This window comes from Streptomyces sp. NPDC058751, assembly GCF_042746485.1.
In the GTDB taxonomy this organism is placed as follows: domain Bacteria; phylum Actinomycetota; class Actinomycetes; order Streptomycetales; family Streptomycetaceae; genus Streptomyces.
On the sequence record NZ_JBHYPZ010000030.1, the window covers coordinates 54424 to 109812 of the forward strand.

At 71.7% G+C, this 55389-nt stretch carries 54 protein-coding genes (2 of these 54 cut by a window edge); 23 read left to right on the forward strand and 31 right to left on the reverse strand.

Going from position 1 to position 55389, the window contains the following annotated elements; translation table 11 throughout:
- Window positions 1-180, forward strand: the 3' portion of a protein-coding gene (locus ACFW6B_RS26145) for a helix-turn-helix domain-containing protein (RefSeq protein ID WP_386599347.1). Its footprint begins 42 nt before the window's first position; only the last 180 of its 222 coding nucleotides appear in the window; its start codon lies beyond the left edge, outside the window; it ends in the stop codon at window positions 178-180.
- Between the two features lie 247 nt (window positions 181-427).
- Here the strand turns inward: ACFW6B_RS26145 and ACFW6B_RS26150 are convergent, their stop codons facing one another.
- Together ACFW6B_RS26150 and ACFW6B_RS26155 are read right to left on the reverse strand one after the other, a co-directional pair.
- Window positions 428-1090 carry a lysophospholipid acyltransferase family protein gene (locus tag ACFW6B_RS26150; RefSeq protein WP_386599471.1) on the reverse strand — a complete coding sequence of 221 codons (663 nt, stop codon included), beginning with the start codon at window positions 1088-1090 and terminating at the stop codon, window positions 428-430.
- 146 nt (window positions 1091-1236) lie between these two features.
- Window positions 1237-2202 (reverse strand): GlxA family transcriptional regulator, encoded by a 966-nt coding sequence (locus tag ACFW6B_RS26155; RefSeq protein ID WP_386599349.1) that lies wholly within the window; start codon window positions 2200-2202, stop codon window positions 1237-1239.
- 128 nt (window positions 2203-2330) lie between these two features.
- On the opposite strand from ACFW6B_RS26155, the gene ACFW6B_RS26160 reads away from it, so the two are divergent.
- Window positions 2331-3296 (forward strand): NADP-dependent oxidoreductase, encoded by a 966-nt coding sequence (locus ACFW6B_RS26160; RefSeq protein ID WP_386599350.1) that lies wholly within the window; start codon window positions 2331-2333, stop codon window positions 3294-3296.
- Between the two features lie 172 nt (window positions 3297-3468).
- Complete coding sequence (locus ACFW6B_RS26165; RefSeq protein ID WP_386599352.1) at window positions 3469-5190, forward strand: SpoIIE family protein phosphatase; 1722 nt, start codon at window positions 3469-3471, stop codon at window positions 5188-5190.
- A 51-nt stretch (window positions 5191-5241) separates the two neighbouring features.
- Here the strand turns inward: ACFW6B_RS26165 and ACFW6B_RS26170 are convergent, their stop codons facing one another.
- Window positions 5242-5601, reverse strand: a complete 360-nt coding sequence (locus ACFW6B_RS26170; RefSeq protein ID WP_386599354.1) for a DoxX family protein — start codon at window positions 5599-5601, stop codon at window positions 5242-5244.
- Between the two features lie 155 nt (window positions 5602-5756).
- Here ACFW6B_RS26170 and ACFW6B_RS26175 point away from each other — a divergent pair, with 155 nt between their 5' ends.
- Window positions 5757-6617, forward strand: coding sequence for a LysR substrate-binding domain-containing protein (locus ACFW6B_RS26175; protein WP_386599356.1), 861 nt, complete (start codon window positions 5757-5759; stop codon window positions 6615-6617).
- A 262-nt stretch (window positions 6618-6879) separates the two neighbouring features.
- Window positions 6880-7275, forward strand: a complete 396-nt coding sequence (locus ACFW6B_RS26180) for an ATP-binding protein (protein WP_386599358.1) — start codon at window positions 6880-6882, stop codon at window positions 7273-7275.
- Between the two features lie 121 nt (window positions 7276-7396).
- Here the strand turns inward: ACFW6B_RS26180 and ACFW6B_RS26185 are convergent, their stop codons facing one another.
- A complete protein-coding gene (locus tag ACFW6B_RS26185; protein ID WP_386599360.1) occupies window positions 7397-7921 on the reverse strand; it encodes a hypothetical protein in 525 nt (174 codons plus the stop codon).
- Between the two features lie 470 nt (window positions 7922-8391).
- Window positions 8392-8742, reverse strand: a complete 351-nt coding sequence (locus ACFW6B_RS26190; protein ID WP_386599362.1) for a helix-turn-helix transcriptional regulator — start codon at window positions 8740-8742, stop codon at window positions 8392-8394.
- Between the two features lie 231 nt (window positions 8743-8973).
- Here ACFW6B_RS26190 and ACFW6B_RS26195 point away from each other — a divergent pair, with 231 nt between their 5' ends.
- Both ACFW6B_RS26195 and ACFW6B_RS26200 read left to right on the forward strand, forming a co-directional pair.
- Window positions 8974-9393: an STAS domain-containing protein gene (locus tag ACFW6B_RS26195; RefSeq protein ID WP_386599364.1), complete on the forward strand. Its 420-nt coding sequence runs from the start codon at window positions 8974-8976 to the stop codon at window positions 9391-9393.
- 155 nt (window positions 9394-9548) lie between these two features.
- Window positions 9549-9899, forward strand: a complete 351-nt coding sequence (locus ACFW6B_RS26200) for an STAS domain-containing protein (RefSeq protein WP_386599367.1) — start codon at window positions 9549-9551, stop codon at window positions 9897-9899.
- Between the two features lie 8 nt (window positions 9900-9907).
- On the opposite strand, the gene ACFW6B_RS26205 is transcribed toward ACFW6B_RS26200, so the two are convergent.
- Window positions 9908-10807 (reverse strand): LysR family transcriptional regulator, encoded by a 900-nt coding sequence (locus tag ACFW6B_RS26205; RefSeq protein WP_386599369.1) that lies wholly within the window; start codon window positions 10805-10807, stop codon window positions 9908-9910.
- Between the two features lie 100 nt (window positions 10808-10907).
- Between ACFW6B_RS26205 and ACFW6B_RS26210 the strand changes: the two genes are divergently transcribed.
- The 3 genes from ACFW6B_RS26210 (at window position 10908) to ACFW6B_RS26220 (ending at window position 13902) form a co-directional block, all read left to right on the forward strand.
- Complete coding sequence (locus tag ACFW6B_RS26210; protein WP_386599371.1) at window positions 10908-11951, forward strand: NADP-dependent oxidoreductase; 1044 nt, start codon at window positions 10908-10910, stop codon at window positions 11949-11951.
- A gap of 7 nt (window positions 11952-11958) precedes the next feature.
- The gene (locus ACFW6B_RS26215; protein ID WP_386599373.1) at window positions 11959-12435 is read left to right on the forward strand and encodes a hypothetical protein; all 477 of its coding nucleotides are present in this window, start codon (window positions 11959-11961) and stop codon (window positions 12433-12435) included.
- A 504-nt stretch (window positions 12436-12939) separates the two neighbouring features.
- Window positions 12940-13902 carry a TerC family protein gene (locus ACFW6B_RS26220; protein ID WP_386599376.1) on the forward strand — a complete coding sequence of 321 codons (963 nt, stop codon included), beginning with the start codon at window positions 12940-12942 and terminating at the stop codon, window positions 13900-13902.
- 38 nt (window positions 13903-13940) lie between these two features.
- Here the strand turns inward: ACFW6B_RS26220 and ACFW6B_RS26225 are convergent, their stop codons facing one another.
- A complete protein-coding gene (locus ACFW6B_RS26225; RefSeq protein ID WP_386599378.1) occupies window positions 13941-14480 on the reverse strand; it encodes a hypothetical protein in 540 nt (179 codons plus the stop codon).
- 681 nt (window positions 14481-15161) lie between these two features.
- Between ACFW6B_RS26225 and ACFW6B_RS26230 the strand changes: the two genes are divergently transcribed.
- A complete protein-coding gene (locus ACFW6B_RS26230; protein ID WP_386599379.1) occupies window positions 15162-15530 on the forward strand; it encodes a peptidase inhibitor family I36 protein in 369 nt (122 codons plus the stop codon).
- A 205-nt stretch (window positions 15531-15735) separates the two neighbouring features.
- A complete protein-coding gene (locus ACFW6B_RS26235) occupies window positions 15736-16860 on the forward strand; it encodes an SMI1/KNR4 family protein (RefSeq protein ID WP_386599381.1) in 1125 nt (374 codons plus the stop codon).
- A 49-nt stretch (window positions 16861-16909) separates the two neighbouring features.
- Here the strand turns inward: ACFW6B_RS26235 and ACFW6B_RS26240 are convergent, their stop codons facing one another.
- Both ACFW6B_RS26240 and ACFW6B_RS26245 read right to left on the reverse strand, forming a co-directional pair.
- Entirely contained in the window at window positions 16910-17533 is a 624-nt protein-coding gene (locus tag ACFW6B_RS26240; protein WP_386599383.1) for a hypothetical protein, read from the reverse strand.
- Window positions 17534-17609: 76 nt separating this feature from the next.
- The gene (locus tag ACFW6B_RS26245) at window positions 17610-18068 is read right to left on the reverse strand and encodes an HIT family protein (protein WP_386599385.1); all 459 of its coding nucleotides are present in this window, start codon (window positions 18066-18068) and stop codon (window positions 17610-17612) included.
- Between the two features lie 237 nt (window positions 18069-18305).
- Between ACFW6B_RS26245 and ACFW6B_RS26250 the strand changes: the two genes are divergently transcribed.
- On the forward strand, window positions 18306-19499 hold the full coding sequence (locus ACFW6B_RS26250) for a cytochrome P450 (protein ID WP_386599387.1): 1194 nt from the start codon (window positions 18306-18308) through the stop codon (window positions 19497-19499).
- Window positions 19500-19706: 207 nt separating this feature from the next.
- Here ACFW6B_RS26250 and ACFW6B_RS26255 read toward each other — a convergent pair whose 3' ends face one another.
- Entirely contained in the window at window positions 19707-21209 is a 1503-nt protein-coding gene (locus ACFW6B_RS26255) for an LVIVD repeat-containing protein (RefSeq protein ID WP_386599389.1), read from the reverse strand.
- A gap of 177 nt (window positions 21210-21386) precedes the next feature.
- Between ACFW6B_RS26255 and ACFW6B_RS26260 the strand changes: the two genes are divergently transcribed.
- Window positions 21387-22028 carry a DUF305 domain-containing protein gene (locus tag ACFW6B_RS26260; protein WP_386599391.1) on the forward strand — a complete coding sequence of 214 codons (642 nt, stop codon included), beginning with the start codon at window positions 21387-21389 and terminating at the stop codon, window positions 22026-22028.
- A 93-nt stretch (window positions 22029-22121) separates the two neighbouring features.
- Here ACFW6B_RS26260 and ACFW6B_RS26265 read toward each other — a convergent pair whose 3' ends face one another.
- Entirely contained in the window at window positions 22122-23357 is a 1236-nt protein-coding gene (locus tag ACFW6B_RS26265; RefSeq protein ID WP_386599393.1) for a cytochrome P450, read from the reverse strand.
- Window positions 23358-23511: 154 nt separating this feature from the next.
- On the reverse strand, window positions 23512-23784 hold the full coding sequence (locus ACFW6B_RS26270) for a hypothetical protein (RefSeq protein WP_386599396.1): 273 nt from the start codon (window positions 23782-23784) through the stop codon (window positions 23512-23514).
- Window positions 23785-23994: 210 nt separating this feature from the next.
- Here ACFW6B_RS26270 and ACFW6B_RS26275 point away from each other — a divergent pair, with 210 nt between their 5' ends.
- Window positions 23995-24975 carry a hypothetical protein gene (locus ACFW6B_RS26275; RefSeq protein WP_386599398.1) on the forward strand — a complete coding sequence of 327 codons (981 nt, stop codon included), beginning with the start codon at window positions 23995-23997 and terminating at the stop codon, window positions 24973-24975.
- A gap of 114 nt (window positions 24976-25089) precedes the next feature.
- Here ACFW6B_RS26275 and ACFW6B_RS26280 read toward each other — a convergent pair whose 3' ends face one another.
- Window positions 25090-26076, reverse strand: a complete 987-nt coding sequence (locus ACFW6B_RS26280; RefSeq protein ID WP_386599400.1) for an NAD-dependent epimerase/dehydratase family protein — start codon at window positions 26074-26076, stop codon at window positions 25090-25092.
- Window positions 26077-26448: 372 nt separating this feature from the next.
- On the opposite strand from ACFW6B_RS26280, the gene ACFW6B_RS26285 reads away from it, so the two are divergent.
- From ACFW6B_RS26285 to ACFW6B_RS26305, 5 genes are all read left to right on the forward strand, one after another.
- On the forward strand, window positions 26449-27849 hold the full coding sequence (locus ACFW6B_RS26285) for a Dyp-type peroxidase (RefSeq protein WP_386599403.1): 1401 nt from the start codon (window positions 26449-26451) through the stop codon (window positions 27847-27849).
- A 564-nt stretch (window positions 27850-28413) separates the two neighbouring features.
- Window positions 28414-29823 carry a hypothetical protein gene (locus ACFW6B_RS26290; protein ID WP_386599405.1) on the forward strand — a complete coding sequence of 470 codons (1410 nt, stop codon included), beginning with the start codon at window positions 28414-28416 and terminating at the stop codon, window positions 29821-29823.
- Window positions 29820-31265 (forward strand): radical SAM protein, encoded by a 1446-nt coding sequence (locus ACFW6B_RS26295; protein ID WP_386599407.1) that lies wholly within the window; start codon window positions 29820-29822, stop codon window positions 31263-31265. Before ACFW6B_RS26290 ends, ACFW6B_RS26295 begins: the two co-directional genes overlap by 4 nt.
- 38 nt (window positions 31266-31303) lie before the next feature.
- Complete coding sequence (locus tag ACFW6B_RS26300; protein ID WP_386599409.1) at window positions 31304-33199, forward strand: ferritin-like domain-containing protein; 1896 nt, start codon at window positions 31304-31306, stop codon at window positions 33197-33199.
- Window positions 33196-34206, forward strand: coding sequence for a hypothetical protein (locus ACFW6B_RS26305; protein WP_386599412.1), 1011 nt, complete (start codon window positions 33196-33198; stop codon window positions 34204-34206). Before ACFW6B_RS26300 ends, ACFW6B_RS26305 begins: the two co-directional genes overlap by 4 nt.
- On the opposite strand, the gene ACFW6B_RS26310 is transcribed toward ACFW6B_RS26305, so the two are convergent.
- A complete protein-coding gene (locus tag ACFW6B_RS26310; RefSeq protein ID WP_386599414.1) occupies window positions 34140-34532 on the reverse strand; it encodes a hypothetical protein in 393 nt (130 codons plus the stop codon). The two genes, ACFW6B_RS26305 and ACFW6B_RS26310, sit on opposite strands and share 67 nt — an antisense overlap.
- A 153-nt stretch (window positions 34533-34685) precedes the next feature.
- Window positions 34686-35633 carry a helix-turn-helix transcriptional regulator gene (locus ACFW6B_RS26315; RefSeq protein ID WP_386599416.1) on the reverse strand — a complete coding sequence of 316 codons (948 nt, stop codon included), beginning with the start codon at window positions 35631-35633 and terminating at the stop codon, window positions 34686-34688.
- 138 nt (window positions 35634-35771) lie between these two features.
- Between ACFW6B_RS26315 and ACFW6B_RS26320 the strand changes: the two genes are divergently transcribed.
- Window positions 35772-36551, forward strand: a complete 780-nt coding sequence (locus tag ACFW6B_RS26320; protein ID WP_386599418.1) for an NAD(P)H-dependent oxidoreductase — start codon at window positions 35772-35774, stop codon at window positions 36549-36551.
- A gap of 22 nt (window positions 36552-36573) precedes the next feature.
- Here ACFW6B_RS26320 and ACFW6B_RS26325 read toward each other — a convergent pair whose 3' ends face one another.
- From ACFW6B_RS26325 to ACFW6B_RS26360, 8 genes are all read right to left on the reverse strand, one after another.
- A complete protein-coding gene (locus tag ACFW6B_RS26325) occupies window positions 36574-36987 on the reverse strand; it encodes an SgcJ/EcaC family oxidoreductase (protein WP_386599420.1) in 414 nt (137 codons plus the stop codon).
- A 132-nt stretch (window positions 36988-37119) separates the two neighbouring features.
- Entirely contained in the window at window positions 37120-37539 is a 420-nt protein-coding gene (locus ACFW6B_RS26330; protein ID WP_386599422.1) for an SRPBCC family protein, read from the reverse strand.
- Between the two features lie 40 nt (window positions 37540-37579).
- Window positions 37580-38590 (reverse strand): aldo/keto reductase, encoded by a 1011-nt coding sequence (locus ACFW6B_RS26335; RefSeq protein WP_386599424.1) that lies wholly within the window; start codon window positions 38588-38590, stop codon window positions 37580-37582.
- A gap of 105 nt (window positions 38591-38695) precedes the next feature.
- Window positions 38696-39727, reverse strand: a complete 1032-nt coding sequence (locus tag ACFW6B_RS26340; RefSeq protein WP_386599426.1) for a TIGR03571 family LLM class oxidoreductase — start codon at window positions 39725-39727, stop codon at window positions 38696-38698.
- 98 nt (window positions 39728-39825) lie between these two features.
- A complete protein-coding gene (locus ACFW6B_RS26345; RefSeq protein WP_386599429.1) occupies window positions 39826-40656 on the reverse strand; it encodes an aldo/keto reductase in 831 nt (276 codons plus the stop codon).
- 17 nt (window positions 40657-40673) lie between these two features.
- Entirely contained in the window at window positions 40674-41021 is a 348-nt protein-coding gene (locus tag ACFW6B_RS26350) for a nuclear transport factor 2 family protein (RefSeq protein ID WP_386599430.1), read from the reverse strand.
- Entirely contained in the window at window positions 41018-41446 is a 429-nt protein-coding gene (locus ACFW6B_RS26355) for a heme-binding protein (protein WP_386599432.1), read from the reverse strand. Before ACFW6B_RS26355 ends, ACFW6B_RS26350 begins: the two co-directional genes overlap by 4 nt.
- Window positions 41447-41492: 46 nt before the next feature.
- Window positions 41493-42695, reverse strand: a complete 1203-nt coding sequence (locus ACFW6B_RS26360) for an MFS transporter (protein ID WP_386599434.1) — start codon at window positions 42693-42695, stop codon at window positions 41493-41495.
- A 296-nt stretch (window positions 42696-42991) separates the two neighbouring features.
- On the opposite strand from ACFW6B_RS26360, the gene ACFW6B_RS26365 reads away from it, so the two are divergent.
- Window positions 42992-43459, forward strand: coding sequence for a MarR family winged helix-turn-helix transcriptional regulator (locus ACFW6B_RS26365; protein ID WP_386599436.1), 468 nt, complete (start codon window positions 42992-42994; stop codon window positions 43457-43459).
- Between the two features lie 31 nt (window positions 43460-43490).
- Here ACFW6B_RS26365 and ACFW6B_RS26370 read toward each other — a convergent pair whose 3' ends face one another.
- The 3 genes from ACFW6B_RS26370 to ACFW6B_RS26380 form a co-directional block, all read right to left on the reverse strand.
- Window positions 43491-48056, reverse strand: a complete 4566-nt coding sequence (locus tag ACFW6B_RS26370; protein WP_386599438.1) for a trypsin-like serine protease — start codon at window positions 48054-48056, stop codon at window positions 43491-43493.
- 1 nt (window position 48057) lies between these two features.
- Window positions 48058-48381 carry a trypco2 family protein gene (locus ACFW6B_RS26375; RefSeq protein WP_386599439.1) on the reverse strand — a complete coding sequence of 108 codons (324 nt, stop codon included), beginning with the start codon at window positions 48379-48381 and terminating at the stop codon, window positions 48058-48060.
- Window positions 48382-48532: 151 nt separating this feature from the next.
- Window positions 48533-49417: an NAD(P)H-binding protein gene (locus tag ACFW6B_RS26380; RefSeq protein WP_386599441.1), complete on the reverse strand. Its 885-nt coding sequence runs from the start codon at window positions 49415-49417 to the stop codon at window positions 48533-48535.
- A 47-nt stretch (window positions 49418-49464) separates the two neighbouring features.
- Here ACFW6B_RS26380 and ACFW6B_RS26385 point away from each other — a divergent pair, with 47 nt between their 5' ends.
- Window positions 49465-49836 carry a MerR family transcriptional regulator gene (locus ACFW6B_RS26385; protein ID WP_386599443.1) on the forward strand — a complete coding sequence of 124 codons (372 nt, stop codon included), beginning with the start codon at window positions 49465-49467 and terminating at the stop codon, window positions 49834-49836.
- Between the two features lie 108 nt (window positions 49837-49944).
- Here ACFW6B_RS26385 and ACFW6B_RS26390 read toward each other — a convergent pair whose 3' ends face one another.
- From ACFW6B_RS26390 to ACFW6B_RS26410, 5 genes are all read right to left on the reverse strand, one after another.
- Window positions 49945-50538, reverse strand: a complete 594-nt coding sequence (locus ACFW6B_RS26390) for a hypothetical protein (protein ID WP_386599444.1) — start codon at window positions 50536-50538, stop codon at window positions 49945-49947.
- 337 nt (window positions 50539-50875) lie between these two features.
- The gene (gene argJ / locus ACFW6B_RS26395) at window positions 50876-52096 is read right to left on the reverse strand and encodes a bifunctional glutamate N-acetyltransferase/amino-acid acetyltransferase ArgJ (protein WP_386599446.1); all 1221 of its coding nucleotides are present in this window, start codon (window positions 52094-52096) and stop codon (window positions 50876-50878) included.
- A 186-nt stretch (window positions 52097-52282) separates the two neighbouring features.
- Window positions 52283-53395: a hypothetical protein gene (locus ACFW6B_RS26400; protein ID WP_386599448.1), complete on the reverse strand. Its 1113-nt coding sequence runs from the start codon at window positions 53393-53395 to the stop codon at window positions 52283-52285.
- A 105-nt stretch (window positions 53396-53500) separates the two neighbouring features.
- Entirely contained in the window at window positions 53501-54358 is an 858-nt protein-coding gene (locus ACFW6B_RS26405; RefSeq protein WP_386599473.1) for a Cof-type HAD-IIB family hydrolase, read from the reverse strand.
- A 41-nt stretch (window positions 54359-54399) separates the two neighbouring features.
- Window positions 54400-55389, reverse strand: partial view of an ROK family protein gene (locus tag ACFW6B_RS26410; protein ID WP_386599450.1) — the 3' portion only. It continues 153 nt past the right edge of the window; only the last 990 of its 1143 coding nucleotides appear in the window; its start codon lies off the right edge, out of view — the gene reads right to left on this strand; the stop codon is at window positions 54400-54402.

Below are 55389 nucleotides of genomic sequence, written 5' to 3' on the forward strand. Positions count from 1 at the left end.
AAGATGTCCGTGGGCGAGCTCGCGGACCATGTGGGGATCACGCCCGCCAACCTGGCGGTGCTCAAGAACGGCCGCGCCAAGGCCGTGCGCTTCACGACGCTTGCCGCGCTCTGCGAGGTGCTCGAATGCCAGCCGGGCGACCTGCTGCGTTGGGAGGCCGAGGATGCCACGGGCGGATGACGTGCCCCGGGGCGGGCGTGAAGACGCCTGGCACCACCGGCCCGCGACACGACACGTGGACCGCTTGGACGTGGATCGCCGACCACCCGCAGCACCGTCCTGACCCCGTTGGGCAGATTCCGGTCGACCTGCACGGCACCGTTCCTGTCGATGATCGTCGCCGTGGTCGCTTGACGCCTTGGTCCGTGACGACCTGCCGGTTCGACGGGGTTCCGGGAACGGTGCTCGGGCTCCGCCTCCGCAGGCGCTATGCCGCGAGTGCGGCAGGCTCGCCGAGGTGCGCGGCCGCCGTCCTCCACGCGCTGGTCACCGCGGTACGGGCCCGCGCCGTGCGTACGGCGCTGTCACCGGTCAGAACGAGCGGGGCGCCCACGTGGACGTGCAGGTCGGGCCGGCGCAGCGGCGCGGTGACGAGGCCCGCGATCTGTTTGATCGCGCCGCCCGAGGTGACACGGCGGGCGCCGGCCTGGCCGACGGGCACGACAGGGGCGCCGGTGCGCTCGGCCAGGCGGGCCAGGCCGGTGCGGAAGTCGCCGGGGGCCGCCTCCGCGGCGTCCTTGCGACGGGGCAGGCCGCCTTCGGCGTAGATGAGGACCAGCCGTCCCTGCCGCAGGGCCCGTTCCGCGAGGTCGAGTGCGCCGGCGGCTCGCCGGTCGCCCCGGTGGACGGGGATGTGCCCTTCGCGGGTGAGGGACCGGCCGAGCAGCGGGATGTGCCACAGGCCCGCGGTGGCCATGACGACCGGTGTGACGCCGAGGCGGTACAGGGCGGCGACCACGACGGCGGGGTCGGCCAGGGACGTGTGGTTCGCGGCGATGATGCTGCCCGGCGCGAGCTCCGCGCCGGGGTCGCAGGTCACGGACAGCCGTCCGACGGCGGATACCAGGGTGCTGGCGGTACGGCTGAGCATGGGCGGGCTCCCGGCCTCGACGATGACGATCTCCATCGTCGGTGCCGGTCGCGGCCGGGACATGAGCTGTCGTACTCATCTTCCCGTCGTCCGCTCTCGCCGCGCTCCGGCACCGGCCGGCATGGCCTCGCCGGAACACGTGCGCTTCACGGAAGGTCTCGGCGGAAGGTGCGGCGGTACGTCTGAGGGGTGACGCCGACGGTGGCGTGCAGGTGCTGGCGCAGGGAGACTCCGGTACCGAACCCGGCACGGTCGGCGACGAGGTCGACGGGCCAGTCGGTGGTCTCCAGGTAGTGGCGCGCCATGTCGACGCGCTGGCGGATCAGCCACCGTCGGGGGGTGGTGCCGGTCTCCTCGCGGAAGCGGCGTGTGAAGGTGCGCACGCTCATGTTCGCGTGGGCGGCCAGGTCGGCCAGGGTGAGGGATTCGGCCAGGCGTTCCACCGCCCATGCCCGGGTGGGGGCGGTGCCGGTGTCCGTCGGGTCGGGAACGGGGCGCTGGATGTACTGGGCCTGTCCGCCCTCCCGCCAGGGCGGCACCACGCAGGAGCGGGCGACGTCGTTGGCGGTCCGGCTGCCGTGGTCGCGCCGGACGAGGTGCAGACACAGGTCGATCCCGGCGGCGACGCCGGCGGAGGTGAAGACGTCGCCGTCGTCGACGAACAGTACGTCCGGGTCGACGCGGACGGTGGTGAACATCCGCTGCAGGCGCTCCGCCTCGCGCCAGTGCGTGGTGGCGGGGCGGTGGTCGAGGAGCCCCGCGGCGGCCAGGACGTACGTGGCGGTGCAGATGCCCACGATCCGGGTGCCGGGGCGGATGGCGGCCAGGGCGTCGCGCAGTTCGGCGGGCAGACGGCCCTCCTCCCGGACGGGGCCGAGAGAGTGGGAGGGCGGGATGACGACGGTGTCGACGTCGGCCAGTAAGGAGGCGTCGTGGGCGACGGTGAGGCCGTAGTCGGCCTCGGCCCGGACCGGACCGCCGTCGAGGCTGCACGTGGTCACGGTGTAGAGCGGGTTGCCCGCCCGGTCACGGGCGGCGCCGAAGATGCGGGCGGGGATGCCGAGTTCGAAAGGGACGACGCCGTCCAGTGCCAGAACGCCAACGCGGTGCATGGCCGGATCCTTTCAGGCCGTGGCCATCGGGCCACTACTGGGGGCTGTCGGGCTTCGGCAGTCTGAGGACGTGCCCGGGAGGACCGGCACGAACGGACCCGTCGAACACCCCGGAAAGAGAACACCCCATGTCTCGTACCACCACCCCCACCATGCGTGCCGTCCTCCAGGACACCGCCGGGGGCCCCGAAGTCCTGAAGGCCGTCGAGACCGGGCGCCCGGAACCGGGCCGGGGCGAGATCCTGGTCCGGGTGCACGCGGCGGGAGTGAACCCGGCCGACTGGAAGATCCGGGAGCGGGGGGTGTTCGCCGACGGTACGCCGCTTCCCTTCGTCCTGGGATTCGACGTCTCGGGGGTGGTCGAGGGGACCGGCGACGGTGTGACCCTCTTCCGGCCGGGCGACGAGGTGTTCGGGATGCCACGCTTCCCCCACCCGGCCGGCGCCTACGCCGAGTACGTCACCGCCCCCGCCCGCCACTTCGCCGCCCGCCCCCAGGGGCTGAGCCACCACGAGTCGGGCGCCCTGCCCCTGGCCGCGCTCACCGCCTGGCAGGCCCTCGTCGACACCGCCGGCGTCCGGCCGGGCCGGCGCGTCCTCGTCCACGCCGCCGCGGGCGGTGTCGGTCACCTGGCCGTGCAGATCGCCAAGGCCCGCGGAGCCCATGTGATCGGCACCGCCGGCGCCGCCAAGCACGACCTGCTGCGCTCCCTGGGCGCGGACGAGCTGATCGACTACCGCACCGAGGACTTCGCCGAGGCCGTCCGTGACGTCGACGTGGTCCTGGAGACCGTCGGCGGCGCCAACTGGGCCCGCTCGCTGCGCACGTTGCGTCCGGGGGGAAACCTGGTGTCGGTACTTCCGCCGGACGACACGTTCCCCTACGAGGAGGCCGGGGCGGCCGGGGTGCGGGCGGGGTTCATGCTCGTCGAGCCCGACCGGCAGGGCCTGCGCGAGATCACCGAGCTGGTCGAGGACGGCCGCCTGCGGGTGGTCGTCGACGCGGTCTTCCCGCTCGAGGAGGCCGCGGCCGCCCACGCTCGGGGCGAGACCGGCCGTACCACCGGGAAGATCGTCCTCTCCGTCACGCCGTGACCCGCCGCCCTCGCCTTCCCTCCGTCACGCCGGGGGCGACCGTGCCGCTGTTCCCGGACGCGTTTGAGAGCGGGACTCGATTCGGCGAAGCTGGGGCACTCGGGAGGCGAACGCCGCGCAGCGGACTTGCTGCCAGCCGGCGGGAAGCGGCCTATGGGCAAGGGGACGAGAGATGACAGTGCCGGAGCAGACGGAGCCCGACCGGAGAGTCGCCCCGGACGCATGTGCCGCCGCGCTGGCCGAGGCGCTGGAAGCCATCAGGGCCGGAGCGTACGTCGTCGACGAGCAGGGGCGCATCATCGCGGTCAACGCCAGCGCCGAGGACCTGCTGGCGCGGTCCGCCGGTGATCTGCTCGGCCATGACGCGCACGACCTGCTGCACGGGGACGTCCACGGCCAGCCCCTGCCGAGGACCCGGTGCCGCATGCGGCAGGCTTTCCACGCCGGCCGCATCGCCCAGGCGGAGAAGGACCACTTCGTCCGCGGGGACGGTTCCGTACTGCCGATCTCCTGGATGATCGCCCCCTACGACATCGGCGGCGGGGCCGGCGGCACGCTGGTGGTCTTCACCGTCTCCGACCGAGGGCCGGACACGGGTCCGCGGCCGGAGGCGGTGACCGGGCCGCTGCCGGAGCTGGAACGGCTAGCGCTCCTGGCGGAGACCACCACGCGGCTGACCTCCACCCTGGACGTCGAGGAGGCGCTGCGCCGGCTGGTGGCCCTGGTGGTGCCGCGCCTGGCGGACTGGGCCGTCATCGACCTGATCACCGAGCGCGACGAGGTGTGGCGCAAGGCCGTCGTCCACGCCGAGGGCGACACCCTGGTGTACCACGAGGAACTCCAGGGCCCGATGCCGCCGATCCCGGAGGAGTCCCCGATGCCGCTGTCCCGGGCGCTGCGCGGAGTGGCCTCCACTCTGGCCGGACCCGAGACCTACCGGCGGGAGCCGGATTCCGGTATCGCGGTGGAACAGCGCAACCTGTTCGACGCCACCGGCATCCGCTCGGCGGCCATCGCGCCCATCCGCAGCGCCCGCGAGGTCCTCGGCGCCCTCACCCTGGGCCGCGCCGGGCATCCGGGAGACTTCGCCCCCGCCGATCTGCCCCTGATCGAGGACATCACCCGCCGTGCGGGCCTCGCCCTGGACAACGCCCGTCTCTACCAGCGCCAGCGCAAGGTCGCCGAGACCATGCAGAACCACCTGCTGCCCCAGATGCCGCGGGTGCCGGGACTGGAGATGACCGTCCGCTACCTGCCCGCACCCGACGCCTCGCAGGTCGGCGGCGACTGGTACGACGCCTTCCCGCTGTCCGACGGCGCCACCGCCCTCGCCGTCGGTGACGTCGTCGGACACGACCTGGAGGCCGCGGCGGGCATGGCGCAGGTCCGCAACATGCTGCGTGCCTACGCCTGGTCCCAGACGGAGCCCCCCAGCCGGATCGTCGAACGGCTCGACGAGGCGATCCGGCACATCACCGACGTCACCATGGCCACCGTGATCCTCGCCCGCCTCGAGGAGGCGGACGACGGCTGGTGGAAACTGTCCTGGAGCAACGCGGGCCACCCGCCGCCCCTGCTGATCAGTCACGACGGCCTGGCCGACTACCTCACCGACGGCCACGGCATCCTCCTGGGCGTCGGAGCGGGCCCCCGCCCCGACGCGACCGCCCCGCTGCCGCCCGGATCCACCCTCGTGCTCTACACCGACGGCCTCATCGAAGAACTCGGCCACAGCCTCGACGAGGGCCTGGAGCGGCTGCGCCGGCACGCCGCCGCCCTCGCCCACCGCCCCCTGGCCTCCTTCACCGACCAGCTGCTGCGCCGGGTCCGGCCCGCCGACAACGACGACGACGTCGCCCTCCTCGCCCTGCGGACCCCGGTGGTACGCGGGTGACCGCCCCCGGCGGCCGTGCGGCCGCGTCCGGCGGTCGAGGGCCGCGCTCGGTCATGACACGGCAGCCAGCCAGACGGTCACGGCCGCGGCGGCGAGGAGCCCGGCGTTGAGGGTGATCCGGCGGTCCTCGCCGGTCAGGTGGACGGCGATCGCACCGGTCTGCAGGAGGACGAAGCCGATGGCCGCGGCCGGCGCCGGCCAGGGGGCGATGCCGGTCAGCGGGGGCAGGACCAGGCCGGCCGCGCCGAGTATTTCGAGCGTTCCCAGCGCCCTGAGGGCGGGCAGGGGCACGCGGTCGACCCAGGCCATCATCGGCCGGAGCCGATCGCGGCCGCGGGTCGCCTTCAGCGCGCCTGCGTAGAGGTAGAAGAGGGCGAGCGGTCCCGCGACGATCCAGTAGGCGGTGTTCATGGTTCCCGTTCGTTCCGTCCGTCGGCTTCGGGCGAGGCGGCCTGCGGTTCGCCGCCCTTCGCCTCTTCGGTCATGGTCACGAGTTCACCGCCGACACCCCGTGGCTGTCCAAGACCCATCTCACGGCACCGATACCCGATGGGTATCGTTGCAGGGTGGAGCTACGGACCTTGCGCTACTTCGTGGCGGTCGCCGAGGAACTCCACTTCGGCCGGGCCGCCACCCGACTGCACATGAGCCAGCCGCCGCTGAGCCGGGCGATCAAGCAGCTGGAGGCCGACGTCGGGGCCCCGCTGTTCACCCGCTCGCCCGCCGGGGTCACGCTCACCGCGGTGGGCGCGGTGCTGCTCGACGAGGCACGCGCCCTGCTCGGCCATGCCGACCGCGTCCGGGTACGTGTGAGCACGGCGGCCGGCCTCACGGCCGTCACCGTCGGCATCCTGGGCGACGGCACCGACCCGGGAGTGGCCAGGCTCGCCGCCGCCTACCGCCGGACCCACCCAGGCATCGACATCCGCGTCCGTGACACCGACCTGACCGACCCGACCTGCGGGCTGCGCGCCGGGCTGGTCGACGTCGCCCTGACCCGGGCGCCGTTCGACGAGACCGCCCTGACGGTACGTACGCTGCGGAGCGATCCGGTCGGCGTGGTCCTGCGCGCCGACGATCCGCTGGCCGGCCGCGACCGGCTGACGCCGGCCGAGCTGGACGACCGCCGCTGGTTCCAGTTCCCCCAGGGCACCGACCCCCTGTGGCAGTCGTACTGGAACGGCGGCAGGCCACGCGAGGGGCCGGTGGTGCGCTCCGTCCAGGAATGCCTGCAGGCCGTCCTGTGGAACGGCACGATCGGCCTGGCCCCGCTCGGACACGACCTGCCCGCGGAGTTCGCCGTGGTACCGCTGACCGGCATGGCACCGAGCCGGGTGGTGGCGGCGTGGAACGAGGGCGACACCAACCCGTTGCTCCGGTCGTTCGTCGAGATCGCGACAACCGCGTACCGCCACCGAGGGCCGTGACCGGGGCGCCGCCCGGCCGAACGGTGAACGTCCGCCACACCCTTCAGCGGTCCTTGTCGTGCCAGGTCATCGCCTTCGCGGTGAAAGCCCGCCAAGAACCGCGCCCCACGGACGACGCGTCCCTGTGGCCGTGCCCCGGGTAACGTCCCGGACAGTGCGTGGACGGTACCGGGCGGGGTACCTGGCGAGAACGTGGGAGCGGGCTGAGATGGGTCATTCACCTGAGGACACCGGGGGCGGGCACGTGGGGATGCCGTCGCCGATGGAGGCTTCGCTCGCGCTGGACGTCGACGGCTCCCGCATCTCGCAGGCCCGGCGGCTCGCGGCGTCCTTCCTCACCACGATGCGCGACACCCACGGCGTCCCGGTGGCGGACCCGGCGGTGGAGATCGTCCAGCTGATCGTGAGCGAGCTGGTCACCAACGCCCGCAAGTACGCCCCCGGTCCGGCCCTCCTGCGCCTGCGGATCACCGGCAACGCGCTGCGGATCGAACTGTGGGACAGCAACCCCGTGCCGCCCGCCGTGAGGGCCCCGGACCCCAGGCGGATCGGACAGCACGGCCTGGAGATCGTCACCGCGCTCGCCCGGAACGTCACGACCGAGGCGACAGCGGCCGGCAAACGCGTCATCGCCACCGTAGCCCTCGACGGGGCGTAGCGGCTCCGGACCGGACCGGGGCCGCTGCGCGTACGGCCGCCGCGCTCGTCCGCTTCCCCGGCCGGTCCCGGCCCCCGTGACGCTCCGGGGCCGGGACCGGCCGGGTGGAGTGGCCCGGCCGTCAGCCGTTGGTCGTGGTGGTGATGTCGATGATGCGGTCGTACCGCTCCAGCAGCACGAAGAGCTTGGTCTTCTGCGTGGTCTCCCCGCTGCCGTAGGTCAGGGTGACGACGACCTCGTGACCCATGCCCACGGCACCGTTGTCGGCCACCGTCCACTTGGCCGGGACGTTCTGGGCGCGCAGGATGCCGTCGACCCCGTTCTGCTCCTCCCAGGCCGCCAGCCGCTCGGCGAAGTCGGCGTTCAGGTAGTGCCTGCGCAGCGCCGTGGCCAGCGCACCGTCCGGGTCCTCGTAGTCGCCCTTGGCGTCGATGTACGCGCCGTAGAAGTCGGCGACCCGGGTCACCGCCTGGCCGGTCGTGCCGCTGACCGACTTCGGCGCGGCGGCGGAGACCTTCGCCGGGACCGAGACGGCGGCCTGTGCCGCCCCTTGCGTCGACACACCGACCCCGACGGCCAGGACGAGGCCGGCTGCGAGGGCCGCGATACGGCCCGAACGACGGTGTGCGCGAGTGTTCCTGCTCATGGATGTCTTCCCTACGTCTGGTTCTGGTCCGTGTACGGCTGCTCCGGGGCGCTGTCGGCTCTCGGGCCGAACGCGCCCGGCGACGCGGCACCGCCCCGTCCGCGTCCGGTCCGAGGACAGGCCGAGGCGTTCCGGTGCGCGGGCCCGGGGCGGGCGTCGCCGTCGCACCGGCCGGGGCACTCCCAGCCCCGGCCGGTGCGGTGTCCAGAGCTTCCAGGACGCCGGGGACGGGCGACAACGGTTACCGCCCCACTCGCAACGGTGGGATCGTCCCACCCTTGTTGACCAGCAGGAACGGACGATCCTGGGATGCCTTCCCGGGATGCGGAGCCGGTGCGGTGCGGCAGTTCGGTGGTGCGGGACGGGTCGGCCGGATCAGGCAATGGCGGCGGCGCCGCAGAAGGGCGGCCGCCATCGGCGGCTCGCCGGGGCGGTCGGCCCCTCAGGGGCCGATCCGGGCGGCGCGGAGGTCACCCCGATGCGTGTGTCGGGTCGCTGGACAGCGTTGCGCGATGGGCTTCGTCATGAATGAGGAGCGAGAGGAGCGAGGCCACCGTCAGGCCCTGACCCGCTTCGGTCGGATGACGCAGGATCTTGGCCGGGTCGATCTGGTAGGTGTTGCCGCGCCCCTGGCGGATGTGCGAGAGGTAACCGGCCTGCTCCAGATCCGCGATGATCTTCTGCACCGCCCGTTCGGTCAGCCGGCAGCGGGCGGCGATATCGCGAACGCGTGCGCTCTGGTTGTCCGCGATGGCCGCGAGGACACGAGCGTGGTTCGTCAGGAACGTCCATCCGTTGTGTGGTTCGGGTACCCCATCCATACCCCGAGTCTACTGAGCAGACATACGCGCATCCAAAAACACGTACCAGCGTTCACGTATCGGTTGACGTATGTTGTCTTTCTGGGGGAACGTTGGAGTGGACCACGCGAACGCATGTGGGAGTGAGCCGTGCAGCAACCTTCGTACCGGGGCCGACCCCTCCCAGCGCCGGATCTCCGCCGCCCCGGCGGAGGCGACGCTGTGGAGTCGCTTCCCCCCGGCCGGGCATCCATGTCATTCGCCCCGGCCGGCGACCCGGTCCTGGTGGCGGTCCACGGTGAACTCGACCTCGTCTCGGGCGGCCGGGTCCGGGACCGGCTGCGTGAAGCCCTCGCCGCTTCGTCCGGCGGTCTCGAGCTGGACCTGAGCGGGCTCGGCTTCTGCGACTGCGCCGGCCTGAACGTACTGATGGAACTCCGGCACCAGGCCGTGATCCAGGGCAAGACCGTCACCATCCAGGACTCCAGCCCCGCGATCGACAGACTGCTCGACCTCGTGGGGGCCCAGGAGCTGTTCTCGGCTCCGCGGCCGCGGTGCGCGAAACCGCGTCGCCGTGGGCCCGTCACCGTGCCCTCGCCGCCGGGAACACCACCCGGCGTCGGCGCACCGCACGCCCGATCCCTGACACCGTGCGTGTCCGGGTCCGCTTGAGAGGAATCGGCCAAGCAGCAGGACCGGTCCGGCCGGAAAGCCGCATCGTCCCGGCCGGCAGAACGCCGGGCAGCCGTCGGTCCTCACGACGCCGGGCGCCGATCAGCACAGAACGCCACATCGTGTCCGTCGCCGAGGAGGTTGGGGAAGTCGCCGTGGAGAACGAAGAAGCGCACGGGCACCACCCGCTGGAGGTCACCACGGCCGCCCGCGACGGCATCGTCGTGGTGACCGTCTCCGGCGCGATCGACCGCGCCGGCGTCGCCCCCCTCGTCCAGGCCCTGGCTCCCGGCGGACCCCGCGTGGTCGTCGACATGGGGCAGGTGTCCTTCATGGACTCCAGCGGTCTCAACGCCCTTCTCGCCGCGCACCGCGACCTCGTCCGAGCCGAGGGCTGGCTGCGACTGGCCGCCGTTCCCGCCTCCGTACGGCGCATTCTGCGGATCACCGGCGTCGAGGCCGTCATCCCCTCCTACCCCGGCCTCCGCGAAGCCCTCACGGCCTGACCCGGCGGCTACCGGCGGGCCCGGGAAGCCGTCGCCCGCAGTTCCCTCACCAAGGCGCGCACACCGGCGGTTCCGGCCAGTTCGGGGGTGGTGACACAGCCGACCCGGCGTGTCGGGCGGTCGACGCCGAGATCGGTGATCCCGACCGAGTCCCCCGCCCCGGTCAGGGAGAGGGCTGGCATGATCGCCATTCCGTGCCCCGCGCTCACCAGGGAGAGCACCGCTCCGTCGTCCTCGGCCTCGACGGTCGCCCTGGGGATCCAGTCCTGCCCCGCCCACCAGTCACGGGTGTACGAGCCGCAGTTCTCGGCCCAGTCGACCAGCGGCAGCGAGCGCGGAGCGGTGTGGCCCGCCGGGTGCACCAGGGCGTACGGCTCTTCGAGGAGTTCGCTCGCGACCAGGCCCGGTGGCAGCGGCGCGGAGCCGCCCAGCGTGGCGATGGCCATGTCGGCCTTCCCGTCGGCCACTTCACCCGCCGTGCCGCGTCCCACCTCTCGTACGATCCGCACCCGGGGCTCGATACCGGGATGCCGGGCGCGCAGCCGCTCGAGGACGGGTGGCAGCAGGTGGAGGGCCGCGCTGCGGAAGGCCGCTATCCGCAACGGCCCCCGTACCGCGTCGGACCGGGCCGCGCCGCGCGCCTCGGCGGTCAGGACGTCCAGCAGGCGCAGGACGCGGCGGGCGTGCGCCACGGCCTTGTCCCCGGCGGGTGTGGGACGGGCACCGGTGCGGCCGCGGTCGAAGAGTACGGCCCCGATCTTGCGCTCGCTGCCGCGCACCGAGTGGGAGACGGCGGACTGGGTCAGGCCGAGTGCCTCGGCCGCGGCCGAGAACGCTCCGGCGTCCGCGACCGCCACCAGGACGCGCAGCTCCTGCGGGACGAGGTCGGAGTCGGTCCTGCGGGCCACGGGGCGCTCACCTCACGGTATGAGAACTGCTCATGGAACGGTGTGTCGCATGAGCCCAACCGGCTGACCGGGCGGCGCATTCCCGCCTTACGGTCCGGGCATGACCGAGACCGCGCTCACCGTGCACCAGACCGTCCGCCCCCACGGTTTCCCCACCGCCGGGCACTTCACCTTCGCCGAGTCCCCGGTCCCCGAGCCCGCGGCCGGCAGCGCGCTCGTGGAGAACCTCTACTGGTCCGTGGACCCGTACCACCGCGAGATGATGGACGACGTGCCCGGTGGCTTCGCGCTCGGCGCCCCGCTGGAGGGCCGCGCCGTCGGGCGGGTCACCGCCTCCCGCACGCCCCGGCTGGCCGAGGGCGAGATCGTGTTCCACCGCAAGGGCTGGCGCACGCACGCGACGGTCACGCCGGAGGAGATCCGCCGACTGCCCCGCTTCGACGGGGTGCCGCCGACCGCGTACTTGAGCCTCCTCGGCGGCACCGGCCTGACCGCCTACGTCGGCCTCACCCGGATCGCCCGGCTCCAGGAGGGCGAGGACCTGTTCGTGTCGGCCGCGGCGGGCGGGGTCGGCACGGCGACCGGGCGGTTCGCCCGGCTGCTCGGCGCCGGACGGCTCGTGGGCAGCGCGGGCTCTGCGGCGAAGGCCGCCCACCTCGTACGGGAAGTGGGCTACGACGCCGCCTTCGACTACCACGACGGCCCGGCCGCCGACCTGCTCGGCGAGGCCGCGCCGGACGGCATCGACGTGTTCGTGGACAACGTCGGCGGCGAACAGCTGGCCGCGGCGGTGGGTGCGCTGCGCGAGTTCGGGCGCGTCGTCCGCGTCGGCACGATCAGCCAGTACAACACCCCCGGCGTGCCGTCGCCGCGCTTCGACCACGCGGACATCGTGGAGAAGAGCCTGCGCATGGAGGGTTTCCTGGTCCGCAACCACCTCGATCTGCAAGAGGAGTTGTACGAGTTCGCGGTGCCGCATCTGCAGAGCGGCCGGCTCGCCCTGGACGAGACGGTGGTCGACGGTTTCGAGCACATCGTGGACGCGTTCCTGGGAATGCTGCGCGGCGAGAACACCGGCAAGATCATCGTTCGGGACCGCACGCAGGCCCCGCCCGTGAACCGACCCCGCTCCGGGGCCGTCTGATGGAATCATGGCTCCCATGTCGGGGCAGCTCTGGGTGTCACTCGTATCGTTGGGCGGTGTCGTTCTCGGCGGCATGCTGTCCTACCTCGTCCAGCACAGGACTCAGCTGTCGGCGGAACGCGCTGAACAGCAACGACAGCGCAACGCCCTGTCGGAGGCCCGGCGCGCGGAACGGCTGGCCCTGCTGGAACGGTTCGTCGAGGTGGCGGCCGAGGCCGAACGCTCCGCGTTCAGCCGGCCTTCCGATTTCGACGACACCCATCCCTGGCACCTCAGGACCCAGGACATCATGAACAGGCTGTGGGTCGCCGAACGGCTCGTCCGCGTCCAGTTCCCCCTGCCCGTGCACGACGCGGCACGCGCGTACTTCCTCGACCTCAACCGGACGGTGTGGGAAGGCCTGCCCGACGGCGAGAGCGTGCGGGACTACCTGGAGGACAACCGGCTGGCGTTCCTCGACGCCGCCCGAGCGGTCATGGGGTGATCCCCGAGAACCCTCGAAATCCTCTGGCCATGTGCTGGGAGAGCTCACCCACGGCCGCGCCGGACCCGGTGTCCCCGGCGGTCATCGGGCATCGGCCATCGAAAAAAGACCCCGTCCCGCACAACGCGGGACAGGGTCTCAACAGAGCGCCGGGCAGGCCTTGCACCTGCATTTCCCCGCAGGAAGCGGGGCGTCTTTCCTTGGACCACCAACGCATCGCCATCCGGCGCGACTTCCGCCGTTCAGCTCTGGATCAATAGTATCAGTGCGGCGCGCCGGCTCCAGACCTGCGAAAACCCGGGTCGACGCCATCGCGGACCACTGCCGGCGAGCCCGCTCGGGCCGCCCACTCCCCAAGATCGGCCATGGGCGGACACGGCTTCTCACAAAGCAGCCGGGATCAGCGGGTCAGGTGCCCCGTCGAGGTCGGACGCAAAGGTAAATTGCGCGCATTGGTCCCGTTCTGCGGGGCTCCGACTTCCGTGACACCGGCCCGGAGGAACCATGGACGTCACCTTCGACGTGTGGGCGCTGACCATCGCGGCCCTGTGCGTGCTCATCGGCGTGGACTTCTTCGTCGGACGCAAACCGCACGACGTCTCCTTCAAGGAAGCCGGCACCTGGAGCGCGATCTGGATCGCCCTGGCCACGGTGTTCGGCATCGGGCTGCTGGTCTTTTCCGGAACCGGCCCCGCGGGGGAGTTCTTCGCCGGGTACGTCACGGAGAAGTCCCTCAGCATCGACAACCTCTTCGTGTTCGTCCTGATCATGGCGAAGTTCGCCGTGCCCTCCCAGTACCAGCAGCGGGTCCTGATGGTCGGCGTGCTGGTGGCACTGGTCCTGCGCGCGATCTTCATCGCGCTGGGCGCCGCGATGATCTCCAGGTTCTCCTGGGTCTTCTACGTCTTCGGGGCGTTCCTGATCTGGACCTCGTGGAAGCTGCTCCAGGACGCCCGCACGGGGCACGACGTCGAGGAGTACGAGGAGAGCAAGCTGCTCAAGGCCGCCGAGCGGCACTTCGGAGTGGCCGACCGCTACCACGGCACCAAACTCTGGGTCCGGCAGAACGGCAAGCGCGTGATGACCCCGATGCTGGTCGTCATGCTGGCGATCGGCTCCACGGATCTGCTGTTCGCACTGGATTCCATCCCGGCCATCTACGGACTGACCGATGAGCCCTACATCGTCTTCACGGCCAACGCGTTCGCCCTGATGGGCCTGCGGCAGCTGTACTTCCTCATCGGCGGCCTGCTCAAGAGGCTCGTCCACCTCACGTACGGGCTGTCGGTCATCCTCGGCTTCATCGGCGTCAAGCTGGTCCTGCACGCCCTGCACGAGTCCGGGGCGCACGTCCCCCAGATCGGCATCCCCTTCTCACTCGCCTTCATCTTCCTGGTGCTCGCCGTGACGACCTTCACCAGCCTGCGGGCCACGAAGAAGGAGGCCCGGGCCGACGGCACGTCCTGAGGCGCCCGCGGACCGCGCACCGGGCCACCCCGGTTCGCCTAGGACCTGTCGTCCCGCAGAGGGGTGCCGGGCGCGAAGTGGGCGACGGCGGCAACCAGTTGGTCCCTGTCGAAACGCCACCCGGTTATCGCCCGCGAGGACATCACCGTGTCCGGCGACACCGGAGTCAGGATCCCCAGGACGACACGGGACGCCGGGCCGTCACCGGGCAGGGCCGGGGCTCCTTCCCGCCGGGTGACCCCGACGTAGGACACGGCGCCTATGGACTGACGCCACAGCACGAAGCCCGTGATGTCCTGCCAGGGCACGTGGGTGGTGGTGGCCTTGTACCGGGCGGGGCTCCCGCCGAGGAGCACGCCCGTCTCGTCCACCCTGAACGCGACCTTGCGGCTCATCGCCACGAACGCCATGAACAGCCCTCCCCCGCCGAACAGCGGCAGGCCCAGTATCCGCGCGGGCAACGGCATGTCCGGGAGCAGCAGCGCCGCCGCGAAGAAGAGGCAGACCACCGCGACCCTTATGGTCTTGGGGTCCCAGCCGTAGCGCGCCTCGTACACGGGCGAGGTGTTGCGAGTCATGGCTAGATCATGACCGTACCCGCCTCGTTCCGGAAGCCCTGTGGACAGCGCCGTCAAGGGCGGGATCGCATACGGCGGACGCTGGTCCGGCGGGTTCGGCCTGATCTCCACGCTCCCGACCTCACGCTCGACGACCACCTGTCGGCCTCGGCGGCGCACCTGGTCCCGGGCATGAGCAGCAGAGGACGGTCCGGCACGCAGACGGCGTCCGGATCGAACCGCAGCTCGTTCAACAGCAACGCCCTGTCCACCAGGGCCGGTTCCCCTCGCAGCATCATGCGCCGATGATGCTGCGGCAGGCCGGGGAAGCGGGGTGACCCGCAGGAGGAGCCGCCAGGCGGCATGTTCGCCGAGGTTCTTGATCACGGACTGGACGGTGTGGCGGCTCACCACAGTTCGAACCGGTGCCGGAGAAGGTCCGCGTGCCCCGCGCCGATGCGGGCCGGCCGCGCGTCCGTCCCGGATGACCTTGTGCCCGATGATCCGCGGGACCGCGTACGGCACCCTCGGCATCAGCGCCTGGCTCCACCGGTTCAAACGGCTACGGACCCGCTACGAGACACGTACCGATCTCCACCCCTTCCGGAGATTGTGACCAACGTCATCTCCGTGAACCCCATGCGCGGGGAGACCGTCTTACGACCGGATGCCCTCGAGAAGCAACAACGGGAAAGGACACTCATGAAACTGACGGTCAAAACCGCGGTGTTAGCGACAGCCATCGCCTCCGCCGCCGTACTGACGGCTCCGGGAACCGCGTCGGCTGCCCCCCAAGACGCCTGTATGGAAGGCATGGTCTGCCTCTATGACGGCCACAACAACACCGGGGACATGGTGCAGCTCTATCCGGTGAACGTCCCCAACATCGGCTGGACGTGGAACGATCGGGCCAGCTCGGTGTGGAACCGCAGCGATGGTCAAGTCTGCATCTGGACCCATGCCGACTACGACGGCTACTACTTCAGCATCCCGCCGGGCGCGAAGCAGGAACTTCTGTTCCTCTACGACAACGCGGTGTCCTCCTTCTCGGTCAATGGCTGCGGAGGCTGAGCCGGCTGGTTGACCGAACCCGCCATCCCCCACGCTTCGAGGGAGGACGGCGGGATCTGGCCGGACGGTGTCCTGCGCGGGACACCGTCGGCCGGCACGGCACACCTCTCGCGGTCCCGCTGACCGGCGGAAACCGGCACGACGTCACCCGGCTCGTCCCCTCCCGGTCAACACCCGTCCGCTCCCGGTAAAGGTCCGCAGATCCGTGAATGCTTCAGACCCGCACGTCAGCGCTTTCGCCAAGATCTTCGGCGATCCGCCGGCCGACTTCGCCGTACCCGTCGACTGGGCGGCGGTCGAGTCCTGGTTGGGGACGAGCCTGCCCGCCGACTACAAGGCCGTCGCCGCCGCGTACGGCCCCCTCGACATCGGCGCCCGGCTCTGGCTTCACACGCCGTGCGTCAACCGCGGTTGGTTCGACTACGGGGCCTGGGTCCAGCAGGCTCGGCGTGATGCTCCCGGTGTCCTTCCCTTCGGCGCCACCCGTACCGCCGACACCCTCTACTGGGACACCACGGCGTCCGACGACCCCGACCGGTGGCCGGTCGTCATGCACTGTCAGGACGACGAGAACGCGGGCCGCGACCCCTGGCGGCGCTTCACGACCCCGCTCGTGCCGACGCTGGCCCGGCTCGTGGCCGACGGCATGCGTCCGGTGGCCGCCCGAAGCGGCATGCAGACCGACCTGGAGCACGTCCCGTGGACACCTCCGCCTCGGCGACCGGAGCCAACCGCCCGGCAGCGGGCGGCACTCACCACCGGCAGCGGGCTGGAGACCCTGACCGCGCTCGTCCCGCCGCCGGAGACGCCCGCGCTCGGCGAGCACGACTGGGAGTGGCTGTACGAACGGCTGGGTACACGTCTGCCCGGCGAGTACGTGCGCCTGATGGAGCGGTACGGGACCGGCTCCTGGTGCGGCTGGCTACGCTTCAGCCTCCCCTTCGGCGAGGGCCGGTACGCGCTCGCGCCGTGGGCCGAGTGGTACGCGGAGACCTACCAGGGGCAGCGAGCCGAGTTCCCTGAGTACCACCCTCTGGCCGTCTACCCCGAGCCCGGGGGATTCCTGCCCTTCGCCGACTCCATCGACGGCGACCAGCTGTGCTGGCTGACCGAGGGTGCCACGCCGGACGACTGGCCGTTGATCGTCGTACCGCGTCATGCCGACCAAGGCCCGCCGCTCGGCACCGGCCTCACCGAGACCCTGCTGGAGTGGCTGCGCGGCCGGTTCGCGACCGAGGGCCTGCCCCCGCTCGGACGCCGCGACGAGGACCCCCTCGACTACCTGGAGTTCGAGCCCTACGACACGGAACCAGCCGCTGACGACGAATGATTCGGCGCCGCACCGGCCGAGTTCGAGACCTGCTGGTCCGCGGGGAAGGTCAGCGAGCCTTCCGTTCGTACGGGCAGAGCTGCGCGTGAAGTTCTTCCCGCGGCTGTGAGGCGCCGCGGACCAGGGTGCAGCGGTGGTGGCGGACGTGAGAGGTGCGCCGTTCCGGACGTGCCGTGGAGACGAGGGCATGGTCGACACTGCCTCCCAGGGTCTGCGCCGTGTCCGCGAAGGCCCAGCCCGTCGCGTACGCGCTGCCCGGGCTGAGCCACTCCATGCGGATGACCGGTCTGCTCAGGACGGCCTCGAACCAGGCGGCGCACCGCTCGGCGAGCTGTTCCACCGGCCCGCTCGCGCGGTGGAGCCCGCGCTCGGGCGTCTCGTCGAGGTTGAAGAGCTGGTCGCGGACCTTTCCGGCACGCACGTGTGTGCCGTGGAAATGCACCGCCCATTCGCCGAGCACCAGGCGCCGCTCGTTGTCGGTCAGGGAGACGTGGACCAGCAACGACGAGTCGTCCTCGGGGCGGCCGACGCTGCTGTGCGCCGGCGGCACGCGCCATGAAGCGGCCCGGGTCCGCAGTGCCTCGATGAAGGCCAGCTCGTCCGCGTCGAAGCCCCAGGGCTCCTCGCCGTCCTCTTCAGGGTCCTCGACCACGAACCAGGGATTGCCGTCCACGCGCCAACCCTAGACCGCCGTCGGCACGGCGACCGAGCCGGCGTCCACCGCGTCCGCGACAGGCATGAGTGTTGTGTCAGTGGCCGGACGGCCGGAGCAGGTGATCGCGGAGGGCGAGCGACAGGGCCTCCATCCGTTCCGGAGCCATGTGCTCCTCATCCGGTCGACGGAGAAAGTGAAAGACGTTGGGGCCCCGCAGTTCCATGGGGAGGTCGGCCATGCGCGGCACGATGTGGAAGTGGACGTGCGCGAAGCCTTCGGCTTCGGCGAACTGCACCACGTAGGTCTTGGCACAGCCCGTCACCGCTTGCAGGGCACGGGACAGGCGGACCTGCCACGTCCCGAGCCCCGCGGCTTCAGCGTCCGTAAGGTCATGCAGCGCTGTGACATGCCGTCGCGGCAGGAGCACCAGCCAACCCGGCAGCGCCGAGTCGAAGGCGTGGACGACCCGCCAGCGGTCGTCCGCCGCGATGCGCTCATGAGGTGGCAAGGAGTGGAACTCCGCCTCTTTCGCACACGGGTGGCAACTCTCCACGGGCAGCTCCCCCGCCGGTTCGCCAGTGAGGCGAACCCTCTCGGCACGGGCAGCCCACGGACCACCCGGCGGTCGGACCGGCGCCCGGGCTCTGGGGTGCGACATCCACGGCTCGGTGCGTCTTCGGGCGGCCGGGGCACTGGCGGCGGGGGCGGCAGTGGTGAAGTCTGGTCGCACATGCCTGACAGCGGACTCCTCCCGGGAGGGGTGCCGACACGACGACGGGGGCGGCGTTCGATGGACCGGACCGATGACGACGTACGGAAGATCCGCCGGGATCACACCGGATCAGGCTGCCCGGTCGGCCGCGGGGACGACGGCACGTGGCAGGTGCGCGGCTACTCGGCGGCGCGCGCCGTCCTGCGCAGCACCGAGACCGTACAGGCGGGGCTCGGCGTCGAGACCGTCGAGAAGATGCCCGCCCGGATCCGGCGGCCCGTGCTGTACCGCGACGGGCCCGAACACCGCGAACACCGTCGTCAGACCGCCCGCTACTTCACGCCCCGCCGTGTGGACGAGCACTACCGGGAACTCACCGAACGCGTCGCGCAGAAGCATCTGGACACCCTGCGGACCGACGGCGAGGCACGGCTGGAGGACCTGACCTTCGGCGTCGCGATCGACGTGGCGTGCGGGGTGATCGGCCTGACCCGCAGCAGGCCCGGCATCCAGCGCCGGCTGGAGCGCTTCTTCCCCGAGAAGTTCGGCAAGCCCGGGCTGACCAGCCCGCACGGGATCTACTGGCTGTTCCGCCAGAACACCAACTGGCTGCGGATCTACCTCGCCGACGTCCGCCCCGCCGTCCGCGCCCACCGCGAGCGGCCCGCCGACAACCTGATCTCCCACCTCATCGCGGAGGGCTGTTCGGACCCGGAGATCCTCGGGGAGTGCCTCACCTACGCCGCCGCCGGCATGGTCACCACCCGCGAGTTCATGTGCGTCGCCGCATGGCACCTGTTCACCGACGAGTCGCTGCGCGAGCGCTACACGGCCGGAACCGAGACCGAACGTCTCGCGGTGGTCCACGAGATCCTGCGCCTGGAACCCGCGGTCGCCCGGCTGAAGCGGCGGACCACCGACACCCTCGACGTACCGGGCGCCGACGGCCCGGTCACCGTGCCCGCCGGCGCGCTCGTCGACATCTTCGTGGACGAGGCCAACACCGATCCGGAGACCGTGGGCGCGGCTCCCACGACGGTCTGCCCCGGCCGGCCGGCGACGACCGGACGCTACGCGGCCGCCCTGTCCTTCGGCGACGGAGCGCACCGCTGCCCCGGCGCCGACATCGCGATGATGGAGACCAACGTCTTCCTCGGCCACCTCTTCGCCCTCGACGGCATCCGCATGCTCACACCGCCCCGCGTCACGTTCCAGGACGAGATCGGGGGCTATGTGATCCGCGGACTGCGCGTGGCCGTCGACCGCGCGTGAAGCCGTGCCGATCGGGTCGCCGCACCGGCAGGTGGCAGACCGTAGCGGACCGCCACCGGGTCACCGGCCGTTGCGGAACGGTCTCCGGAGCCGTCGGAGGCGATACGGGCCGGCTCGGCCGGGGGCCGGGGTCCCGCCGGACGCCGAGGCGCCCGACGGGACGGGGTGGATCGTCCCGCTTCTTCGCCACGGGACGGCCGGCCGAAGTCAGTCGAAGTAGTCCGGCTGGGTCTGGACGTTCAGCTCGTCCAGCCGTACCCGCTTGGCGGGGTCCGTGCGCCGGTCGCTGATCTTCAGCACGTCGAAGCCCTTGGCGATGTCGTTCGCGTAGATGCGGCCGTTGTAGTAGTACGCCGACCAGACACCGCCCGTGACCAGTCCGGTGGTGGACAGCGGACCGCGCTCGAAGTAGGCGATCTCCTTCGGGTTCGAGGAGTCGGTGAAGTCCCAGACCGAGACGCCGCCCTGGTACCAGGCCTGGACCATGAGGTCCTTGCCCTTGACCGGGATCAGCGAGCCGTTGTGGGCGACGCAGTTCTCGGTGGCCGCCTGGTGGCGGGGGATCTTGTAGTAGCTGCGGAAGACCAGCTTGCGCTTGTCGCCCTTGCCGACGATGTCGTAGATGCCGTCCGCGCCGCGGTTCGGGCCGATCTCGGCGTTGCAGGTGGCCGCGCCGCCGCCGCCCAGCTCGTCGGTGAAGACGACCTTGTTCGCCTTCTGGTTGAAGGTCGCCGAGTGCCAGAACGCGAAGTTCACGTTGTCCTGCACCCGGTCGATGACCCTCGGGTTCTCCGGGTCCTCGATGGAGAAGAGGATGCCGTCACCCATGCAGGCACCGGCCGCCAGGTCCTTCTCCGGCAGCACGGTGATGTCGTGGCAGCCGGTGGTCTTGGACACGCCCGGGTTGGTGGGCGAGCCGGGGTTGCCGCCGCCGTCCGGCCCCTCACCGGGGAACAGGACGGGGAAGTTCACGACAGCCGCGGTCTCGGGCGCCTTGCGCGGCACCTTGATGACGGAGATGCCGTCGTGCGGGGGCTGGCAGTCGGGGTAGGCGGCGTTGGGCGAGTACGACTGGACGTAGACGTAGACGTTCCTGCGCTCGGGCACCAGGGTGTGGGTGTGCGAGCCGCAGGCGGTCTCGACGGCGGCGACGTACTTCGGGTTCGTCTTGTCGCTGATGTCGAAGACCTTCATGCCCTCCCAGGAGGACTTCTCGGTCGCGGGCTGCGTGGTGCTGTTGCAACTGCTGTCGCTGCGCGAGGAGTCGGTGGAGAGGAAGAGCAGATCGCCGGAGACGGAGATGTCGTTCTGCGAGCCCGGGCAGAGCACCTGCGCGACGGTCCTCGGCGCCCCGGGGCCGGAGATGTCGAAGATGCGGAAGCCGTCGTAGTTGCCGGCGAAGGCGTACCGGCCCTGGAAGGCCAGGTCCGAGTTGGTGCCCGGCAGGGCGTCCTTGGGGATGTTGGTGACGTGCTCGATGTTGTCGGAGTGGACGATCTCGTCCACTCCGGGTATCTCGCCGTCGGCGATCGCCTCGGCCGCCCGGGTCCGCGCCTCCTGCGACACCTGGTGTTCCGCGGCCGTGCCGTCCCCGGGGTCGGGGGTGGCGGCCGCCGGGACGGCCGTCAGGAGCGCCGCGAGGAGTCCGGCGCAGGACGCGACGACACCCAGTCGTCTGTGCCGCGTTCGGGGGTGGTTCAACAGGATCACTGCATCCTCCCTTGTCGCCGTTCACAGAGGAACGGTTCACGGTCCTCCGAAGTATCGTCTTCACCATGCACAGATCAAGGGCGCGAAACGTATTCGTCATGAATCTCGCCAGCGATCAGTGCGAAGATCCATGAGTGTCGGTCAGGTTCATCAACTCCCCCTCACCAGGAGGCCGTTGTGTTCAGAAGCCGGGCGCCCCTCGCTACCGCGGCCGCGCTGCTCGTGCTCGCTCTCGCCGGCTGTGACGCGGACACCGACGACAGGTCCGCCGACAGCGGACCTTCGGTGATCGTCCCCGGTGCGCCGGGCGAGGAGAACCGCACGCTCTCCGCCGCCGAGGCGGCCGCGCAGCGCGCCGAGGACGACACCCCCAACGCGGCCGACGTGTCGTACGCCCGGATGATGATCCAGCACCACACCCAGGCCCTGGAGATGACCGGGCTCGTCCCGGACCGCGCCCGGTCGGGGAGCCTCAAACGCCTCGCCCTGCGCATCTCCGCGGCCCAGGGCCCCGAGATCGAGGCCATGCGAGGCTGGCTGAAAACGCACGGCAAGAAGGAGACCGGGGAGATCGGGGGCCACCACCACACCGGGATGCCCGGGATGGCGACCGAGGCCCGGTTGAAGGAGTTGCGCGCGGCCCGCGGCGCGGACTTCGACTCCCTCTTCCTCACCCTCATGATCACTCACCACGAGGGGGCCGTCACCATGGCCACCGACGTCAAGGCACAGGGCAACAACCTGCTGATCGAGGAGATGGCCGACGACGTGGTGGCCCAGCAGACCAGTGAGATCGCCCGTATGCGCGGGATGCGTTAGGGCCCTGGGGACGGCCGCGACAGGCCCGTCTCCGCGGAGAACGCCCGCGTCGACCGGCGCGCGGCGTTCCTCAGGGTGCTTTCCGGGGCGCTTTCACCGGTCGGCGGCCGCCTCCCCGGTGGCGCTCCCCGTGCGGACCGGAAGGGCGATCAGACCACGGGACCGCATCGACGGACGCCATCGCAGTTCGTCAGGAGACACGTCCAGGGCCATGTCCGGGAAGCGGCCGAGCAGCGAGGACAGCGCGATCTCGGTTTCCAGGCGGGCCAGAGGGGCGCCGAGGCAGTAGTGGATGCCGTGGCCCAGGGCGAGGTGACCGGTGGCGTCCCGGTGGATGTCGAAGCGGTCCGGGTCGGTGAAGCGGCGCGGGTCCCGGTGGGCGGCGGCGAGGGACAGCAGAACGGTCTCGCCCGCCGGGACGGTCACCCCGCCGATGGAGACGTCCTCGGTCGGGAACCGGCGGATGGCCAGGGGCATCGGGCCGTCGTAACGGGCCAACTCCCCCACCACGGCGCTCACTCGTGTCGGATCGGCCCTCAACTCGGCCAGCTGCTCCGGGTGGCGAAGCAGAGTCAGGATCGCGTTCCCGATGAGATGAACGGTGTTCTCGTACCCGGCGAACAGGATGAGGAAGGCCAAGGACGTCAACTCGTCCTCGTTCAACCGGTCTTCCTCGTCACGTACGGCGATCAGCGCGGAGAGGAGATCATCGGCCGGGGCGGTTCGCTTGCCGGCTATGAGACCGGTGAGGAACGACAGCATGGTGCCGACGGCTTCCTTGGCGAGGGACGGCCGCGCCGGATCGGGAGCCACGAGGACGTCGGTCCACGACCGGAAGTCGAGCCGGTCGGCCGGAGCCACACCGAGCAGGTCGCAGATCACGGTGATCGGCAGCGGCGCGGCGTACGAGACGATCAGGTCCGCTCGCCCGTCCTCGGCGATGCGGTCGAGAAGCAGGTCGGCGGTGCGCTGGATCGGCTCGCGCAGCTGCTCGATCCGGCGCGGGGTGAAGGCCCGGGACACCAGCCGCCTGATGCGGGTGTGGTCCGGGGGGTCCATGTTGAGCAGGTTGGCGTCCAGTGCCGGCGGTAAGGCCATGCCCCGGTAGCCGCCGGGCGTCGCGTTGCGCTTGTCCAGGGAGAGCCGCGGGTCGGCGAGAGCCGCACGTACGTCGTCGTAGCCGGTCACCAGCCAGGCAGGCAGCCCGTCCGTCCCGGTGATCCGGTGCACGGGCCCCTCCCGGCGGAACCGCGCATAGACGGCGTAGGGGTCGTCGGCGAGTGCCGCGATGTCGACTGGCCCCTGCTGAGCGGAGGTTGTATCGGTCATGCCCTGACCCTACGCGCGAATGATCCACGCCGAGCGGGACCCACGCGCAGACGGAATTCCGGTGTCCGACTTCGACGGCCCGCCCTGTCACCCGGCGGCACCGGGCCGCACGGGCAAAAGCCCCTGGGGAGACCGGGGTTCGGACGGGTGTGAGTCAGGCGACCGGTGACGCGCACGCCAGGAACGGCCCGGCCGCCTTGCTCCAGGACTCGCCCCGCGCGAGTGCGGCCGCCCCCTCCGTACGCAGCGACTCGACGACGGGCGCGAGGAAATCCGTACGCCAGTGCCGTACGGCCTGCTCCCGCATCCCGCTCGCGTCGACGACCGCACCCACCTCCGCTTCGAGCACGGCCACGCCCTCTGCGATGTCTTCCCCGGTCCACTCGTCCATGCGGTCGGCCACCAGGGCCCATGTCAGCTTGATCATGCGCCGGATCGTAGGGGCAACGGCGGCGAAGGCGGAAAGCGCGATGCCCGGTCCGGTGCCCGGCGGCTTCGTGGGTTCGCCGGCCGACGGCAAAAAATGCGTGCCGTCCGCCCGCGATGTCTCATGAAAGGAGAGTCGGCGTCCCGCCCCGGCCTGCCGGAGTCCGCCGGCGACCACAGCGGTGTCGGGCGCATCGGAGACAAGCAGACCATGCCTCAGGAAGAGACCCGGGAGTTCACAGCGGTATCGCTGGAACGGGAGCCGTGGCGGATCGTTCTCGGTCCCGATGGGCGCAGGGCCTACGTGGCGACGTCGAACACCGGAAGCGAAGGGGGCGGCGAGGGCCGGGTGTCGGTGATCGACACGACGACCGAAGCGGTCGTCGCCGACATCGACCTCGATGCCCTCTTCCTCGGAATTCTCGGCGGCGACCTGGCCGTGACCCCGGACGACCGTCACCTCTATGTGACCGGCGCGCGCGAGGTGACGGTACTCGACCTCGCCACGGACCGGGTGGCCGGGACGATCCCCCTCCCCGAGGGCCTCACGCTCGCCACCGGAGTGGCGATCGCCCCCGACGGGAGCCGGGCCTTCGTGCTGGCACAGGGAGGTGGCGAGGCAGGCGGTATGTGCGTGGTCGACACGGCGTCCCGGTCGGTCATCGACCGGATCGGGTTGTCGTTCGAACCCTTCGGAATAGAACTCGGCCCGGACGGGAAACGGGCCTACGTGAGTCATTCCGGTGATTCCGGAATGCTGATCGACCTCGCCACCCGGAAGGCCGAGGTCCTCCCGTTTCCCTTCGAGGGGGGATTCAGGATGGCGATCACCCCGGACGGCGAACGCGCTTACGTCGGCAGGGACCACAACGACGACCTGTGGGTGACGGAGCTGACCGCCCACAGCGTGACGGCCGTCGTCCCCACGATGCGCAACATCGGCGACGTGGCCATCACCCCGGACGGGGGTCTGGTCTATGTGGCACAGGGAGGGGGCCACGGGGACGAGCCGAACGTGATGGTGGTCGACACCACCACACAGGAACTCACGTGCTGTCCCGTCTCGTGGTTCGACGCCCAGCCCCGGGGCATGGCGATCGCCCCGGACGGGAGACACGCCTACGTCACCGACTCGCGCCACCGCAAGGTTTTCGTCGTCCCGGTCCCCGAGGCCCCGCCGGTGCCGGGTTGACGCCCGAGAAAGAGGTGCTGCTCGCTGTGCGGCACCTCGTCGCACCCGACGGATCCGCGCTGTCCGCCGGCCTCGATCGCCGGCGGACAGCGGCGGCAGGGGCAGCCGGGACCGTCAGGCGAGGGCGTCGAGCAGCTCACGCTCGCGCCGGGCGCTGAGGCCGGAGCGCCTCACCCGGTCGAGGCCCTGCTCGCGCTCCCAGCGCAGCGTGTCGGCCAGCAGGTCCGACCGGGACCGGTGGCGCAGCCCCGCGGCGCTCGCCGCGGATCCGTTCCGGGCCGAGAAGCCTTCCCAGCCCGGCTCGACCAGCCACATCGGCAGGGACTCGGGGCCCATGAACTCGGCCACGCCGTTCGCCGACAGCCACGCCGAGTCGGCGGTGACCACCGCGGCGGTGTGCCCGCCGACGGTACGGGACAGCTCGATCCACTCGTGGAACGGAACGACCGGGCCGACGGCGTCGTAGGTTCCGGTGGTCCCCGCCTCCGCGGCGTCGAGCAGCCAGGCGGTGAGGTCCCGCACGTCGACCACCTGGGTCGGCGTGTCCGGTGTGTCGGGAACCAGCATCGGCCCCTGCCGGTCGCGTGCGGCACGGGTCACCCAGTAGCCGGAGCGTCCGCTGTGATCGCCCGGGCCGCCGATGAGACCGGCGCGGGCGACGAGGAGCCGGTCGCCCACGACGGCCGCCGACGCCTGCTCACAGGCGACCTTGGCCTCGCCGTACGACGCGCGGTCGGCCTCGTTCCGGTCCGTCGGAGCGAGGAGGGCCGCGGACTCGTCCGCGTCCGGTGAGGAATGGTGGGCGTAGGCACTGACGGAGGAGACGTAGGCCCAGTGCCCGGCCCTGTCGCCCAGTGCCGCGACCGCTTCACGGACGAAGGCGGGCTGCCAGGACACCTCGACGACCGCGTCCCAGTCGCGGTCGAGCAGGCGTTCGTACGCCGAGGGGTCGCGCCGGTCGGTCGCCACCAGTCTCGCCCCGTCCGCGACTCCCCCGCTCTCACCGCGAGCCAGGCACGTCACCCGATGGCCGCGTTCGATCGCCAGCCGGGACAACTCCCGGCCCACCCAGGCCGTACCGCCCAGAACCAAGATCTCCATCCCGCCACCCAAACACCCCGGAGGCCTAACGCCCAGACCGTTCTGCCGACAGCAGATCCGGCCCACGGAAACGCCTCCGCCGTCCGCGCGGGACCACCGTTCCCGTGGACGGACCGGCTCCCGGAGGAGCCCCCGGCCGACGCCCGCCAGTCACCCACTGTGACGAACCGGAGTCGCATATGACATCAAGATAATCCAACATGGGCGTCAGGTCCTGAGACATCCATCGGCCTTCCCCCATCTTCCGACCGGCCGTCACGTCAGGCACACCGCCGACGACACCAGGACCGCCACCCGACTCCTCCGGCACCGGCCGGCCCACGGACCAGGCCAGCGAGACACCGGATCCCGGACTCCACGAAAGGCGCCGACATGCCCGTCAAGCTCGACAATCGCGAACCACTGTCATGGGTGAACGCCACCGGCGACGACGACACCATGCTGCAGAACCTCCAGGCGAACATCCTGAAGGGCCACGTCCGCGACCATCTGCACATCCTGCTGCTCCAGTTCGGCGCGGGCGAGCAGGGCGCCACGGAGGCCCGGGATTTCCTGACCCGACTGGCCCCGCTGGTGAAGTCGGCCAAGACGCAGCTCAAGGAGCTGGAAGAGCACAGGCTCAACGGCACCCCGGGCACGCCGTACGTCGGCGTGGGGCTGACCAGGCTCGGCTACGAGCGGCTGGGCCTGCCGTCGGACCGGACCCCTTCCGACGACGCCTTCCTGCGGGGGATGCGCGACCCCGGCACCCGGGACAAGCTGGGAGACCCGGAGACCGCGCAGTGGGAGGACGGGTTCCAGAAGGAGATCCACGCCGTCGTTCTGGTCGGTGACGAGAAGTCCGCCGACGCCGACGCCAGGCTCCAGGAGGTCGAGGCCCTGCTGCCCGGCTCCGTCCAGGTGGTCGGCAGGGAGCGGGGCCGCGCGCTGCACGACGCGGCGGGCCGCGGCATCGAGCACTTCGGCTACGTCGACGGCCGCAGCCAGCCGCTGTTCCTCACCGAGGACCTGGACCAGGAACGGCGGCAGCAGGACGGCACCTCGGTATGGGATCCGTTCCAGCCGCTGGAGCGCGTCCTGGTCACCGACCCGGCCGCGCCCAACCCCGGGACGGACTTCGGCAGCTACTTCGTGCTGCGCAAGCTGGAGCAGAACGTGCGGGCGTTCAGGGAGGCCGAGGAAGAACTCGCCGACGCCCTGAAGCTCGTCAACAGCGACCGCGAGCGGGCCGGCGCGATGATCGTCGGCCGCTTCAAGGACGGCACCCCGCTCACGCTGCAGAGCCGGCCCGGAGCGCACAGCCCGGTGATGAACGACTTCACCTACGCGAGCGACGGGGCCGCCGACAAGTGTCCGTTCCAGGCGCACATCCGCAAGACCAACCCGCGCGGGTCCGGGGGCTTCGGGTCCCCGGACGGCGAGCGACGCCACCTGATGGCCCGGCGCGGACAGACGTACGGGGAACGGGTGGACGGCGATCTGCCCGAGGGCGATGTCGGCCTGCTGTTCATGGCGTTCAACTCCGACCTGGGAAACCAGTTCGAGTTCACGCAGCAGACCTGGGCGAACAACGACGCCTTCCCCAAGTCCGGCGAGGAGCCGGCGCCCGGTCTCGACCAGGTCATCGGACAGGGCGAACGGCCGCCGGCCACCTGGCCGCGGGTCTGGGGCGAACCGGAGGGCCAGGAGGCCCCCGCCGCGCGGCAGGCGGTGACCATGAAGGGCGGCGAGTACTTCTTCATGCCGTCGCTCCCCTTCCTGCGCGGGGCGTGATCGGCGCCCGCCCGTCCACGGTGGGGCTCCGGCCACGATCCCGGCCGGAGCCCCCCGGAACGTCCGGCCGTCCGTGAGGCCGCGGGGCCTGCGGAAAAAGAGGGCGGAGACGGTACGCCGTGCGCGCGACCAGGCGATCCCGGGCGCGCCCACGGCGGCACAGGGCATTCGGTTCGATACGGCGCGGGTCGTCCTGTTCGCACCCTTCGCGGCCTGCGGGTCCCGTGCCCCGCCGGGAGGTGCCGACATGCCCCCGCCGTTCTCCGCCCCCGGGTCCGCCCCGGCCGTGGGCCATCAAGAGCCCCACCAGTAACGGGAGTTCGGGCCCCGGGACTCGGACCCCCTCTTCCTTGAGGACGTCACCGCGGCCGAGGACGATTCGCGGGCCCTACGCCTTCGACATCCCCGGCACCCCGTCATCCGCCCCGCCGCACCGGGCCGGCGTTTCCGCACGGGCCGGTGGCACCTACCTCGTCCCGCCGGTGCGGGACGGCGCTCCCCGTCCGGGAGCCGAGGTCTTCGGGTGAACACACCCTCTCCCCCCGATGGAAACGGAGACGCACGGTGATCGAAGAGATCTGGCTGTACCCGCCCCTGGCCTTCGCCCGGATGGGCCCGTCCCCCGAACCCTGCGAGAACTACCGCTACGCCGAGAGCGACCTCTCTCCTCGAGGCACCGGCAAGACGGTCGTCCTACCCGAACCCTCGCTCCACGTCGCCGCCGACGGCACTTTGACCGAACGGCAGCCACAGGGGAACAGGGTCCGGTTCAAGGACTCCGCCGGCTTCCGGCCCATCTGCCCCTTCTTCGAGGTCCACGGCACCTGGACCGTCGACGGACGGCGTGAGTCCGGGGCGATCACCACCGAGGTGCTGGACACGTTCGGCCTGGCACCCGGCAACGTGAGGTGGACCGTGGAGGTCGCCAACCTCAAGGCCCACCACTGCACCCGCGCACTTGGCGACCGCATCGACGCCAGGGTCGAGGTCCCGGGCGACGAGCACACCCGGCACCCCCTGCAAGGGAGCTCTCCCCAGGGAGCCTCCCGGCGCCTGGTACCGCAGGGGCGGCACGTGCCACTGGGCTCGGTGCAGATCCCCCGGCCCAGTGCGTCCTTCCCCGAGCTGCGCCTTCGCTTCACCCCCGCCGCGGGCCTGGTCTACGGGCCCAAGAACCTCCTGCAGCGCACCTCCAGGTATCCCTTGCCGACCGAACGGCTGTTCCTCTCATCGGACGCCTCCTGGTGTTCGTTCACCATCAAGAACGATCCGCGGACCGTGCCCGAGGGGCTCTTCGCCGGGGCGAACCAGCAGCTGGACACAGGGAACAACGGGACCTCGTTCGGTCTCGTGGACGACTCCTGCGACGGCCTGGTCAAGGTCGAGGTCGGCGGGCTGACCGCCCACGCGCGGGTCGTGGTCACCCCACCCGATTTCGCGCCCGACCGCAGACCCTTCACCTCGCTGGCCGACGGTCTCATGGACCGGGTGCGGCGGGCGGAGGTCCGGGACCCCGCGTACATCTCCGAGAAACCGCAGCTGACGGCTCTGGAGGTAAGAGACCTGTTCGAGCGGATCCTGGAAGCCATGGACGCCGTCAACGTGGACGCCCAGAACGACCGCGCGGGCGGCGACAACACCGCCTTCGGCCTCTCCCTGGCGGCGGGCCGTGCCCGGATGTTCCCGGTGCCGGAAAAACTCAGAGGCATCCAGCTCCCGCTGACCGAACGCGGACGGCGCAAGCACCGCCGTTTCGTGGCGCTGGAGGTCCTTGAGGACATGGTCCGTGAACAGCCGGACCTCATCCAGCGGTTCATCAGGAACCCATACGCGGATCCAGAGCCGTTCGACCGACGCATGCCGGTCGCCGTGCGGGGATCCGACGGCTTCCCCATGCACCTGACCCGCCGCCAGTACGACCTGCTGGTGGCCTGGGCCGACTCGGTGCGGGCCACGGCCGAGGAGGGGACATGAGCGTGTTGCTCCAGATCGGCCGCCGCCCGCCGGAACCGGACCCGCCGACGGACGTCGAAGCCGGACCGCTCGGGCTCGGAGCCGAGGCCAAGGTGTTCCGCAGCGCTCACGGCGCCCACTTGTTCATCGCCGACGGCAGCCGGATCTACGACCTCCCGGACGACACCACCGCCGCCCGTCTGGAGGCATGGACGGCGACCGCCCGGGACCCGGCGCAGGACGCCGCCCTGGCCGCGGAACTCGGCCTGCCGATGTGGGGCGGAGAGGGCCTACCCGGCCCCCGGATCGACGGCACCCCGGCCGAGGTGCCGCCGCTCGCCTCCCTGTCGCTCAATGTCATGCAGGCCTGCAACCTCAGCTGCGGCCACTGCTACGCCGACGAGGGCCGGTTCGGCGGATCCGCCCGCGCCATGTCCCGCGAGACCGCCTTCGCCGCCGTGGACCGGCTCCTCTCGGAGGCCGCGCCCGGAGCCGGTGTCGTCGTCGGGTTCATGGGCGGTGAGCCGCTCCTCGCCCGCGACCTGGTGCACGAGGTGACCCGGTACGCGACCCGGGCCGGAACCGCCGCCGGGCACGCCGTCCGGTTCGCGCTGACGACCAACCTCACCACGGTCCGGCCCGAGGACGCCGAGTTGTTCGCGACCCACCCGTTCACCGTGGCCGTCAGCCTGGACGGCGACCGGGCGGGGCACGACGCGCTGCGCCGGTCGCCCGGCGGAGGCAGCGCGTACGACCGGCTGCGGGCCGGTCTCGAGGTACTGCGTCGACACGGACGGCCGCGCCACCTCTCGGCCCGAGTCAGCGTCACCCCGTACACAGGGCGGCTCCTGGACATCCTGGAGCACGGCATCGGCCTGGGCTTCGACGAGGTCGGCTTCGCGGCCGTGGTCAGCGCGCCGACCCCTGCGTACGAGATCGACACGGCGGCCTTCACCGGCTTCCTGGAGCAGATGATCGCCTGTGGGGAAGCGGCACTGAGCGAGCTGTCGGCCGGACGCCCCTACCCGTTCGGCAACTTCCAGACCGCGATGTACGAGCTGCACGCGGGCGGGCACCGACCCTACCCCTGCGGCGCGGGCGCCGGGTATCTCAGCGCCTCCGCCGAGGGCGGCCTGTACGCCTGCCATCGGCTCGTGGACGACCCCGCCTTCCGCATGGGTTCGGTGGCCGAAGGCCCCGACCAGGGCGCGAGGGCCGGCCATCTGGCAGCCCGCCATGTGGACCGGGCCGAGCCCTGCCAGTCCTGCTGGGCCCGCTACCTGTGCGGCGGCGGCTGCTACCACGAGGTCAGCCGACGCGGCAGGCCAGGCTGCGACTACATCCGCGGCTGGCTGGCCTTCTGCCTGCGTGCCTACATCGAACTCGGCCAGGCGGCACCGGAGTTCTTCCGGCAGGCGGCGGTGTCCGACCTGCCGGCCGATCCCGCGGCCCTCGCCCGCTGACCAGCCGCCCCGCCCCTCCCCGGCCGAAGGAGCCGACCATGAACGACCCGACCCCCGGCAACGCCGATCTTCCCGTACCCCACGGGAAGATCTTCCCCCGCAACCTCACCGCGCGCGCCGACCACATGGTCCGCGGCAACCCGGCCGGCTCCCGCCCTGAAAGCGGGGTCGACAACTGCTTCCCCGGCCTGGAGTTCGACCAGCGCAATCTGGACAAGTGCTTCTTCCCCGGCCTGACCGTCGACTTCCACCACCCCTCGGGCTCACGGGTGATCGCCGTCACCGAGGGTGCCGATACCGTTCAGGGCCTCACCGACGACGACGTCAGGGGAACGGCGCAAGCGCCGTTCCGGCTCCACGTCTGGGCGGTGTGCGGGCGGACCGAGGTCGACCAATCGGAGGCCCAGGCCCCGGTGTTCGCCGCCACCGACAGCATCGGCATGGAGCTGTGGCGCTTCGTCCACGATCTGCTGCCCGGCCGGATCGCCATCCGCCTCGGGCCCACGCCGGGAAGCGAGTCGCACGGCGAGACCGGGGTGCCCGGCGGAAGCCTCAACACCTTGCGGAGAACGAACCAGAGCAGCGTGCAGCGCAACGCGAGCGGGGCGGTGACCAGTGCCGTGCTGGTCGCCGACCGGGCCGACTACCTCACCACCGAGGGTGTCATCGACCCCGAGGCGTACCTCCCGGGCGATCTCACCCGGAGCCTGTGCGCGCCCTGGCAGTACGACTTCCGCGAATGCGGCTGCTTCTACTGGGCCGCCTCCAAACCCGACATCTCCGCCAGCCCGGACGGGCGGTTCCACCCCCTCAACTTCCAGCGCGCGAACCGCACCGCCTTCCCACCCCCGCTGGACCTGCCCACTATCGGCGCGCGCGGTTCTCTGGAGCTCAACCACCCGCAACTGATCACGAACTGGAACGTTCTGCCTGTCGTGCTCAACGGCCGTGAGGACGACAGTCTGGGAATCCCCGCCCCGCTCGGGCTGAATCCGATGAGTCGCGCCGACGTGATCAGGGAGCTGGAGCGACTGGCCGTGGTCGAGCACGCACTGTGCCTGGAGTACCTCTACGCGCACTACTCCCTGGCCGCCCCGCTCGCCCTCCCCGCGACCACGGAGCCGGATGCGTCCGTCCGCGACTTCTTCGCAGCGGCCAATGAGGTGTTCGCCGTCGCGGTGGACGAGATGCGCCACCTCCGGTGGGTCAACGAGATCCTCGGAGTCCTGGGGCGGCCGACCGTCCTCACCCCACCCACGGAGGATTTCGTCATCCAGGAGGCGAGCGGTACGAAGTTCCGGTTGGAGCGGCTCACCGAGGAACAGCTGGACTGGTTCATCAAAGTGGAGGAGACCAGCGCCGATCTCAATCCACAGGGCATCGACGGAATGTACATCCGGCTGCACCAGACCATCATGGACAAGCAGGAGGAATACCCCCAGGCCGACCGGCTGTCGCACCTCATCAAACTGATCATCGACGAGGGCGTCGACCACTTCGGGCGGTTCCAGAAGGTCAAGGCACACCTCGCCCCGTTCAGCGAGAACGAATACCTGCGGACGCTGGCGAAGAACCCGGACACTCCGCTGGACCAGAAGCTGCTCGAACTAGGAGACCTCAACTACGCCATGCTCCTGGGCACACTGAAGGACAGCCTGCAGCACGGCGACCTCGCAGGCGGGGTGATGATCAGACAGGCCCGTCAGGCGATGACCAACTTCCACGAGGTCAACCACCTGCTCGCCTCGCGCGGGGTGGCCCCCCGGTTCCAGGCATCCGGTCCGTTGGGCAACGGTCAGGCCACGCTCGCCGCCGCCCGGGCCGCCATGACGCTGCAACAGAGCATCGCCTCGCTGGACGGACTCGCCCTGGGAGCCATGATGGCCCGCCACCGGACCGACACACAGGCGCTGATCGACGCCCTCAGCACGTGACGACCGGCCTCACCAGCGGCAGCCGCAGCACCGTCGCGATCGCCGGATCCGGACTGGCCGAACTCACCTGCGCCTGGCTGCTCGCCTCGCGAGGCCACCGGGTCCGGATCCGGCCCCGCCCCTCGTACGGTGCCCGCCCGCTGCTCCTGGGCGAGGAGACCCTCGCCCTGCTGCACGCCCTTTGGGGCGCCGGACCGCCGGCCGACAGCCACCGGCTGACCCACCGCCACGTCTGCTGGGCCCCGGGACCTCCCGATCCGCCCCTCTCGCAGCCGGCGACGGTCGTGGACGGCGCCCTGCTGTGCTGCCGGCTCCTCGACCGGCTTGCCGCCCATCACCCCGAGACCGTCCGCACCGGACCCGACTCCTCCGGTGCGCCGCACTGGACCGTCACCGCCGACCCGCCGGCAGGGCACCCCGGCGAGCACCGGACCGCCGGCCGCCGACATCTCCTGGCCGGCGAGGCCCCGCTCGCCGCCGGGCAGAACGACACCACGGCCCGCCTCGACCGCACCGATCTGGGCTGGCTCCACCTCACCCCGCTCGGCAACGGCCGGGCCTTGCTCCAGGCCATGGTTCCGGGACCCGTCGGACGCCCCGCCGACCTGCTGGGCCGGCTCCTTGCCGCGTCCGCGCTGGCCCACTGCCTGCGGCGCCCCCCGGACACCGTGCTGGCACTGCCCGCCGCCCCCCGGCTTCACCCCGTCCCGGCCACCGCCCCGACCGCCGGCACCCCGGGCGTGCTTCTCGTCGGCGCGGGCGCCATCCGGTACGACCCGCTGAGCGGCACGGGCACCGCGCAGGCCCTGCGTACCGCCGTCCTGGCCGCCGCCGTGATCGACTCCGCCGCGGCCGGCACCCCGGCGGACCGGCTGTGCGCCCACTACGCGGCCCGCCTGCGCACCGCGTTCCGCGACCATCTGGCAACCTGCGCCCGGCTCTACCCCCAGGCGTTCCCCGCCGCCACCGCCTGGCAGCACGAGCTCGACGCCTGCCGGCCGGGGTGACGGCCGGTTGTCCGCCCCTCGAACCGTGGACGATCCGCACGAACCGCACACCGGGCGCCGCCCAGTGCCCTTGGCGAGGGCATTTCGAGTTCGGGCAGGGAGAAGAAACCGGAGATCGCCTCCACGATCCGCTCCTCGACGTCACCTCTGCCGAGATCCGCCCCGGGCCCCATCAGGTTCGCCGCCGTGAGGGCGGGCAGCAGCAGGTCGGGCTCCTCGCCCGTCCGGTAGTGCGGAGTCTCGAAGCCGAAGGCGGTGATCGGTTGTCCGTCGCGGAGGTGCCGGAACGAGGGGCCGTGGGCTTCGACGAGGCATGATTCGGTCACGAACACGACGAGTTCGCAGCCGACGGCCGGGCACGACCGCCCGCAGAGGTCTCCCGGAAGAAGAGGACGTCGACTTCCTCATGGTGCGGAAGGGGGCCGCGTATCCGGTGCCTCACACCGGGCACCGTAGAGGAACCCGCTGACAGGCCGGCCTCAGCCGCGGAGTGGTCCGGGTACCGGAAAGCCGTCGGCGACGAGGCGTTCCCGGGGCGGATGGGCGTCGTCGGGCTGCTCGCGGACGTGCGCGTCCACCGGGGGATCCGCGCGGCCGCCGTCCGCGCCCAGGCGCGCGAGCAGGCGCAGTCCGTCCTCGGCGGGGCTGCCGGGGGCGGCGGACAGCACCAGCAGCTCCATGCCCGACTCGTCCGGCAGCGCGAAGTTCTCCTGGTGCAGGTCCAGCAGGCCGACCAGCGGGTGACGGTACGCCTTGCGTCCGTGTGTGCGGGCGCGCACGTCCGCGCGGGCCCACAGGCGGCGGAAGCGCTCGCTGCCCATCGCCAGTTCACCGACGAGAGAGGCCAGACGGGGATCCTCGGGGTATTTTCCGGCGGCCAGGCGCAGGTGCCCGACCACGTCGAGGGTGCAGTTCTCCCAGTCCGCGTAAAGGCCGCGCTCGGCCTCCTCGAGGAAGATGTGCCGGGCGGTGTTCAGGCCCGGCATCGGCCGACCGAAGAGGAGCCCGGCAAGGCGGTTCCCGGCGAGCACGTCCAGGCGGTGGTTCATGATCAGCGCGGGTACGTCGGCGACCAGGTCGAGGACGCGCAGCAGTTCCGGCCTGACCCTCCCCCGGCCTCCGGCCTGGGGGACCCCCTTGCCCGGCGCCTTCACGCGGCGGCGCTGCCGGGCGAGCCGGTCGAGGTGCCCGCGTTCGGTCTCGTCGAGGCCGAGGACGCGGGCGAGCGCGTCGAGGACCTGCTCGGAGGGCTGCGTCGCGCGCCCCTGCTCCAGGCGTACGTAGTAGTCGACGCTGACTCCGGACAGGTGCGCGACCTCTTCGCGGCGCAGCCCCGCGACCCGGCGGCGGCTGTCGGCGGGAATGCCGACGGCCGCCGGGTCGACCCGGGAGCGCCGGATCCTCAGGAAGCCCGCGAGATCGTCCACGCCCCCAGTATGGCCTCGGAGTTGCCCGTGAAGGTGGTCCTGCCGGTACCAGGAAGTCCCGTCCGACGGAAGGGGCGTCCCTGAACGCCGGACGTCGCGGCGCCCAGGATCGAAGGCATCCGATCCGAAGGAGTTCCCGTGAAGACGCTGATCGTCCACGCCCACCCGGAGCCGAAGTCGCTCAACGGCTCGCTGAAGGACCTCGCGGTGTCCACGTTGGAAAGCGCCGGGCACGAGGTGCGGGTGAGCGATCTGTACGCGATGGACTGGAAGGCGGTCGCGGACGCCGCGGACTACGGCTCCCACGCCTCGAGTCCCCTGAAGGTCGCCCTGGATTCGGGCCGGGCCTTCGACGCCGGGACGCTCACCCCGGACGTCCGCGCCGAACAGGAGAAGCTGTTGTGGGCCGACACGATCATCTTCCAGTTCCCGCTGTGGTGGTACACCATGCCCGCGATCCTCAAGGGCTGGGTGGACCGGGTGTTCACCTACCACTTCGCCTACGGCGTCGGCGAACACAGCGACACGAAGTACGGTGAGCGCTTCGGCGAAGGAACCCTCGCGGGCAGGAGGGCCCTGCTGTCGGTGACGGCCGGAGGCCCGGAGTCGCATTACGCCGCTCGCGGGATCAACGGCCCCATCGACGACCTGCTGTTCCCGATCCAGCACGGGATCCTCTACTACCCGGGCATCGAGGTGCTGCCGCCGTTCGTCCTGTACGGCACCGACCGGATGACCGCCGAGGACTACCAGGACGTCGCCAAGGCCTGGGAGCAGCGCCTGATCACCCTGGAGTCGACCGAGCCGATCACGTTCCGGCGGCAGAACGCCGGCGACTACGAGATCCCCTCGCTGCATCTGAAGGAGGGACTGGAGCCCGCGGGCCGCACGGGTTTCGGGCTGCACGTACGCGGCTGACCGACGGCGACGGCCAGGGCGATCAACCGGTCCGCACCTCGGTGTTCTGGCAGGCGTGCAGCAGCCACCTTCCGTCGTCCTGCCTGGTCATGACGTAAAGGGGCGCGCCTTCCGTGTCGCCTTCGGGCGAGTGGTGGATCTGGCGCACCTTGACGGCCACGACGTCGGGCCGCAGGAACTGTGCGTGCACCGCCTCGTAGGTGACTTCGCCGTCCCGGTCTGCGGAGGGCAGTACGGTGCGGGTGAACTCGGCGATCGCGTCGAACCCGATGAGGACCTTGCCGTGTCCGGTCGTCCAGAGCGCATCGGGACGGAACAGCGCGAGGAATCCTTCCGCGTCCTTGGCACGCTGGGTGCACTCGACGGTGGCCACGACCTCTTCGATGGCCTTGATGTCTGCTTCGAGGGCCTCGATGTCCGCGGTTTCGGTGGTCATGCGGAACACTCTGGGACCTCAGGCCCGCTTGAGGTCGAGGTCCGCAGGTCCCGCCGGTCGGGACCGGCCCGGGCACGCTCGTCGCGTGCCCGGGCCGTGCGGTCCCGTGGCCGTACGCGGATCAACCCCGGGTCAGGCGGACAGTGCCTGGTGGAGGGCGTCGAGGCCGTCGCGGTAGATGCTCGCGAACAGGTCTTCGACCTCGGCGTCGGTGACACCGTCGGGGGTGAAGCGGCCGGACCACTGGACCTCGGCGAGGTCGTCCCGGCCGGCGACCGGGTGGACGCGGAGGGTGGAGACGTAGCCCGTGACCGGGAACGGCGCCTCGAGGATGGCGTAGCTGTAGTGACGTCCGGCCTCGTCGAAGGAGACCAGGCGCTCGATGATGGCGTCGCCGTCCGGGTTGGTCAGACGGCGGACCCGGCCGCCTTCGAGCGCGGTGCTCTCGGGGATGTACGGGAGCCAGTCGGGGAGGGCGTCGAACCCTCCGATGAGGTCCCAGACCCGCTGGGGGGAGGCGGGGACGACGCGGGAGACGGAGGTGGAGGCCATGTTCTTCTCTCCTGGGAAGTGGTGGGGGCAGTGCGGGGGGTCAGGCGTTGTTCGGGAGCGGGGCGGCGGGGCTGACCAGGCCGGCGGCGCGGAGGTCGGTCCAGAACGCGGCCGGGACGGTCTCGTTCAGGGCCGCGGTGTCCTCGGCGATGCGGCTGGGGCGGGTGGCGCCGGGGATGACGGCGGCGGCCGCCGGGTGGGCGAGGGAGAACTGCTGGGCGGCCGCCTTGACGCTCACCCCGTGCTTCTCGGCCAGGGACTTCAGCCTGCCGACCCGCTCGACGATCTCGGCCGGAGCCTGCTGGTACTCGAAGTGGGTGCCGCCGGCGAGGATGCCGGAGCTGTAGGGGCCGCCGACGACCATGTCGACGTCCTGCTCCTGGGCCATGGGCAGGAGGCGCTGGAGGGCGTGGTCGTGGTCGAGGAGGGTGTAGCGGCCGGCGAGGAGGAAGCCGTCGGGGCGGGGCTCGTCGAGGGCGAGGGTCAGTTCGACGGGCTCGGTGCGGTTGACGCCGAGGCCCCAGGCCTTGATGACGCCCTCGTCGCGCAGCCGGGACAGGACGCGGAAGGCGCCGGTGCGGGCTTCCTCGAACTTCTGGAGCCACAGGTCGCCGTGGAAGTCCTGGGCGATGTCGTGGACCCAGACGATGTCGAGGCGGTCGGTGCCCAGGCGCTTCAGGCTGCCCTCGATGGACCGCTCGGTGGCCTCGGCGGTCCACTCGTGGACGATCTTGTTCGGATTGCCGTGCTCGAACAGGCCGCCCTTCTCGCCGAAGTCGGGGACGGCGGTCTCGTGCTCGTCGAGGACCACCCGGCCGACCTTGGTGGACAGGACGTAGGAGTCGCGGGGCTTGGCCGACAGGACCTCGCCGAGGCGGGTCTCGGCGAGGCCGGCGCCGTAGAAGGGGGCGGTGTCGTAGAAGCGGACGCCGTGGTCCCAGGCCGCTTCGACGGTGGCGCGGGCCTCGTCGTCGGGGATCGCGCGGAACATGTTGCCGAGCGGGGCGGTGCCGAAGCCGAGACGGCCGGGAAGGATCTTCTTGAGTGACACGGGAATGCCTTTGCTTGTGCGTGGGGGGTCCGGTACGGAGGGGCGCGAACGACGCTTCAGTTGCGAGCGCGCCTTACATGCGAGAACAATACTTGCATGCGCGGGCTATTGCAAGCGAGTGGTTTCCGGTCGGGACGTCCGCGTCCCCGGCGTGGGGAAATGCGGCAGCACGTCCTCCGCGAGCTCGTGCAGCAGCTCGTCCACGGGCCTGTCGTTGGGCCGCAGGTTGAACGACACATGGGCGACCCCCAGTGCGGACATCCGCTCCAGGTGGTCGACCAGGGCCCGGCTTCCCGTGCTGAGGCCGAGCCGGACGGGGCGCGGCGCGGCACCCGGGTCCTCGTGCAGGTTCAGCACCATCGGTGTGAGGTACGGCTTGCCCTCGTCTCCCGTGAGCCGCCGCCATTCCTGCGTCTTCATCTTCAACGCGCCCAGGTCGCGCGGGTAGTTGAGGGAGGCGTCGGCGTGTTCGGCGATCCACTCGGGGGTCTGCCGCGCACCGCCGGCGACCGCGATCGGGATCCCCGCCGGGTCGACGGTCCTGGGCAGGACCTCCAGCCGCCGGTCCGCGTCGAGCCCGGCCCGGGCGAGTTCCAGCGGTCCGTGGCGCCAGGCGGCGCGCAGTGTCTCCACGCCCTCGCGGAAAGCGGTGCCGCGGGCGGGGAAGTCCCGTCCGAACAGGGGGTACTCCACGGGACGGTCGCCGCTCGCGACCCCGAGCAGCATGCGGCCGCCGGACAGGACGTCCACGGTGGCGGCGGCCTTGGCGACGAGCAGGGGCTCGCGAAGGGGCAGCACCACCGCGCCGGTGCCGAGGACGACGTGGTCGGTGACGGCGGCCAGATGGCCGAGGTGGGTGAAGGTCTCGAAGACCGATCCTGCGTCGCCGAAGTGGGTGGGGTCGTAGAGGGGCACGTCGCGCAGCCACAGGGCGGCGAAGCCGAGCCGGTCGGCGAGCCGGGCAAGCCGGGTGTGCCCGGTCAGGTCGGGAACGCCGAAGGGACGGCCGGCCGCCCGGTCGGCGTCCTGTCGGGACGGGCCCCAGTCGTTGTCGAGGGGCAGTTCGAGACCGAGGGTGAGCCGGCCGCCGGTCTCGGCGGGGGCCAGGCGGGCGAGTGCGGGACGGGGGGACGTCACGGTGGATCCTTCCGGGACGAAGGGGCGTACGGGAACGGGGCCCCGTTCGCGGGCGTCTGCCCGGAACGGAGCCCCGTGGGGAGGAAGGACGTATCGGCTCAGTTGAGCTCGTCGGGGTGCGGACCGGTGCGCAGACCGCGGTCGAGCGCGGCCACGGACCGCATCTCCTCGTCCGTGAGCGCGAAGTCGAAGACGTCGAAGTTCTCGCGGATCCGGGCCGGGGTCACCGACTTGGGGATGACGACGTTGCCCAGCTGCAGGTGCCAGCGCAGCACGACCTGGGCCGGGGACTTGCCGTACCGGGCCGCCAGGTCGCCGACGGACCGGTCGCCGAGGACGGCGCCCTGGGCGAGCGGGCTCCACGCCTCGGTGGCGATCCCGTGCCCGGCGTGGAACGCGCGCAGCTCGGCCTGCTGGAGGCCGGGATGCAGTTCGATCTGGTTGACGGCCGGGATCAGCGTGGAGCCCTCCATCAGCCGCAGCAGGTGGCCGGGCTGGAAGTTGGAGACTCCGGCGGCGCGGACGCGCCCCTCCTCGGCGAGTCGCTCGACGGCGCGCCAGGAGTCCCGGTACAGGTCGCGGGCGGGCGCCGGCCAGTGGATCAGGTAGAGGTCCACGTGGTCGAGGCCGAGCTTGGCCAGGCTCGCGTCGAAGGCGCGGAGGGTGGCGTCGTACCCCTGGTCGGCGTTCCACAGCTTCGTGGTGACGAACAGTTCCTCGCGGGGCAGCCCGGAGGCGGCCAGCGCGCGGCCCACCCCGGCCTCGTTGCCGTAGATCGCTGCGGTGTCGATGCTGCGGTAGCCGGTCTCGAGCGCGGCCGTGACGGCGGCGGTGGTCGCGTCGTCGGGGACCTGGAAGACGCCGAAGCCGAGCTGGGGGATCTCGACCCCGTTGTTCAGGGTCACGGTGGGGACGGTGGAGGGTGCCATGGTGTGCGGATGTTCCTTCACGGGGTGCGCGGGGTGAGGGTGTAGCGGACGGTCTGGGCGCTGATGAGGCCGTCGCGGAAGACGAAGGTGTCGACGCCGTCGGTGACCTGGTGGGTGGCGCCGGTGGCGGACCACTGCAGGAACAGGACGTCCCCGGCGAAGCTCGGGGTCAGCCGCCAGTCGGCGTCGGGGAGGTCGGCCAGCAGCCGCCCGATGCCCTCCTGGACGCCCTCACGGCCGGTCAGGACGCCGTCGGGGGTCACGAAGACCGCGTCCTCCGTGTAGTTGCGGCTGATCAGGTCGAGGTCGCCGGTGCCGAGGCGGGTGCCGTGGTCGGCGAAGACCTCCTGCGGGGTGCGGGTCATCGGGAGAGCTCCTCGAGCGCGGTGGCGGCGAAGGCGTGGTCCTGCTCGGGCGCGCCGCCGCCCACGCCGATGGCGCCGACGAGCCGGCCGTCGCGGTGGACGGGGATGCCGCCCGCGATGAACAGCAGCGGACGGTCGAGCGCGGTCGGCAGGGAGTGGAAGGGCCCGTCGGGCTTGACCAGGTCGACCAGGTCGGCGGTCGGGGCGTTCAGCTGCAGTGCCGTGTACGCCTTGCGGGTGCTGGTCTCGCCGGAGATCAGGACCGCCCGGTCGTCGCGGCGGAAGGCGAGCGGGTGGCCGCCGGCGTCGAGGACGGTGACGCTGACGGCGACCCCGGCCGTCTCGGCGGCGCGGCGGGCGGCGCCGATCAGGGTCTCGGCCTCGGCGGTCGTCAGCGGGATGACGGCGGTCGTGGTGGTGCTCATGGCGCTTCTCCTTGGGGTGATGTGCGGAAGTCGAAGGGAAGAGGGGTCAGTGGTGTACGGGGGTACGGGCGGGGGTGCCGGCGGCGACGGCCGGCTCGGCCGCGGGGGCGCGGCGCTCCAGGGCCGCCGACCAGAGGGCCAGGCCCAGCGCGGCCGCGGCGAGGACGGCGCCGACCCAGTTCGGGGACGTGTAGCCGAAACCCGCGGAGATCACGAGTCCGCCGAGCCAGGCGGCCAGCGCGTTGCCCAGGTTGAAGGCGCCGATGTTGACGGCTGAGGCCAGCGTGGGGGCGGCGTGCGCCTGGTCGAGCACCCGCTTCTGCAGCGGCGGCACGGTGGCGAAGCCGAGCGCTCCGACGAGCAGGATGGCGACCGCGGCGAGGATCTTGTCGTGGGCGAACACCGTGAACAGCGCGAGCACGACCGCGAGCCCGCCGAGCGTGACGTACAGCATGGGCATCAGGGCCCGGTCGGCGAACCGGCCGCCCAGCAGGTTGCCGAGGAACATGCCGATGCCGAAGAGGACCAGGAGCCAGGTGACGGCGCCGTCGGAGTAGCCGGCGACACGGGTCATCATCGGCGCGATGTAGGTGATCGCGGCGAAGACGCCGCCGAAGCCGAGCACGGTCATCGCCATGGCGAGCAGGACCTGCGGGTTGCGGAAGGCGGTGAGTTCCCGGCGCAGGTGGGCGCCCTCGGGGCGCGGCATCGCGGGCACGAGCTTGAGGATGCCGAGCAGTCCGACCACGCCGAGCGCGGCGACGATCGCGAAGGTGGTGCGCCAGCCGACCGCCTGCCCGACGAAGGTGCCCAGCGGCACGCCCACGATGTTCGCGACCGTCAGACCGGTGAACATGGTGGCGATGGCTCCGGCCTTCTTGTCCGGGGCGACGAGGCCGGCGGCGACGACGGACCCGAGGCCGAAGAACGAGCCGTGGGCGAGCGAGGTGATCACGCGGCCGGTCAGCATCATCCCGAAGTTCGGGGCGAGTGCGGACAGGATGTTGCCGAGCACGAACAGGCCCATCAGCAGCATGAGCATCCGCTTGCGGCTCACCTTGTTGCCGAGCACCGTCAGCAGCGGCGCGCCGAGGACGACGCCGAGCGCGTAGCCGGTGACCAGCAGGCCCGCCGTGGGGATGGAGACGCCGTAGGTCGCGGCGATGTCGGGAAGCAGCCCCATGATCACGAATTCGGTGGTGCCGATTCCGAAGGCCCCGATGGCCAGGGCGAGGAGTGCGAGAGGCATGGGCTCGACCTTCTACGATTGCTTGAGTGAGCTCCTTAGAGGCTTCGACAATAGTTGCAGGCGCGCTATAAATGCAAACGCGGCTAACCCTCGCGCGGTATGACTGTGGGCTCGGGGGGAGCACGGGCCCGGTCCCGTACGGAGGCGCCGGCCCGTGGAAAGGGGATCGGTCACCGGCAGGCGGGGACGGGGGCGACAGGAGCGGGATGCTTGTGTCCGCCCGCTACCGGCCCCGGCCGGTATTTTTCCCCGCGCGCCTATCCTGGCTCCTGTCCCCCGGAAGGAGATACGGACCGATGACCGCCACAGACCCCGCCCTCACCGCCCTCGCCAGTGGATGGGGCGCGCTCTCCCTCCTGCACGGCAAGATCGAGACGCGCATCGAGCGCGCCCTCCAGTCCGGGCACGACCTGAGCGTCCGCGAGTACTCGCTCCTCGACGTGCTCAGCCGTCAGCACGACGGCGAGGGCGGACACCTCCAGATGAAGCAGGTCGCCGACGCGGTCGTGCTCAGCCAGAGCGCCACCACCCGGCTGGTCTCCCGCCTGGAGGACCGGGGCCTGCTGTCCCGGTACCTGTGCCCCACCGACCGCCGCGGCATCTACACCGACGTCACCGCGTCCGGCCTGGCACTCCTGGAGGAGGCCCGGCCGACCAACGACGCGGCCCTGCGGGAGGCACTCGACGAGGCGGCGAAGAACCCGGAGCTGGCCTCGCTGGTCGAAGCCGTCGAGGCCGCCGACGACCCGGCGCCGCGCCCGTAGCGAGCCGGCCACGGGCGCGGACCGGCACCGGTCAGCCGCCGAGCCGGTTCAGCATCTGCTGCGTCTCTCTGACGCGTCCGACGCACAGCGTGTGAAAGACGTCCACGGAACGTCCGGCGGCCGACTGGAACAGGTCGACGGCCAGTTTCAGCCAGCTCGACTTGCCTTCCGGTTTCCATGCGAAGGGGTCGGCCGTACGGGCCAGCCGCGCGGCCTGCCTGATGGCTTCGGCGCGCTTGAAGCGGTTCACGGGGTGCTCCATGTCGAACTGCGCCTCCAGCAGGACACGGCACGCGTCGAAGCAGTCGTACGCCCGCCGTGCCGCCTCGGCACCTTCGTGCCGCGCGTCCGGATCGCTCTCGGCACCCCGTGTCTCGGCCTGTCGCAGATAGAGCTGACCGAGTCCGTCGATGAGGCCAACGTCGGTGAAGTCGTCGTAGAGCAGTTGAGCGAGGTTCTGCGGCTCGTCGCCCGGTCCGGTCCCGGTGCCGGCACCCGGTTCGGCCTCCGTGCCCTCGCCCGGCTCGCTCTCCGTGTCCTCGCCCGGTTCCGTGGGCGAGTAGCGCCTGTTGTGCAGGTACCTGCCGATGCTCCTCGTGTAGTCGGTGCCGATGAGCTTGTCGAACGCGGCGTCGATGCGTCGCTGGTCGACCGGCGCTCCGGCCTCCAGCCGGATGCGCTCGCGCAGCACGATCACCTGCTCCGACTGGAAGCGGTGGGTGAGCGGTTCCTCCAGCTGCGCGGCCGCCCGCTCGAGTGCCGCCTCGCGCTCCGACGGATCCGGCGATCCGTAGCGGACGTGGCGGAGCAGGGCCTCCGCCATCTCGATCTGCGCCTGGCGTCGCTCCTGACCGCTCCTCGTGACGCGGATCACCGATTCCAGGGCCTCGGCCGCCTCGGTGTACTCCCACAGGTAGCGGTGGAGCCGCGCCCGGGCCAGCCCGATCGAGGTGCTGGGCGGACACTGCTCCTCCGCCCTGTCGAGGACCCTCCAGGCCGGGCCGTAGTCGACGCTCTGTCCCGCCCTGCCCGAGGAGTGCTGGTGCGCCGCGCGGAGGCGTTGGTACTCGCGTTCCAGGTCGCAGCGCAGCAGAGCCGTGCCGACGGTCGGTCCGTAGCGCGTCTCATGACCCTCCAGAGCGCGGGCCCGCTCCCTGTAGACCTGTTGCAGCGGATCCAGCCGGGCGTCGGAGTTCTGCTCCTTCGCCGCTGCCGCCTGCCTCAGGCTGCGGCCGCGAAGGTGCCACTCCTCCACGATGCACAGCCGGGCCAACTGCGCGTGGAGCTGGGTTCTGGCTTCCTGCGTGTCGAGCCATTCCCGTGTCCTGCGGACCGCTCGGCGCAGTTCCTGCGTCGCGGCCGGGCCTTCCGGGCCGCCCGCCTGTATCCGCCCGTAATGGCTCACGCACTCCAGCCAGACGCGGTGGGCACGGGCGCTCGGGGCACCGCGCACGGCCCGCACGGCGTGCCGCTTGGCCGTTCCGGCCTCCGCCGCCGCCTCGCGGAAGCGCTCGTTCTGCTCCAGCGACCACGCCTTGAAGTCGGCCGTCCGGGCGAGCTCCAGCAGCCCGACGGCGTCACCGGCCTCGGCCTGCTGCACGAGGATCTCCTCGTACGGCAGGAGCAGGGCCATCGCGTCGTTCGCGCCGTCCAGCCGAAGGATCGGATCGGCCTGGCGGCGGTGCACGCTGCGGAGAAACCTGGCGACGGTCAGACGCACCGACAGCCCCCAGGCCGGGAGGGGCCCGTACGAGCCGGTGAGGACGCCGGTGACGAGCTCCACCAGGGCGGACCGTTCGTCGTCGGACCGCAGCTCGAACGCCTGGTACTTCGCCGCGTCGAGGAGTCTTTGGGTCCACAGGTGCCGCAGTGCCGTGGTGGGCGCGCAGCGTTCGAGGGCCACACCGCCGAGACGCACGGCCTCCGCCCACGCCTCCAGCCGTTCCGGCTCGTTGTCGGCCGTTCTCGCCCGGGCGCGGTTGGCCCGCATGCGCAGGTTGAGCTGTGTGGCCTCGCCCCCCGTCGTGTTCGGCAGGGGCAGCAGTTCCAGCAGGTCGTGGGCGAGACCGGTGCTGGTCCTCGCCTCGGCGAGCTGGTGCTTGTCCACCTGGAGGTCCGCGGTGTTGAGCAGCCAGGAGACGGTCCAGACGAGCCGGCTCACCCTCCCCTTCTCGATCCGCCGGGCGCCCTCGCTCAGCACCTCGGCGACACCGGTGCGGACCCGCAGCATGTCGTCGTCGCATCCGTAGCGGCGTCCGCCCAGGTACAGGGCGTTCTCGATCGACCGCAGCATCTGCGGGGGGATGCCGGGCACGCGGTGGCACAGGATGTCCACGGCTTGCCGGCACGCCTCGACGAACCGGGACTCCGCCCGTGCCGTCACCGGCTCGCGCATCGCCGCGTTCAGCCGGGAAACGGCGCGGTAGAGCATCTCGTTGCCGTCGCTCGGCTGTCCGCCGTCGACGCCCAGGACGTCGAGCGCCGCCTCCTCCACCGGACTCGTGCTCGGCTCGCCCGGCTGGACGATCGATTTCGTGTCCAGCGCGTTGGCGAAGTCCTTGACCCACAGGTCGAGCCGGGGAAGACGACCGTCGGCGCGGGCCCTGAGCCAGCCCAGCGCGCACTCCACCGCGAACAGGAGCGCCCGGTGCTTGTCGTCACCCTCCTCGTCCTCGAAATGGGGGAGGACGGCGTCGAAGAACGTCTTCGCGCTCCGGTGCAGCGTCTCGTCCAGCAGCTCCGGGTCCTGGGCGGCCGGGCCGAACAGGGCGCTCTCCTCCGACCGCAGCGGCTCCGCCTCGTCGACGTCCAGAGCGGCGAGCGTCATGTTCCGCAGCGCCGCCCAGGTGGCGCGGCTCAGTTCGTACCGCGGTGTCTCCTCGGACGGCTGCCGTTCGACGAGCACGCCGTGGGTGACGAGTCGCCGGAACGTCGCGGACCGGATCCCGGAGTCGGTGAGGACGTCCTGCGGCACGGGGAGACGCTCGGTCATCGCCCAGACGACGAGCGGGGCGAGGGGGCCCGGAGAGCCCGAGCCGTCGAACAGCCCGCACGCGGCTTCCTCGAGCACCTCGGTGATGGTGACGCGGCAGGCGTCGAGGAGGTCCAACGCGACCGCCACCGGGTCGGCGTCGTGCGGGCCCTCGTCGATGTCGTACCGGTTCGCGTGCTGGTCGGCCCCGAACAGGAGGATGCCGGGACGGCGGACGAGGCTTTCGCCCGCCAGGTCGATGACCTGGCCGACGTCCACGCGGACGTCGCGTTCGTCCAGCTCGGCCGACAGGAGCTCGACGGCTTCCTCCGGGGAGAGCGGACCGAGCCGGACCGGACCCATCTGGCGCAGCTGCCTGCCCCCGTTGGCCTGGAGGCGCGTCGCGGAGGCGATCAGCACCACCGCTCGCCGGAGCGCGGAGTTCCCGAGGACTTCGTCCAGGTCCGCCTCGAGATCGGCGACGCGCTCCCCGAAACGGGCGCAGTCGATGACGGCCACGATGTCATGGCCGCGAGCGGCGCCCGAGAGGGTGCCCAGCATGTGCTTGATCTTGCGTTCGGTCGAGATCGTGTCCTCGCCGTACTCCTCGACCGTGAACAGGTCCGCGTCGAGCTGTGTGGCCAGCGCCCGTGACACCGGGAACCGGCTCCCGCACCCGGGCACGTCCAGGTCCAGCAGCCCCCAGGGGCGGTCGGCCCCGAGTGCGCGGTGGAAGTCCTCGTCCCCGACCAGCCGCTCGATGAAGGCGGACTTGCCGGTGTGCTCGGGGCCGACGACCGAAAGGACCCTGCCGCCCTGCGAGGCCAGGGAGCGCGCGTTCCGCAGCTCCTTCCCGCGTCCCACGAACCTGCGCGACGAGCCGACCGGAAGGGCGGAGAGCCATGACGGCAACGCCGTCTGCGGCACCGCGCCCGGCACCGGTGCCGGGCCGGCCTCGACCACCACGAGGTCGGGTGGTGCCGTCCCGTGCTCGCGCAGCAGGTCCTGGAAGCCGGGGTCCGCGCCGAACGCCTGGGCGGGACAGGCGTGCAGACGGTGGTTCCGGAACGCGTGGTCGTCGTGGACGACCACGCCGACCAGGCGGTCTCCGCAGAAGACGGCGGCACCGGACGCGCCGGCCCACGCCTGCCGGCCGTCCTCGCGCTCGCCCGGGGCGATGACCTGGTTCAGCGCGTACAGGTCGTGGGCACCACGGCCACCGGTCAGCGGGGGCAGGCTCCCCTCCAGCTGCTCGACCTTGCGGTGCCCGTCGGCCGTCCGTGTCGCGAGCGGGAAGGCGAGACCGAGGTAGGGCACCGGGTGGTTTCCGCCGACCCAGCCCCAGAGCACCTCTCCGGGTAAGTCCACGGCGGCGTCCAGCTCCAGCAGGGCCACGTCACGGCCCCCGCCGTGGACCCAGCGGACTTCCGCCCTCCGGTGCTCGACGGGACAGCGGGCGGGGTGGCCGACGTACACGTCGATACGGGGCCACGGCAGGGCGGATGCCCGCCGCTCCACGACGTGACGGGCGGTGAGCACCAGACGGGGCGCGACGAGGTAGCCACTGCCGCAGCCCTGTCCGTCCCCGTCCTGGCCGCGGACGTCGACCAGCCTCAGCGGGTCCATCTCAGTGGTAGTCCCCGAGGCCGGTTTCCTCGTGGCTGATCTCGGGACTGCTGCCGCCGGCCGCCCGGTCCTTGATCTTGAGGTTCAGCGTCAGCTTGTGCGTCCGGGCGGAGGCCGTCGTCCGGTGCAGGTCGCCCTCGGCCACGCCGAACCGGAGCTTTCCGCCGTACCTGTCGTCCTTGCGCAGCTCCAGCAGCAGTTCCAGCTGCGCCCCCTCGATCTCGAAACGGAACTGCTCGCCGACGCTGTTGTCCTGCGCGGCGTACAGCTCCGTGCGCAGCTCCTCGATCGCCGCGGCCAGTCCCATCTCCGTCGTGCCCGACATCCCCGCCGCCCCCAGCCTCGCCACCGGTCCCGGACCGTCCGGACCCGAAGGGCCAGCAGTCTGCCAACTGTCCTCCGATTCGCCAAAACGCCTGAAACGGCAGTGGTGTTACGAAACGCTGAAAGGTTGGCGGACCGCTGCGGGTCTCCCGTCACCCGAACTCGGCCGCGTGGTCGGCGGCCCACCTCTCGAAGGTGCCGGCCGGTCGGCCGGTGAGGCGCTCCACGTGGTCGGTGGTGCGGTCCGACTCCGGCCGGTGGACCGAGGCGGCCAGCAGCGCCTCCACCAGTCGCTCGGGGCGGCCGTCCGCGAGCATCCGTGACCTGGCGAGACCGGCGGGAAGGGAGCGGAATCTCAGAGGGCGCCGGAGTGCGGCACCGAGCCGGGCGACCTGGCCGGCCCGGTCGAGGACCTCGGGTCCGGTCAACACGTACGGGCCGGGGGCGAGTCGGTCGCGGCAGGGCGCGAGCAGTACGGATACCGCCGCGTCGGCGACATCGCGTTCGTCGACGACAGCCGTGCGCGCGACGTCCGGGCCCTCGATGACATCACCCGCCCGCAACTGTGCCGCCCATCCACGTGTGTTGGAGGCCAGTGTGTCGCTGCGCAGCACCACGGGACGCAGCCCGGCGTCACGCAGCAGGAGTTCCATGTCGGCGTGCACCTGGACGATGGGATCGCTCTGGCGGGCGGCTTCGTCGTCCATGGCCGTCGAGGACGTGTAGACGACCCGGGGCGCCGCCGCGGCGAGTTCCGCGATCAGGTCGTGAGCGGGGGCGGAATCGAGCAGGGGCCAGATGAGAAGGACGGCGTCGACGCCCAGGAGCGCCGAGCGGAACGTCGTGGGGTCCGTGAGGTCGCCGACCACCGACTCGGCTGTGGAGTGGGGTCCGGTCGGACGGCGCACGAGGCGGCGCACGCGTGCGCCGCGTGCCCGGAGGCGGTCGACGGCCTCCCGGCCGAGGTTGCCGGCCGCGCCGGTGACCAGAACCGACGGACGGTGACGGGTGCCCAGGGGGCGGTGGGTGTCAGGCATGATCGGGACGCTAAGGGTTCAGGTCGACGTGAAGGCAAGGCGTACGGATGCGGACGATCGGCGAAGCGGCGGCGGGACTCGGCATCGAGGCCCACGTGTTGCGGCACTGGGAGGAGGTGGGGGCGCTCACCGTGCGCCGTGACGGCAACGGCTACCGCGTCTATGACGACGGGGCTCTGGAGCAGGCGCGTACCGTGCTGAAACTGCGGCGCGTCGGGCTGTCGCTGCCGGAGGTCGTCGCCGCCACGGCACCGAAGAAGCAGGAGGCGCAGGCGGTCGTGAGGGCGAAGATCGACGCACTCGAGAGCGAGGTCGCCCGTACCCGGCAGGCCATCACCTTCCTGCGGCACACGGTCGAGTGCCGGCACCGGTATCTCGAGGACTGTCCGGACTGCGCGCACTTCGTCCGCGACGCCTGAACCGGCCTCCCTGCGTCGAGTTCCCTTGTCCGCAGGCGGGTTCGGCCTTCGCCGCCGTGATCCCGCGCGCCCCCGCCGGCCCGGCGGGGGTGACGGCGTCGGGCGTGCTCAGTGGGCGACCGGCGGAGCCACGCACCCCGTCTCGGGGTAGGGACCGGTCACCTCCGTCCAGACCCGGTCCGCGCCCACCGTCCCGGAGACGCACGCGGTGCTCCCGATGCTGATGCCGTACATCGTGCCCGGCACCTTCTCGGCGTGGTCCACCTCCCAGCGCGACCACGGCGGCTGGACCCGCAGGTCGGCGGGAGCGAAGCCGAGGGCGGCGAGGGCGGGGCGTACGGCGTCGGGGCCGATCCGACCCCGGGCGCGGAGCTTCTCCAGTACGGGCCGGACCCTCGCGGCCTGTTTCCCGGCGGCCGCCCGGTCCGCCGCCGTCATCTCACCGGGCCGGCGGCCGACGTTGTTCTCCGCGTTGTGCGGCGCGCTGTCCCCGCGGTCCGGCTCGGCGTACGGACTGGCGGGCGGGGAGGAGGCGGGAGTGGAGGCGGAGGCGGGAGAGGAGCTGGCGGAGGCGGAAGAGGAGCCGGCGGAGGCGCCGGGCCCCTGTGCGGCCGGGCGGTCGGTGCCGCAGCCGGCGAGGGTGCCGGCCGCGGCCAGGACCGTCGCGGCCGTCGCGGCCAGAAGGCGGTTGCGGGAGGACATGCCGTCCAGGGTGTCAGAGGGGACGCCGGGACGCCTGAGTACGCGCGCTCATCACGAACAAGCCATCACGGCCGAGGAGTTGAAGGGGACCGGCCGAAGAGCGGCCGGTGCCACGCTGCTCGCGCCTCCCCTCCCCCCGGCACGGCGGACGGCACCCGGACGGTGAGGGACGGGCGTCACGCGCGAAGCGAGGAGGACTTCGGCGGCGCCGCCGGTGACGACGGGCGCCCCCGCGCACCCTCCCGCACCGCGTGCCCGCCCGGCCTGAACCCGGAGGCGCCGCCCCCAGGGACAGGAAGGGCAGGGGCGGAGGAGACGCGACCCTGCGGGAGCCGGATCAGGTCGTGTACTCCGAGTTGAGGCGGACATAGCCCTCGGTGAGGTCGCAGCCGTACACGGTGAACTCCCCGTCGGCGATCCCGAGGTCGATCCCGATGACCACCTCGTCGCCCTTCAGGTGCTCGGCCACGGCGGCCCGTACGACGTCCTCCTCGGCCGCGTCGGCGGACCGCGTGGGGTACACCTCCGTGTCCCCGAAGCGGATGCGCACGGCCTCCTGGTCGATGTCCGTGTCGTCGGAGCACTTGCCGACGGCCATCGCGACCCTCCCCCAGTTGGGGTCGCTGCCGTGCACGGCGGTCTTCACCAGCGGCGAGTTGACGACGGTCTTGCCGACCCGCTTGGCCTGGGCCGTGTCCCGGGCCCCGGTCACCCGGACCTCGATGAGCTTGCTCGCCCCCTCGCCGTCGCTCGCGATCTCCTTGACGAGCGCGAGCGCGACCTCGTACAGGACCTGTTCGAACTCCGCGGGGTCGACCTCGCCGGCCAGCCCGTTGGCGAACAGGACCGCGGTGTCGCTGGTGGAGGTGTCGGTGTCGATGCTCACGGCGTTGAACGTGCGGTCCATGACCCGGCGGAAGATCCGGTCCTGCTCGTCCGGGGCGAGGCGGGCGTCGGTGGCGAAGAAGGTCAGCAGGGTCGCCATGTCCGGCTCCAGCATGCCGACCCCCTTGGCGATGCCGACGAGGGTCGCGCCGCCGCAGCGGAGGCTGACCTTCTTGGGCCGGGTGTCGGTGGTCATGATGGCGCGGGCCGCCCGGTCGAAGCCGCCCTCGGGGAAGGGCCGGGCCAGCGACTCCAGGTGCTCGCGGATCTGCGGCATGGGGTACTGGCGCCCGATCACCCCCGTGGAGGCGACCAGGAGCTCCTCCTCGGGCACGCCCAGGGTGCCGGCCACCGAGGCGCGGATCTCGTGGGCGTTGGCCTCGCCCTCCGGCCCGGTCGCGACGTTCGCGTTGCGGGCGAGCACCACGACCCCCCGCGCCCGGCCGTCGGCGACCGCCTCACGGCTCAGCAGCACACTCGGCCCGGCGAACCTGGAGCGGGTGAACACTCCGCTGACCTGGGCCGCAGCGGTGGAGAACAGCACGGTGAAGTCGTCCCGGCCGTCGTCGGCCAGGCCGACGGGCGCGGTGTGCACGACGAAACCCCGGGGTTCCGGCGAGTCCGGGGCGGGCTCCGCGGGGGCCAGGGGGGTCGTCGTGGTGGAGTCGGACATGGTCATCGTCTCCCGTCTGCGTCAACATCGATCGCAACGCTTCTGCGTATTCACGCATCGTGCCCTCGATGGCTCGTTCATCGCCGGAGGGCTGACCGTCGCGGTCCGGAGCGGGCTCGTGGGTCCGGATACGGGCCGACGAACCGTGGGGCGGTGTCCGGGCGCGCCGCCCGGAGCACCGGCGGCTCATCCGTCGAAGTCGCCCCAGGGGATGCCGAGCCGCCCCAGCGGCCGGAGAACGCTGCGGTGTACCGCGCCGACCCACACCGAGGTGTTCCCGTGCCACTGGTCCGTCGTCCCGGCGATCAGGCCGGGCGCGACGTGGAAGCGTGTGGAGTCGTTCGGCCAGCGCCAGGGCTCCCACGGCACCGGAGTCAGCGCGGCCGTCAGCGTGTCGACGTGCTCGGCGGCCAGATCGGAGCGCACGGCCTTGTACGGGGCGTTCATCATGGCCTCGTACACGGCGAACTGGAGCAGGAAGCCGCTCAACGGCTGGTGCTCCCGGCGCGGTTCGCACCCGTCCTGATCGATCCACACCTCGGGGTCGGGGTGCGAGGGATCGAACAGCCAGGTGAACCCGCCCTGGTTCTCGTCCCCGAAGGCGACCAGCCCGTCGCACCGCTCCCGCCACGCGTGGGGAGGCCGCAGGCGGTTCTGGACGCCGAGCAGCGCGGGCCGGTGCCGCGCCAGCCGGTAGAAGGCGGCGAGGGGTCCGGGAACGTCCCGTGCGGCCGCGTCGAACCCGCCGAGGTCCTGGTGGGTCTCGGGGAACCAGTCCCCGACGAACCGCTCCAGCGCCCCGAGCGGGTCGGCGGTCATACGGGTGAGCCAGTCCAGGGCCGGCAACGTCCCGGGTTCGGCGGGCGGCCTGACCCGGTCCAGGAGTTCCGGGGTCAGCTCCGGCTCCACCGTCAGGGCCGCGTAGGTCAGGCACCCGTCCTCGTACCCGGCCTGCCTCGGCGTGCCGACCCCCAGGTACACGCAGCCTTCCGGCAGTCGGGTCAGCAGGTGGACCGGCCGCGCGTCCCGGCGCTGGTTCCAGCTCCATTCGGGAGAGTCCGGGGGGTGCCCGAACAGGCGGACGCCGACTTCGTCGACGAACGGTCCGTGGAGGTGGAACCGGCGGCTGTTCCACACACCGCTCACGTCGAGCCCGTCCCGCGGGTCCGCGATGATCACCGTCGCGGCGTCGCCGAGCAGGACGGAGGCACCGTCGGTCTCACAGCCGACGACGTCGCCGCCGGCCAGGAGGCGTATCGCGGCGTCCTCGGTGAGAAGGTCGTTCGGGCTCACGGGCACGCGACGGACCCTACCGCCGTCGCGGTTCTCCCGGCCGACCGGACCGGCGTCCGGGATCCGGGCTCGCGGCGCCCTCCCGTCCGGCGGGCCCGGGAAGGGGCGTGGTCAGATGCCCAGGACGCTCCTGATGGTGCGGACGACGCCGTCCTCGGTGTGCGCGGGGGCCATGTGGCGGGCACGGAGGACGACGTCGGGGTGGGCGTTGGCCATCGCGTACGACCAGTCGGCGGCGTCGAGCATGCCGAGGTCGTTCAGATAGTCCCCGAACACCATCGTCTGGGCCGGACCGATGTTCAGCCGCTCCTGGAGCCTGCGCACGGCGACCCCCTTGTCGGTGCCGCGGTTCATGACGTCGACCCAGTGTTCGCCGGAGACGACCACCTGGTGGGTGTGGGCGAAGGACGCCAGGGCGGGCGCCGTACGGCGCTCGACCGGTCCGAAGTCGAAGACCGCCACCTTGACGATCTCGTCGTCCACCGCGGTGACGTCGTCGACCATGCGGTGCGCGTGGTAGTACCGGGCCACCTCGTCGAGGAACGGCCGGTCGTCGCGTTCGGTGTAGGCCGCGTGCTTGCCGCACAGGACGACGCCCGCGTCCACGCCCTCGTCCACCAGCTGCCGGACGGACTTGACCAGGCGGTCGGTCACGGCGGGGTCGAGCGGGTCCGAGGAGATCTCCGCGCCGTCGCGGACGACGAAGGCGCCGTTCTCCGCGATGTAGACCATGCCGTCGTCCTCGCCGGCGAACAGGTGCGCCAGCGTCGCGTACTGACGTCCGCTGGCGGGACTGAAGACGACGCCCCGGCTGCGCAGGTCGGCGAGCAGGGGCCACAGTCCTTGCGGGACGCGTCCCTCGGCGTCCAGCAGGGTGCCGTCCATGTCGGTGACGACGAGCCGGATGTCGGGACGGTGGGAGGAGGCGGCGGGGGCGGAGAAGGAGGCGGGGGCGGTTCGCGTGGTCATCATGTTCCGGGTGGGTCGGGGTGGAAAGGGGCTGGGGAGGGTCACCACTGCGTGGCGGGGTGGGCGGTGCGGACGATCAGGGAACCGAGCTCCTCGACCGCGCGGGCGCGCGCTCCGGTCAGCTCGGACAGGGTCAGGGCCGCGGCGCTGACCGGGACGGGCCGTGGCGAGCGGGCGAGGTGTTCCCCGATCGCGCCGATCAGGCGGGGGTGGGAGCCCCAGGCTCCGCCCACGACGGCCGTCCGGGGGTCCGCGAAGGAGAGGGCCGCGGACAGGACACCGCCGATGGCCCGGGCGAGCGCGACGCGCACCCGCTCGGCGTCCGCGTCGGGGGCTTCCAGGATCTCCAGCAGTTTCGGCACGTCGACGGCGGTGGAGGAGGGCCGGCGCAGGTCGAGCGCGGCGAACACCTCGGTGAAGGCCATGGCCCGTCCGTCCGGTCCCGCGGTGTACAGGTGCGCGATCTCCCCGACGAGACCGCTGTGTCCGCGGCGCACGACGCCGTCGTTCACCACGGCGCAGCCGAGTCCTTCCCCGAGGTGGAGGTAGACGAAGTCGTCGACGCCCTGCACGCAGCCGCGCTCGTACTCCGCGCGGGCGGCCCAGTTCACGTCGTTGTCCACCAGGACCGGACCGGTCACCGTGCCGGCCAGGACGGCGGGCGGATCGAGTGCGCCCACCAGGAACGGGGCGTCCGGCAGGTGCACCAGCCGACCGGTGGCCCGGTCGACGGGGTCGGCGGCACTCACGACCGCCAGCCGCAGCGGACCGTCGGCCCCGTCGGCGAGCCGCACGGCTGCCGCGCCGAGTGCCTCGGCGGCGGCTTCCTGGCCCGCGTCGGCGTGCAGCGCGGTGCGGACCTCCCCGCGGACGCGCCCGAGGGCGTCCACGGCCTCGGCGACGACGCCGTTCGGCGTGATGCTCGCCACCAGGGCGGTGCCGAGGTGCGGGGCCAGGGCGTAGTAGGAGCCGACGCGGCCGCGCCCGGTGGTGCGCTCGCCGGTGTCGACGACCAGCCGTGCCCGCTCGAG

Excerpts from the sequence above, each read along its gene's own strand:
- ACFW6B_RS26150 (WP_386599471.1), bottom strand. The coding sequence starts at position 1,090 with ATGCTCAGCCGTACCGCCAGCACCCTGGTATCCGCCGTCGGACGGCTG.
- ACFW6B_RS26155 (WP_386599349.1), bottom strand. The coding sequence starts at position 2,202 with ATGCACCGCGTTGGCGTTCTGGCACTGGACGGCGTCGTCCCTTTCGAA.
- ACFW6B_RS26160 (WP_386599350.1), top strand. The coding sequence starts at position 2,331 with ATGTCTCGTACCACCACCCCCACCATGCGTGCCGTCCTCCAGGACACC.
- ACFW6B_RS26165 (WP_386599352.1), top strand. The coding sequence starts at position 3,469 with ATGACAGTGCCGGAGCAGACGGAGCCCGACCGGAGAGTCGCCCCGGAC.
- ACFW6B_RS26170 (WP_386599354.1), bottom strand. The coding sequence starts at position 5,601 with ATGAACACCGCCTACTGGATCGTCGCGGGACCGCTCGCCCTCTTCTAC.
- ACFW6B_RS26180 (WP_386599358.1), top strand. The coding sequence starts at position 6,880 with ATGGAGGCTTCGCTCGCGCTGGACGTCGACGGCTCCCGCATCTCGCAG.
- ACFW6B_RS26185 (WP_386599360.1), bottom strand. The coding sequence starts at position 7,921 with ATGAGCAGGAACACTCGCGCACACCGTCGTTCGGGCCGTATCGCGGCC.
- ACFW6B_RS26190 (WP_386599362.1), bottom strand. The coding sequence starts at position 8,742 with ATGGATGGGGTACCCGAACCACACAACGGATGGACGTTCCTGACGAAC.
- ACFW6B_RS26195 (WP_386599364.1), top strand. The coding sequence starts at position 8,974 with ATGTCATTCGCCCCGGCCGGCGACCCGGTCCTGGTGGCGGTCCACGGT.
- ACFW6B_RS26210 (WP_386599371.1), top strand. The coding sequence starts at position 10,908 with ATGACCGAGACCGCGCTCACCGTGCACCAGACCGTCCGCCCCCACGGT.
- ACFW6B_RS26215 (WP_386599373.1), top strand. The coding sequence starts at position 11,959 with ATGGCTCCCATGTCGGGGCAGCTCTGGGTGTCACTCGTATCGTTGGGC.
- ACFW6B_RS26220 (WP_386599376.1), top strand. The coding sequence starts at position 12,940 with ATGGACGTCACCTTCGACGTGTGGGCGCTGACCATCGCGGCCCTGTGC.
- ACFW6B_RS26225 (WP_386599378.1), bottom strand. The coding sequence starts at position 14,480 with ATGACTCGCAACACCTCGCCCGTGTACGAGGCGCGCTACGGCTGGGAC.
- ACFW6B_RS26230 (WP_386599379.1), top strand. The coding sequence starts at position 15,162 with ATGAAACTGACGGTCAAAACCGCGGTGTTAGCGACAGCCATCGCCTCC.
- ACFW6B_RS26250 (WP_386599387.1), top strand. The coding sequence starts at position 18,306 with ATGGACCGGACCGATGACGACGTACGGAAGATCCGCCGGGATCACACC.
- ACFW6B_RS26265 (WP_386599393.1), bottom strand. The coding sequence starts at position 23,357 with ATGACCGATACAACCTCCGCTCAGCAGGGGCCAGTCGACATCGCGGCA.
- ACFW6B_RS26270 (WP_386599396.1), bottom strand. The coding sequence starts at position 23,784 with ATGATCAAGCTGACATGGGCCCTGGTGGCCGACCGCATGGACGAGTGG.
- ACFW6B_RS26275 (WP_386599398.1), top strand. The coding sequence starts at position 23,995 with ATGCCTCAGGAAGAGACCCGGGAGTTCACAGCGGTATCGCTGGAACGG.
- ACFW6B_RS26280 (WP_386599400.1), bottom strand. The coding sequence starts at position 26,076 with ATGGAGATCTTGGTTCTGGGCGGTACGGCCTGGGTGGGCCGGGAGTTG.
- ACFW6B_RS26285 (WP_386599403.1), top strand. The coding sequence starts at position 26,449 with ATGCCCGTCAAGCTCGACAATCGCGAACCACTGTCATGGGTGAACGCC.
- ACFW6B_RS26295 (WP_386599407.1), top strand. The coding sequence starts at position 29,820 with ATGAGCGTGTTGCTCCAGATCGGCCGCCGCCCGCCGGAACCGGACCCG.
- ACFW6B_RS26300 (WP_386599409.1), top strand. The coding sequence starts at position 31,304 with ATGAACGACCCGACCCCCGGCAACGCCGATCTTCCCGTACCCCACGGG.
- ACFW6B_RS26325 (WP_386599420.1), bottom strand. The coding sequence starts at position 36,987 with ATGACCACCGAAACCGCGGACATCGAGGCCCTCGAAGCAGACATCAAG.
- ACFW6B_RS26330 (WP_386599422.1), bottom strand. The coding sequence starts at position 37,539 with ATGGCCTCCACCTCCGTCTCCCGCGTCGTCCCCGCCTCCCCCCAGCGG.
- ACFW6B_RS26345 (WP_386599429.1), bottom strand. The coding sequence starts at position 40,656 with ATGGCACCCTCCACCGTCCCCACCGTGACCCTGAACAACGGGGTCGAG.
- ACFW6B_RS26350 (WP_386599430.1), bottom strand. The coding sequence starts at position 41,021 with ATGACCCGCACCCCGCAGGAGGTCTTCGCCGACCACGGCACCCGCCTC.
- ACFW6B_RS26355 (WP_386599432.1), bottom strand. The coding sequence starts at position 41,446 with ATGAGCACCACCACGACCGCCGTCATCCCGCTGACGACCGCCGAGGCC.
- ACFW6B_RS26360 (WP_386599434.1), bottom strand. The coding sequence starts at position 42,695 with ATGCCTCTCGCACTCCTCGCCCTGGCCATCGGGGCCTTCGGAATCGGC.
- ACFW6B_RS26365 (WP_386599436.1), top strand. The coding sequence starts at position 42,992 with ATGACCGCCACAGACCCCGCCCTCACCGCCCTCGCCAGTGGATGGGGC.
- ACFW6B_RS26370 (WP_386599438.1), bottom strand. The coding sequence starts at position 48,056 with ATGGACCCGCTGAGGCTGGTCGACGTCCGCGGCCAGGACGGGGACGGA.
- ACFW6B_RS26375 (WP_386599439.1), bottom strand. The coding sequence starts at position 48,381 with ATGTCGGGCACGACGGAGATGGGACTGGCCGCGGCGATCGAGGAGCTG.
- ACFW6B_RS26380 (WP_386599441.1), bottom strand. The coding sequence starts at position 49,417 with ATGCCTGACACCCACCGCCCCCTGGGCACCCGTCACCGTCCGTCGGTT.
- ACFW6B_RS26385 (WP_386599443.1), top strand. The coding sequence starts at position 49,465 with ATGCGGACGATCGGCGAAGCGGCGGCGGGACTCGGCATCGAGGCCCAC.
- ACFW6B_RS26390 (WP_386599444.1), bottom strand. The coding sequence starts at position 50,538 with ATGTCCTCCCGCAACCGCCTTCTGGCCGCGACGGCCGCGACGGTCCTG.
- argJ (WP_386599446.1), bottom strand. The coding sequence starts at position 52,096 with ATGTCCGACTCCACCACGACGACCCCCCTGGCCCCCGCGGAGCCCGCC.
- ACFW6B_RS26405 (WP_386599473.1), bottom strand. The coding sequence starts at position 54,358 with ATGACCACGCGAACCGCCCCCGCCTCCTTCTCCGCCCCCGCCGCCTCC.